This window comes from Rhizobacter sp. OV335, from assembly GCF_900142965.1.
Taxonomy (GTDB): domain Bacteria; phylum Pseudomonadota; class Gammaproteobacteria; order Burkholderiales; family Burkholderiaceae_C; genus Rhizobacter.
The window spans coordinates 336,423-387,410 of sequence record NZ_FRCQ01000001.1 but is presented as its reverse complement, the minus strand read 5'-3'; the positions used below and the strand labels follow the sequence as shown (position 1 = coordinate 387,410).

Annotated in this window: 57 protein-coding genes (1 of these 57 cut by a window edge); 33 read left to right on the top strand and 24 right to left on the bottom strand. The window is 69.3% G+C overall.

Annotated features, from left to right (window positions below; translation table 11 throughout):
- Positions 1-112: 112 nt before the first annotated feature.
- Positions 113-475: an iron donor protein CyaY gene (cyaY, locus tag BUE42_RS01820; RefSeq protein ID WP_083613804.1), complete on the bottom strand. Its 363-nt coding sequence runs from the start codon at positions 473-475 to the stop codon at positions 113-115.
- Between cyaY and BUE42_RS34235 the strand changes: the two genes are divergently transcribed.
- Both BUE42_RS34235 and lysA read left to right on the top strand, forming a co-directional pair.
- Positions 399-680 (top strand): LPS translocon maturation chaperone LptM, encoded by a 282-nt coding sequence (locus BUE42_RS34235; protein WP_083613803.1) that lies wholly within the window; start codon positions 399-401, stop codon positions 678-680. The genes cyaY and BUE42_RS34235 overlap by 77 nt on opposite strands.
- Entirely contained in the window at positions 677-1,948 is a 1,272-nt protein-coding gene (gene lysA, locus BUE42_RS01810; protein ID WP_073462374.1) for a diaminopimelate decarboxylase, read from the top strand. Before BUE42_RS34235 ends, lysA begins: the two co-directional genes overlap by 4 nt.
- Here the strand turns inward: lysA and BUE42_RS01805 are convergent.
- The 8 genes from BUE42_RS01805 to BUE42_RS01770 all read right to left on the bottom strand — a co-directional run bounded on the left by BUE42_RS01805 (position 1,945) and on the right by BUE42_RS01770 (position 11,191).
- Positions 1,945-2,937, bottom strand: coding sequence for an ABC transporter ATP-binding protein (locus BUE42_RS01805; protein ID WP_073462373.1), 993 nt, complete (start codon positions 2,935-2,937; stop codon positions 1,945-1,947). The genes lysA and BUE42_RS01805 overlap by 4 nt on opposite strands.
- On the bottom strand, positions 2,934-3,926 hold the full coding sequence (locus BUE42_RS01800) for an ABC transporter ATP-binding protein (protein ID WP_073462372.1): 993 nt from the start codon (positions 3,924-3,926) through the stop codon (positions 2,934-2,936). The genes BUE42_RS01805 and BUE42_RS01800 overlap by 4 nt, the downstream gene beginning before the upstream one ends.
- Positions 3,923-4,834 carry an ABC transporter permease gene (locus BUE42_RS01795; RefSeq protein WP_073462371.1) on the bottom strand — a complete coding sequence of 304 codons (912 nt, stop codon included), beginning with the start codon at positions 4,832-4,834 and terminating at the stop codon, positions 3,923-3,925. Before BUE42_RS01795 ends, BUE42_RS01800 begins: the two co-directional genes overlap by 4 nt.
- Complete coding sequence (locus BUE42_RS01790; RefSeq protein ID WP_073462370.1) at positions 4,831-6,399, bottom strand: ABC transporter substrate-binding protein; 1,569 nt, start codon at positions 6,397-6,399, stop codon at positions 4,831-4,833. Before BUE42_RS01790 ends, BUE42_RS01795 begins: the two co-directional genes overlap by 4 nt.
- Before the next feature lie 38 nt (positions 6,400-6,437).
- Positions 6,438-7,664 (bottom strand): M20 aminoacylase family protein, encoded by a 1,227-nt coding sequence (locus BUE42_RS01785; protein ID WP_073462369.1) that lies wholly within the window; start codon positions 7,662-7,664, stop codon positions 6,438-6,440.
- Complete coding sequence (locus BUE42_RS01780; RefSeq protein ID WP_073462368.1) at positions 7,664-8,647, bottom strand: ABC transporter permease; 984 nt, start codon at positions 8,645-8,647, stop codon at positions 7,664-7,666. Before BUE42_RS01780 ends, BUE42_RS01785 begins: the two co-directional genes overlap by 1 nt.
- 139 nt (positions 8,648-8,786) lie before the next feature.
- Entirely contained in the window at positions 8,787-9,938 is a 1,152-nt protein-coding gene (locus BUE42_RS01775) for a porin (protein ID WP_255376814.1), read from the bottom strand.
- A gap of 197 nt (positions 9,939-10,135) precedes the next feature.
- Complete coding sequence (locus BUE42_RS01770; RefSeq protein WP_073462366.1) at positions 10,136-11,191, bottom strand: porin; 1,056 nt, start codon at positions 11,189-11,191, stop codon at positions 10,136-10,138.
- A gap of 253 nt (positions 11,192-11,444) precedes the next feature.
- Between BUE42_RS01770 and coq7 the strand changes: the two genes are divergently transcribed.
- Positions 11,445-12,101, top strand: a complete 657-nt coding sequence (gene coq7 / locus BUE42_RS01765; protein ID WP_073462365.1) for a 2-polyprenyl-3-methyl-6-methoxy-1,4-benzoquinone monooxygenase — start codon at positions 11,445-11,447, stop codon at positions 12,099-12,101.
- Between the two features lie 20 nt (positions 12,102-12,121).
- On the opposite strand, the gene BUE42_RS01760 is transcribed toward coq7, so the two are convergent.
- Positions 12,122-12,544 carry an OsmC family protein gene (locus tag BUE42_RS01760; protein ID WP_073462364.1) on the bottom strand — a complete coding sequence of 141 codons (423 nt, stop codon included), beginning with the start codon at positions 12,542-12,544 and terminating at the stop codon, positions 12,122-12,124.
- A gap of 324 nt (positions 12,545-12,868) precedes the next feature.
- Here BUE42_RS01760 and ilvA point away from each other — a divergent pair, with 324 nt between their 5' ends.
- Together ilvA and BUE42_RS01750 are read left to right on the top strand one after the other, a co-directional pair.
- Positions 12,869-14,449 carry a threonine ammonia-lyase, biosynthetic gene (gene ilvA / locus BUE42_RS01755; protein WP_073462363.1) on the top strand — a complete coding sequence of 527 codons (1,581 nt, stop codon included), beginning with the start codon at positions 12,869-12,871 and terminating at the stop codon, positions 14,447-14,449.
- Positions 14,450-14,621: 172 nt separating this feature from the next.
- Positions 14,622-15,680, top strand: coding sequence for a nicotinate-nucleotide--dimethylbenzimidazole phosphoribosyltransferase (locus BUE42_RS01750; protein WP_073462362.1), 1,059 nt, complete (start codon positions 14,622-14,624; stop codon positions 15,678-15,680).
- A 97-nt stretch (positions 15,681-15,777) separates the two neighbouring features.
- Here the strand turns inward: BUE42_RS01750 and BUE42_RS01745 are convergent, their stop codons facing one another.
- Complete coding sequence (locus BUE42_RS01745; RefSeq protein WP_073462361.1) at positions 15,778-16,353, bottom strand: hypothetical protein; 576 nt, start codon at positions 16,351-16,353, stop codon at positions 15,778-15,780.
- 126 nt (positions 16,354-16,479) lie between these two features.
- Between BUE42_RS01745 and gspG the strand changes: the two genes are divergently transcribed.
- The 12 genes from gspG to BUE42_RS01685 all read left to right on the top strand — a co-directional run bounded on the left by gspG (position 16,480) and on the right by BUE42_RS01685 (position 28,361).
- Positions 16,480-16,917 (top strand): type II secretion system major pseudopilin GspG, encoded by a 438-nt coding sequence (gene gspG / locus BUE42_RS01740; protein WP_073462360.1) that lies wholly within the window; start codon positions 16,480-16,482, stop codon positions 16,915-16,917.
- Positions 16,844-17,401 carry a prepilin-type N-terminal cleavage/methylation domain-containing protein gene (locus BUE42_RS01735; protein ID WP_235002019.1) on the top strand — a complete coding sequence of 186 codons (558 nt, stop codon included), beginning with the start codon at positions 16,844-16,846 and terminating at the stop codon, positions 17,399-17,401. The genes gspG and BUE42_RS01735 overlap by 74 nt, the downstream gene beginning before the upstream one ends.
- A complete protein-coding gene (gspI, locus tag BUE42_RS01730; RefSeq protein ID WP_073462358.1) occupies positions 17,398-17,775 on the top strand; it encodes a type II secretion system minor pseudopilin GspI in 378 nt (125 codons plus the stop codon). The genes BUE42_RS01735 and gspI overlap by 4 nt, the downstream gene beginning before the upstream one ends.
- Positions 17,775-18,428: a prepilin-type N-terminal cleavage/methylation domain-containing protein gene (locus BUE42_RS01725; protein WP_073462357.1), complete on the top strand. Its 654-nt coding sequence runs from the start codon at positions 17,775-17,777 to the stop codon at positions 18,426-18,428. Before gspI ends, BUE42_RS01725 begins: the two co-directional genes overlap by 1 nt.
- A complete protein-coding gene (gene gspK, locus BUE42_RS01720) occupies positions 18,425-19,399 on the top strand; it encodes a type II secretion system minor pseudopilin GspK (RefSeq protein ID WP_073462356.1) in 975 nt (324 codons plus the stop codon). The genes BUE42_RS01725 and gspK overlap by 4 nt, the downstream gene beginning before the upstream one ends.
- 124 nt (positions 19,400-19,523) lie before the next feature.
- Positions 19,524-20,792: a type II secretion system protein GspL gene (gspL, locus tag BUE42_RS01715; protein WP_073462407.1), complete on the top strand. Its 1,269-nt coding sequence runs from the start codon at positions 19,524-19,526 to the stop codon at positions 20,790-20,792.
- Entirely contained in the window at positions 20,789-21,331 is a 543-nt protein-coding gene (gspM, locus tag BUE42_RS01710; RefSeq protein WP_235002017.1) for a type II secretion system protein GspM, read from the top strand. The genes gspL and gspM overlap by 4 nt, the downstream gene beginning before the upstream one ends.
- Positions 21,331-22,251: a type II secretion system protein N gene (gene gspN, locus BUE42_RS01705; protein WP_143171245.1), complete on the top strand. Its 921-nt coding sequence runs from the start codon at positions 21,331-21,333 to the stop codon at positions 22,249-22,251. Before gspM ends, gspN begins: the two co-directional genes overlap by 1 nt.
- Positions 22,248-24,479: a type II secretion system secretin GspD gene (gspD, locus tag BUE42_RS01700; protein WP_083613800.1), complete on the top strand. Its 2,232-nt coding sequence runs from the start codon at positions 22,248-22,250 to the stop codon at positions 24,477-24,479. Before gspN ends, gspD begins: the two co-directional genes overlap by 4 nt.
- A 4-nt stretch (positions 24,480-24,483) precedes the next feature.
- Positions 24,484-25,905 (top strand): type II secretion system ATPase GspE, encoded by a 1,422-nt coding sequence (gspE, locus tag BUE42_RS01695; protein ID WP_073462354.1) that lies wholly within the window; start codon positions 24,484-24,486, stop codon positions 25,903-25,905.
- Between the two features lie 20 nt (positions 25,906-25,925).
- Positions 25,926-27,140 (top strand): type II secretion system inner membrane protein GspF, encoded by a 1,215-nt coding sequence (gene gspF / locus BUE42_RS01690; RefSeq protein WP_073462353.1) that lies wholly within the window; start codon positions 25,926-25,928, stop codon positions 27,138-27,140.
- A gap of 216 nt (positions 27,141-27,356) precedes the next feature.
- Positions 27,357-28,361 carry an AAA family ATPase gene (locus BUE42_RS01685; RefSeq protein WP_073462352.1) on the top strand — a complete coding sequence of 335 codons (1,005 nt, stop codon included), beginning with the start codon at positions 27,357-27,359 and terminating at the stop codon, positions 28,359-28,361.
- 25 nt (positions 28,362-28,386) lie between these two features.
- On the opposite strand, the gene BUE42_RS01680 is transcribed toward BUE42_RS01685, so the two are convergent.
- Positions 28,387-29,202, bottom strand: coding sequence for a MipA/OmpV family protein (locus BUE42_RS01680; RefSeq protein WP_159445354.1), 816 nt, complete (start codon positions 29,200-29,202; stop codon positions 28,387-28,389).
- Between the two features lie 119 nt (positions 29,203-29,321).
- On the opposite strand from BUE42_RS01680, the gene BUE42_RS01675 reads away from it, so the two are divergent.
- The 3 genes from BUE42_RS01675 (at position 29,322) to BUE42_RS01665 (ending at position 31,921) form a co-directional block, all read left to right on the top strand.
- On the top strand, positions 29,322-29,993 hold the full coding sequence (locus BUE42_RS01675) for a response regulator (protein WP_073462350.1): 672 nt from the start codon (positions 29,322-29,324) through the stop codon (positions 29,991-29,993).
- Positions 29,990-31,396 carry a sensor histidine kinase gene (locus BUE42_RS01670; protein WP_073462349.1) on the top strand — a complete coding sequence of 469 codons (1,407 nt, stop codon included), beginning with the start codon at positions 29,990-29,992 and terminating at the stop codon, positions 31,394-31,396. Before BUE42_RS01675 ends, BUE42_RS01670 begins: the two co-directional genes overlap by 4 nt.
- Positions 31,397-31,501: 105 nt before the next feature.
- A complete protein-coding gene (locus BUE42_RS01665) occupies positions 31,502-31,921 on the top strand; it encodes a globin family protein (RefSeq protein WP_073462348.1) in 420 nt (139 codons plus the stop codon).
- A 7-nt stretch (positions 31,922-31,928) separates the two neighbouring features.
- Here the strand turns inward: BUE42_RS01665 and BUE42_RS01660 are convergent, their stop codons facing one another.
- On the bottom strand, positions 31,929-32,906 hold the full coding sequence (locus tag BUE42_RS01660; RefSeq protein WP_235002014.1) for a LysR family transcriptional regulator: 978 nt from the start codon (positions 32,904-32,906) through the stop codon (positions 31,929-31,931).
- Between the two features lie 66 nt (positions 32,907-32,972).
- On the opposite strand from BUE42_RS01660, the gene BUE42_RS01655 reads away from it, so the two are divergent.
- Complete coding sequence (locus BUE42_RS01655) at positions 32,973-33,461, top strand: nuclear transport factor 2 family protein (RefSeq protein ID WP_159445353.1); 489 nt, start codon at positions 32,973-32,975, stop codon at positions 33,459-33,461.
- A gap of 16 nt (positions 33,462-33,477) precedes the next feature.
- Here the strand turns inward: BUE42_RS01655 and BUE42_RS01650 are convergent, their stop codons facing one another.
- The 3 genes from BUE42_RS01650 to BUE42_RS01640 are packed head-to-tail and all read right to left on the bottom strand — an operon-like array spanning position 33,478 to position 36,579.
- A complete protein-coding gene (locus BUE42_RS01650; protein WP_083613795.1) occupies positions 33,478-35,478 on the bottom strand; it encodes a hybrid sensor histidine kinase/response regulator in 2,001 nt (666 codons plus the stop codon).
- Complete coding sequence (locus BUE42_RS01645; protein WP_235002012.1) at positions 35,475-36,365, bottom strand: response regulator; 891 nt, start codon at positions 36,363-36,365, stop codon at positions 35,475-35,477. Before BUE42_RS01645 ends, BUE42_RS01650 begins: the two co-directional genes overlap by 4 nt.
- Positions 36,366-36,375: 10 nt before the next feature.
- Complete coding sequence (locus tag BUE42_RS01640) at positions 36,376-36,579, bottom strand: hypothetical protein (RefSeq protein ID WP_073462345.1); 204 nt, start codon at positions 36,577-36,579, stop codon at positions 36,376-36,378.
- A gap of 127 nt (positions 36,580-36,706) precedes the next feature.
- Between BUE42_RS01640 and BUE42_RS01635 the strand changes: the two genes are divergently transcribed.
- Positions 36,707-37,642 (top strand): 5'-nucleotidase, encoded by a 936-nt coding sequence (locus BUE42_RS01635; protein ID WP_073462344.1) that lies wholly within the window; start codon positions 36,707-36,709, stop codon positions 37,640-37,642.
- Here BUE42_RS01635 and otnI read toward each other — a convergent pair.
- Positions 37,627-38,412, bottom strand: a complete 786-nt coding sequence (gene otnI, locus BUE42_RS01630) for a 2-oxo-tetronate isomerase (protein ID WP_073462343.1) — start codon at positions 38,410-38,412, stop codon at positions 37,627-37,629. The two genes, BUE42_RS01635 and otnI, sit on opposite strands and share 16 nt — an antisense overlap.
- Before the next feature lie 23 nt (positions 38,413-38,435).
- A complete protein-coding gene (locus tag BUE42_RS01625; protein ID WP_073462342.1) occupies positions 38,436-38,855 on the bottom strand; it encodes a PH domain-containing protein in 420 nt (139 codons plus the stop codon).
- A 69-nt stretch (positions 38,856-38,924) separates the two neighbouring features.
- Between BUE42_RS01625 and BUE42_RS01620 the strand changes: the two genes are divergently transcribed.
- The 7 genes from BUE42_RS01620 to BUE42_RS01590 all read left to right on the top strand — a co-directional run bounded on the left by BUE42_RS01620 (position 38,925) and on the right by BUE42_RS01590 (position 44,891).
- A complete protein-coding gene (locus BUE42_RS01620; protein ID WP_073462341.1) occupies positions 38,925-40,100 on the top strand; it encodes an MFS transporter in 1,176 nt (391 codons plus the stop codon).
- Between the two features lie 25 nt (positions 40,101-40,125).
- Positions 40,126-40,479: a YciI family protein gene (locus BUE42_RS01615; protein ID WP_073462340.1), complete on the top strand. Its 354-nt coding sequence runs from the start codon at positions 40,126-40,128 to the stop codon at positions 40,477-40,479.
- Positions 40,480-40,607: 128 nt separating this feature from the next.
- On the top strand, positions 40,608-41,138 hold the full coding sequence (locus tag BUE42_RS01610; RefSeq protein WP_073462339.1) for an SRPBCC family protein: 531 nt from the start codon (positions 40,608-40,610) through the stop codon (positions 41,136-41,138).
- Between the two features lie 8 nt (positions 41,139-41,146).
- Entirely contained in the window at positions 41,147-42,433 is a 1,287-nt protein-coding gene (locus BUE42_RS01605; RefSeq protein WP_073462338.1) for an RNA polymerase sigma factor, read from the top strand.
- A gap of 90 nt (positions 42,434-42,523) precedes the next feature.
- Positions 42,524-43,141, top strand: a complete 618-nt coding sequence (locus BUE42_RS01600) for a 2-dehydro-3-deoxy-6-phosphogalactonate aldolase (protein ID WP_073462337.1) — start codon at positions 42,524-42,526, stop codon at positions 43,139-43,141.
- A 52-nt stretch (positions 43,142-43,193) separates the two neighbouring features.
- Positions 43,194-44,093 (top strand): 2-dehydro-3-deoxygalactonokinase, encoded by a 900-nt coding sequence (locus tag BUE42_RS01595; protein ID WP_073462336.1) that lies wholly within the window; start codon positions 43,194-43,196, stop codon positions 44,091-44,093.
- An 18-nt stretch (positions 44,094-44,111) separates the two neighbouring features.
- Complete coding sequence (locus BUE42_RS01590; RefSeq protein WP_073462335.1) at positions 44,112-44,891, top strand: SDR family NAD(P)-dependent oxidoreductase; 780 nt, start codon at positions 44,112-44,114, stop codon at positions 44,889-44,891.
- 10 nt (positions 44,892-44,901) lie between these two features.
- Here the strand turns inward: BUE42_RS01590 and BUE42_RS31890 are convergent, their stop codons facing one another.
- A complete protein-coding gene (locus BUE42_RS31890; protein ID WP_143171244.1) occupies positions 44,902-45,096 on the bottom strand; it encodes a hypothetical protein in 195 nt (64 codons plus the stop codon).
- A 241-nt stretch (positions 45,097-45,337) separates the two neighbouring features.
- Between BUE42_RS31890 and BUE42_RS01585 the strand changes: the two genes are divergently transcribed.
- Entirely contained in the window at positions 45,338-45,592 is a 255-nt protein-coding gene (locus tag BUE42_RS01585; protein ID WP_073462334.1) for a DUF1488 family protein, read from the top strand.
- A 27-nt stretch (positions 45,593-45,619) separates the two neighbouring features.
- On the opposite strand, the gene BUE42_RS01580 is transcribed toward BUE42_RS01585, so the two are convergent.
- The 4 genes from BUE42_RS01580 to BUE42_RS01565 all read right to left on the bottom strand — a co-directional run bounded on the left by BUE42_RS01580 (position 45,620) and on the right by BUE42_RS01565 (position 47,516).
- Positions 45,620-45,865, bottom strand: coding sequence for a hypothetical protein (locus tag BUE42_RS01580; protein WP_143171243.1), 246 nt, complete (start codon positions 45,863-45,865; stop codon positions 45,620-45,622).
- Positions 45,866-45,949: 84 nt separating this feature from the next.
- Positions 45,950-46,168 (bottom strand): cold-shock protein, encoded by a 219-nt coding sequence (locus tag BUE42_RS01575; RefSeq protein WP_073462332.1) that lies wholly within the window; start codon positions 46,166-46,168, stop codon positions 45,950-45,952.
- Between the two features lie 231 nt (positions 46,169-46,399).
- The gene (locus BUE42_RS01570) at positions 46,400-46,609 is read right to left on the bottom strand and encodes a hypothetical protein (protein WP_083613794.1); all 210 of its coding nucleotides are present in this window, start codon (positions 46,607-46,609) and stop codon (positions 46,400-46,402) included.
- A gap of 163 nt (positions 46,610-46,772) precedes the next feature.
- Positions 46,773-47,516 carry a S1 family peptidase gene (locus tag BUE42_RS01565; RefSeq protein WP_073462331.1) on the bottom strand — a complete coding sequence of 248 codons (744 nt, stop codon included), beginning with the start codon at positions 47,514-47,516 and terminating at the stop codon, positions 46,773-46,775.
- Positions 47,517-47,606: 90 nt separating this feature from the next.
- On the opposite strand from BUE42_RS01565, the gene BUE42_RS01560 reads away from it, so the two are divergent.
- Together BUE42_RS01560 and miaB are read left to right on the top strand one after the other, a co-directional pair.
- Positions 47,607-47,996 carry a hypothetical protein gene (locus BUE42_RS01560; RefSeq protein ID WP_073462330.1) on the top strand — a complete coding sequence of 130 codons (390 nt, stop codon included), beginning with the start codon at positions 47,607-47,609 and terminating at the stop codon, positions 47,994-47,996.
- Positions 47,997-48,006: 10 nt separating this feature from the next.
- A complete protein-coding gene (gene miaB, locus BUE42_RS01555) occupies positions 48,007-49,362 on the top strand; it encodes a tRNA (N6-isopentenyl adenosine(37)-C2)-methylthiotransferase MiaB (protein ID WP_143171242.1) in 1,356 nt (451 codons plus the stop codon).
- Here the strand turns inward: miaB and BUE42_RS01550 are convergent.
- Positions 49,359-49,640 carry a hypothetical protein gene (locus BUE42_RS01550; protein WP_073462328.1) on the bottom strand — a complete coding sequence of 94 codons (282 nt, stop codon included), beginning with the start codon at positions 49,638-49,640 and terminating at the stop codon, positions 49,359-49,361. The two genes, miaB and BUE42_RS01550, sit on opposite strands and share 4 nt — an antisense overlap.
- Positions 49,641-49,770: 130 nt before the next feature.
- On the opposite strand from BUE42_RS01550, the gene hemA reads away from it, so the two are divergent.
- A protein-coding gene (gene hemA, locus BUE42_RS01545) for a glutamyl-tRNA reductase (protein ID WP_073462327.1) crosses the window boundary here: on the top strand, positions 49,771-50,988 show its 5' portion. The gene runs 75 nt beyond the window's last position; 1,218 of the gene's 1,293 nt are visible here — the first part of the coding sequence; its start codon is at positions 49,771-49,773; its stop codon lies beyond the right edge, outside the window.

The window sequence follows — 50,988 nt, the reverse complement described above, 5'->3', positions numbered from 1 at the left end:
TTCGAAACCCGCGCAAACGCGCGCTTGCCGCGGTGCAATGGCGTTCGCAGAGAAGCCGTCGGCGCCAGGCATTGAATTGATCAGCTCATCCCTAGGGTTCAGGCGCTGGCGGTCAACCCGGCGCCGCGATGCTCAACGCGATGCCGGATTGCTCGCTCGCGCAGCGAGACACGTCGGCGAAGAACTCCCGCCCTTCTCGGGTGTCGAGCCAGCGCCCGTTCACATGCTTGTAGTGGTAGCCGCCCGAGCGCGCGGCGAGCCACAGCTCGTGCAGCGGCGGCTGCGTGTTGATGACGAGCTTGCTGCCGTTCGGAAAGCTCAGCTGCAGCAAGCCGCCGGTGCGTTCGGCATCGATGTCGACCAGGTCGTCCTGCAACCAGGCGTCGACGCTCGCCTCGATGCTCGACAGGATGGCGCCGGTCAGCGCGTGGAACTGGGCATCGCTCAGGGGCGTGGGGACGATCTCGACAGTCATGGCCGGTAGAATTGTTCGCATGTTTCAGCAGCAGCGCAGTGTAGCGAGACGCCCATCCACACTGGGCGCATTGATGTCTTTGGCCGCGGTGCTCGCGCTGGCGGCCTGTGGCCAGAAGGGCCCGTTGAAACTCCCATCGCCCGCAGCATCGGCCCCGGCCGCCGCTGCATCGGCACCGCTCCCCGCCTCCGCCCCCTCGCCATGACCCTGCCCGGCTCGCCCCACATCGCCTACCGTGGCACCGACCTCTGCATCGAAGACTGCGCGCTGAACGACCTGGCGGACCGCTTCGGCACGCCGCTGTACGTGTACTCGCGCGCCGCGATGCTGGCCGCGCTCGGCAGCTACCAGCGCGCGCTCGCCGGCCGCGACCACCTGATCTGCTACGCGATGAAGGCCAACTCGAACCTGGCCGTGCTGCAGACCTTCGCGCAGGCCGGCTGCGGCTTCGACATCGTCTCCGGCGGCGAGCTCAAGCGCGTGCTGGCGGCCGGCGCGCCGGCATCGCGCATCGTGTTCTCGGGCGTCGGCAAGACCCGCACCGAGATGCGCGAAGCGCTCGACGCCGGCGTGATGTGCTTCAACGTCGAGAGCGAACCGGAGCTGGAACTGCTGTCGCAGGTGGCCGTCGAGAGCGGCCGCAAGGCTCGCATCAGCCTGCGCGTGAACCCCGATGTCGATGCCGGCACCCACCCCTACATCTCCACCGGCCTGAAAGGCAACAAGTTCGGCATCGCGCACGAGCGCGCGGTCGCGACCTACCAGCGCGCCGCTGCGCTGCCCGGGCTCGAGGTCGTCGGCATCGACTGCCACATCGGCTCGCAGATCACCGACGCCACGCCCTACCTCGATGCGCTCGACCGGCTGCTCGACCTCGTCGAGGCGGTCGAAGCGCATGGCATCCGGCTGCACCACGTCGACGTCGGCGGCGGGCTGGGCATCACCTACACCGACGAAACCCCGCCCGAGGCCGGCGTGCTGGTCGCGCAACTGCTGGCGCGCATCGATGCCCGCGGCCACGGCCACCGCAAGGTGCTGTTCGAGCCGGGGCGCTCGCTGGTCGGCAATGCCGGCGTGCTGCTCGGCGAGGTGCTGTACCTGAAGCCCGGCGACGAGAAGAACTTCTGCATCGTCGACGCCGCGATGAACGACCTCGCCCGCCCGGCGATGTACGAAGCCTGGATGGCCATCGTGCCCTGCCGCACGCGAGCCACGCCGGCCCTGACCTGGGACGTGGTCGGTCCGGTCTGCGAGTCGGGCGACTGGCTCGGCCGCGACCGCGCGCTGGCGGTGCAGCCTGGTGACCGCGTCGCGGTGCTGTCTGCCGGAGCCTATGGCATGAGCATGGCCAGCAACTACAACACGCGGCCGCGCGCCGCCGAGGTGCTGGTGTCGGGCTCGCAGGCCTGGCTGATCCGCGACCGGGAAGACGCTGCCGCGCTGTTTGCCGGGGAGCACCTGCTGCCCGGCTAGATCCGTCCTTCCGCCACGGCGTGGCAGGCCACCTGGATGCCGTTGAGCGACAGCAGCGCCGGCCGCTCCGCCTTGCAGCGCTCGTTCGCATGCGGGCAACGCGGGTGGAACGAGCAGCCGCTCGGCGGGTTCAGCGGGTTCGGCACCTCGCCCTGCACCGGCGTGCGCGCGCGGCCGCTCATCGCGATGTCCGGGATCGCGTCCAGCAGCATCCGCGTGTACGGGTGGCGCGGCCGCGCGAAGATCTCGGCCTTCGGTGCCAGCTCGACGACGCGCCCCAGGTACATCACGCCGACCTGGTCGCTGACGTGCCGCACCACCGCCAGGTTGTGCGAGATGAACAGGTAGGTGAGCCCGCGGCTGCGCTGCAGGTCCTTCATGATGTTGAGCACCTGGGCCTGCACCGACACGTCGAGCGCCGAGGTCGGCTCGTCGCAGACCAGGAACTCCGGCTCGGTGGCCAGCGCCCGCGCGATCGAGATGCGCTGCCGCTGCCCGCCGGAGAACTGGTGCGGAAACTTCTCCATGTCGGCGCCCGCGAGGCCGACCGACTGCAGCAGCTCGCCGACCTTGGCCTTCAGCTGCGCACGGTCGGTGATCAGGCCGTGCTCGGTCAGCGGTTCGCCGACGATCTGGTGCACCTTCCAGCGCGGGTTCAGGCTCGCGAACGGATCCTGGAAGATCATCTGCATGCGCCGGCGCAGCGCCGCGGCGTCCTGGCTCGCCAGCGTCAGCGCGATGTTCTTGTGCCCGAAGTGCACCTCGCCGGCCGTCGGTGCCTGCAGGCCGACCAGCAGCCGCGCGACGGTGCTCTTGCCGCAACCCGATTCGCCGACCAGCGCCAGCGTGGTGCCGCGCTCGATCGAGAAGCTGATGCCGTCGACCGCATGCACCTGCTGCCGCGGCTTGCGCTCGATCATGCGGTTCAGCCACGGGGCCGAGACGTCGAAGGTCTTCACCAGGTCGCGCACTTCCACCAACACGTTCATTGCGCGGCTCCCGCGGCGGCCGTTGCAGCCGTGTCGTGCAGCCAGCAGGCGGCACGCGTCGCCCCGGCCTCGAGCAGGTCGGGCCGCTCTTCGCGGCAGCGCTCGAACACTTTCGGGCAGCGCGGGTTGAACGCGCAGCCGCGCGGGATCGCGTTCAGCCGCGGCATCGCGCCGTCGATCTGCAGCAGGCGCTCGCGGTCGACATCCATCGCCGGGATCGAGCCCATCAGCCCGGCGGTGTATGGGTGCGCCGGCGCATGGATCACGTCGCCCACCGGGCCGATCTCGGCGACCCGGCCGGCGTACATCACCGCGACGCGGTCGCAGGTCTCGGCGATCACGCCCATGTCGTGAGTGACCAGCATCACCGCTGCGCCGTGCTCCCGGCACAGCCGCTTCAGCAGCGAAATGATCTGCGCCTGGATCGACACGTCCAGCGCGGTCGTCGGTTCGTCGGCGACGATCAGCTGCGGGCTGCCGGCCAGCGCGAGCGCGATCACGACGCGCTGGCGCATGCCGCCGGAGAACTGGTGCGGGTACTGGTCGATGCGCGCCTCGGCGGCCGGGATGCCGGTTTCCGCCAGCAGGTCGATCGCACGCCGGCGCGCCTGCGCCGCATCGAGCGGCAGGTGGGTCTGGATCGTCTCGATCAGCTGGCGGCCGATCGTGAACAACGGGTTCAGCGAGGTCAGCGGGTCCTGGAAGATCGCGCCGATGTGCCTGCCGCGCATGCGGCGCATCTGCTCGTACGGCAGCTTGTCGATGCGCTGACCTTGAAAGCGGATCTCGCCGGACGCCACGCGCCCGGGCGGATCGAGCAGCCCGATGATCGCGGCACCGGTCAGCGACTTGCCGGCCCCCGATTCGCCGACCACGCCGAGGATCTCGCCGGGCGCGATGTCGAACGACACGTCGTCCAGCGCCACCAGCGTGCCGCGCCGCGTCGGGAATTCGACGCGCAGGTTCTTCACTTCGAGCAGAGCGGTCATCTCAGTTTCGGATTCAACGCATCGCGCAGCCAGTCGCCGAGCAGGTTCACGCTCAGCGCGATCATCACCAGCATCGCACCGGGATACAGCGTGATCCACCACTCGCCGGAGAACAGCAGGTCGTTGCCGACGCGGATCAAGGTGCCGAGCGACGGCGAGGTGGGCGGCACGCCAACACCGAGAAAAGACAGGGTTGCCTCGATCAGGATCGCCGACGCGACCTGGATCGTCGCGAGCACCATCACCGGCCCGGTGACGTTGGGCAGCACGTGGCGGCGCATGATGCGCAGCGTCGGCACGCCGATCACGCGCGCGGCCTGCACGTACTCCTTGTTGCGCTCGACCAGCGTCGAGCCGCGCACCGTGCGGGCGTACTGCACCCAGCCGGTCAGCGAGATCGCGATGATCAGCACCGCGAACGCGAGCCCTTCATGCGCATTCGGGAACACCGCGCGCCCGATGCCGTCGATCAGCAGCGCGACCAGGATCGACGGAAACGACAGCATCACGTCGCACAGCCGCATGATGAAGGCGTCGGTCTTGCCGCCGATGAAGCCGGCCAGCAGCCCGAGCGACACGCCCACCACGAGCGACACCAGCACCGACGCGACGCCCACCAGCAGCGAGATGCGCGAGCCGTACATCAGCGCCGACAGGATGTCGCGGCCCTGGTCGTCGGTGCCGAGCAGGTATTTCGAGCTGCCTTCTGGCAGCCAGGCCGGCGGCAGTCGCGAATCGGCGAGTTCGAGCGTCGCGAGGTCCATCGGGTTGTGCGGCGCGACCAGCTCGGCGAACAGCGCGCAGAAGATGCAGACGAAGGCCACGAACGCGGCCACCATCGCGGTCGGCGAGCGGCGGAAGCTGTACCAGAGATCACCATCAAAAAAACGCCGCAGCGCGGACGTCATTTCACGACCACCCACTTGTAGGGCATGAAGTTGTCAGGGAGCTGCGTGAGCTCGACGTTCTTCTTCATCGCCGACGCGAGCGCCTGCTGGTGCAGCGGGATGTGGCCGACGTCATTGGCATGCAGCTCGAACGCTTCCTTGATCATCGCGTTGCGCTTGGCCTGGTCGGTCTCGCTCTGGATCTTCAGCGTCAGCTCGTCGACCTTCGGGTTGCTGTACGAGCCGAGGTTGAACTGGCCCTGGCCCTTGTCGGTGGGCGTGGCCATCAGCGAGGTCAGCGCGTTGTGGGCGTCGTAGGTGCTCGGCGTCCAGCCCAGCAGGTAGAAGCTGGTGTCGCGGCGCAGGATCTTCGGGAAGTAGGTGTTCTTGGTCTCGGTCTGCAGGTTGACCTTCACGCCGATGCGCGCCAGGTTGGCGGCCACCGCCTGGCAGATGTCGGCATCGTTGACGTAGCGGTCGTTCGGGCAGTTCAGGCCGACCTCGAAGCCGCCCGGGTAGCCGGCTTCGGCCAGCAGCTTCTTGGCCGCATCGACGTCGTACGGCAGCCGCTTGTTCTGCTCCGGCGTGAAGCCGCGGATGCCGGGACCCACCATCAGCGCCGACGGCAGCGACGCACCGCGCATCACGCGGTTCTTGATCGTCTCGATGTCGATCGCCTGGTAGAAGGCCTGGCGCACGCGCTTGTCCTTGAACGGGTTCTTGCCCTTGACGCTCGAGAACTGCAGCTCGTCGCGCTTCTGGTCCATGCCGAGGAAGATGGTGCGCAGCTCGGGCCCCTGCGACACCTTCAGGTTCGGCGATGCCTTGATGCGCTCGATGTCCTGCAGCGGCACCGGCTCGATCACGTCGACCTCGCCCGACAGCAGCGCCGCGACGCGCGTGGGGGCGCTGCCGATCGGCGTGAAGATCACCTCGTCGACGTTGCCGTCGACCTTGCCCCAGTAGGTGCCGTTGCGGGTCAGCACGGTGCGCGCCGACGGCTGGCGTTCCTTCAGCCGGAACGGGCCGGTGCCGTTGGCCTTGAAGCTCGCGGTGTTCTCGATGCCCTTGCGGCGATCGACCGGGATCACCGCCTTGTTGTCCTCGCACCACTTCCTGCTCATGATGAAGACGTTGGTCAGCACGTCCGGCAGGATCGGGAACGGCGCGAGCGTCTCGATCTCGACCGTCAGCGGGCCGACCTTGCGCACCTCCTTGAACGGCGAGGTGTAGCTCTGCATGTCGGAGCCTTCGCCGGCCGCGCGCTTCAGCGAGAACACCACATCGTCGGCCGTGAAGGGCGTGCCGTCGTGGAAGGTGACGCCCTTGCGCAGCTCGAAGCGCCACACCGTCGGCGAAGTCTGTTTCCATTCGGTGGCGAGGATCGGCGCGAGCGCGAGCTTCTTGTCGCGGCCGATCAGCGGCTCGTAGACGTTGCCGGTGAAGGTGAGCTGCAGCGTCTCGTTCAGCGAATGCGGATCCATCGATTGCGCATCGCCCTGGTTGGCGACGCGCAAGGTCACGGCACCGGCCATGCCGCACGACAGGAACAGCGCAGCCGCGAGCAGGGTGGGGTTCAACTTCATCGTGGACTCCTTGGGGAATGGAAGAACTGCAGCGAGAACTACAGCGGCAGTGCGCGCTCGACCAGGGTCGCGAGCAAGGCGCTGCCGAGCGGCAGGATCTCGTCGTTGAAGTCGTAGCGGGTGCTGTGCAGGAAGCAGCCGCCCTCGCCACCCTGGCCGATGCGCAGGTAGGCGCCGGGGCGCGCCTGCAGCATGAACGAGAAGTCCTCGGCGCCCATGCTCGGCACCAACTCGCGCACCACCTTGTCCTCGCCGACCAGGCTGGCGGCGACATCGGCCGCGAAGGCCGCCTCGCGCGGCGTGTTGATGGTGGCCGGGTAGACGCGCTGGTAGTCGAGGCTGGCGGTCGCGCCGAAGCCGAGCGCGATCGATTCGGCCAGCCGGCCCAGGCGCTCTTCGAGCATGTCCTGCACCTCGCGCTTGAAGGTGCGCACCGTGCCCATCAGCCTGGCCTGGCGCGGGATCACGCTGAACGCGCCGAGGTCGCCGGCCTGCATCGCGCACAGGCTCACGACGGCGCTGTCGAGCGGGTTGACGCTGCGCGACACCAGGCTTTGCGCGGCGGTGATGATGTGCGCGGCGACCAGCACCGGGTCGATCGCCATGTACGGATGCGCTCCGTGGCCGCCGCGGCCGTTGACGGTGATCTCGATGCGGTCGGCGGCCGCCATCATCGCGCCCATGTTCAGCCCGATGCAGCCGGGCTGCATGCTCGGCCAGTTGTGCATCGCGTAGACCGAATCGACCGGGAAGCGGTCGAACAACCCGTCATCGATCATCGCCTTCGCGCCGGCGAAACCTTCCTCGCCCGGCTGGAAGATCAGCACCGCGTCACCGGCGAACTGCCGGGTCTGGGCCAGGTAGCGCGCGGCGCCGACCAGCATCGCGGTGTGGCCGTCGTGGCCACAGCCGTGCATCAGGCCCTGGGTGGCCGAGCGCCACGGGAAGTCGTTCTCTTCGCGCATCGGCAGCGCGTCCATGTCGGCCCGCAGGCCGATCGACTTCGCGCCCTGCGCGCCGTTCGCCCCGGCCGCGCGGTTGCCGTGGATCACGCCGACCACGCCAGTCTTGCCGATGCCAGTGTGGATCTCGTCGACGCCGCAGACGCGCAGCGCCTCGACCACCTTGGAGGCGGTGCGCACCTCTTCGAAGCCCAGCTCGGGATGGGCGTGCAGGTCGCGGCGGAACGCCATCAGCTCGGGCTGCCAGCCGGCCAGCCGCTGGTAGGCGCCCGATGCGGCCAAGGGTGCTGATTCACGCATCATCAATGGGCTCCGGCCGTGCGCTCCACGCGCAGGCGCGGATCGACGGCAAAGTAGAGAAGATCGACGACCAGGTTGATCACCACGAAGATCAACGCGATCAGGCAGAGGTAGGCGGCCATCACCGGGATGTCGGCGAAGGTGACGGCCTGGATGAACAGCAGCCCCATGCCGGGCCACTGGAACACCTGCTCGGTGATGATGGCAAACGCGATCAGCGCGCCCAACTGCAGCCCGGTGATCGTGATCACCGGCACCAGCGTGTTGCGCAGCGCATGCGAGAAATAGACGACCCGATTCGGCAGGCCGCGGGCGCGGGCGAACTTGATGTAGTCGGCGCGCAGCACCTCGAGCATCTCCGAGCGCACGAGCCGCATGATCAGCGTCAGCTGGAACGCGGCCAGCGTGATCGAGGGCAGGATCAGGTGGCGCCAGCCGTCGACGGTGAAGAAGCCCGAGGTCCATGAGCCGAAGGCGATCACCTCGCCGCGCGAGAAGCTGGGCAGCCATTTCAGCGTGACGGCGAAGACGTAGATCAGCAGGATGCCGATCAGGAAGGTGGGGAGCGAGACGCCGAGCAGCGAGAGCGTCATCAAGGCCTGTGACAGCGCGCTGCCGCGGCGCAGCGCGGCATAGACGCCGAACGGAATGCCGACCGCGAGCGCGATGACCGCCGCCACCAGCGACAGCTCGAGTGTGGCCGGCAACCGCTCGACGATCAGCGACGAGACCTTGCGGCCCTGGCGCAGGCTCAGCCCGAACTCGCCTTGCACCGCATTGCCGACGAAGCGTGCGAACTGGATCGGAAACGGCTTGTCGAGCCCCAGATCGGCGCGCAGCTGTGCACGCTGCGCGGGCGTGGCCTCCTGGCCGAGCAGGTTGGTGACCGGGTCGCCGACGTACTGGAACAGCATGAAGGAGATGAAGGCCACCGACAGCATCACGACGATGGCTTGAAGGAGTCGGCGAATGATGAAGGCGAGCATGCGTGCGTGAGGGGATCCCGCGTGACTTTACTTCCGAAGCAACTTCCGAACCGCCTCGGGCAAACGAGAGGCCCGGGGGCGCGCATGCATGAAAAAGGGCCGCTCGATGGCGGCCCTGGTTGGCGATGGAGGTCGGCGATCAGAAACGGTGGCGCAGGCCGATCGTGAAGCCGTTGCGCTTCTGGGCGTCGTTGGTCGCGCCGCCGGCGCCGTTCAGGCTGATGTTGCCGCTCAGCTTCGTGGTGTCGGCTTCGACATAGGCGTCAGTGCGCTTCGACAGCGCGTAGTCGGCGGCAGCAGTCACGAACTTGGCGGTGGCATCGGGCGATACCACAGCCGCAGGCCCGCTCTGCTTCGCACGGAAGTAGTGGATGCCCAGATTCAGTTCGGTCGTGGCCTGGAAGTTGGTGCCGATGGTCCAGATCTGGCGCTTGTCGGCCGCCTGGAAGGCCGGGCCGCCGAAGCCGCCGTTGGCGCCACCGGTCCAGAAGGCGCCGAGCGCCAGCCTGTCGGTGGCCGTCAGGCCCGCGTCGACCTTGTTCTCGCCCCAGCCGACATTGAAGTACCAGGGGCCCGTCTTGTACGACGCACCGAAGGTCGTGGCCTTCAACTTCTTCTCCGAGGCAAACTCGTATTCTTCGTAGCCCACGCCGGCACCGATGCCGCTGTCCGAATAGCGCAGGTAGCCGCCCACGGTTTTCCCACCGGTGGGCGAACCTTCACCGGCCGACACCTGCAGGGCGGCACGCACCGGGCCGACTTCGATCAGGTACTTGACCATGTTGTCGGCGCGCGCGCCCACCGCGAAACCGATCTCCGGCTTGTAGGCCTCGAAGTAGGGCGAATAGGGGTAGGACGCGTAGGTGCTGGTGACGACGTCGAACAACACGTTGTATTGCCGGCCCAGGGTCACGCGACCGAAGCCGGTCTGCAAACCAACCCAGGATTGTTGCCAGAACTGCGCGGCGGGCTGCGTGCCGTTGTCGGGCAGCAGCCGGTGCTCCAGGTTGACCAGCGCCTTCATGCCGCCCCCGAGGTCTTCGACGGTGTTGATGCCGAGGCGGCTTTGCGACATGCCGCCGCCGATTTCACGCCACATGCCCGCTTCGGGCTGACCCTTGCTCTGCTCATTCGACGTGTGTCGCACCGCCACGTCGACGATGCCGTAAATCGTGACACTCGACTGCGCGAATGCCGAAGAACCCATGGCAGCGAGTGCCGCAGTCACCAAGATCGTCTTTTTCACAGTTGTCTCCTGTTGTAGTAGCGAACGAATTCTTGTTGAATTAATTGTCACGGAAGCAGCACGGTCGTGCGCTTCCGTGTTGCTACACGTTCACTGGCGTAAACCTTGATTGCGACAAAGTGCTGATCGCTCTTGTTGTATCAATTCGTGTCACTCAGGCGACACGCCCATGAAAAAGGCCGCCCGAAGGCGGCCTTTGAACGAACTGCATCAGAGTGGCACGGCAAGCCGTGCCGCTGCGATCAGAACGAGTGGCGGATACCAGCTTCGAAGCCTTGCGACTTCTGGCCAGCAGCGATGTTCGGGAGGCTGGTGGCCGAACCACCGGCCACGGCGAACTTCGCAGCGCCCTTGTTCTTGATCTGGGCGTACGACGTGTACAGCGCAGTGCGCTTGGACAGGTCATAAATCGCGCCCAGCGAGAACTGGTTGGCATCGTCAGCATCGATGCTCGTGGCGCCGATCTTGCCCTTGGCGTCCACGCGCACGTAGTTCGCGCGCAGCGTGGTCGGGCCGAACGGCACCGAAACGCCCGCTTGAACCACGTTCTGCTTTGCGTCCAGGAACTTGGCTTGAGAAACAAAGCCCATGACCTTGACGACACCGAAGTCGTACGAAGCGCCGACGTTGCCCTTCTTGTACTTGTCTTCAGCTGCGTTGGCATCGGTCGTGCCGTAGGAGCCCGACACGTCCAACGGGCCGGCTGCATAGCCGACACGGCCGGCGACGTGCTTCTTGCCCGGGGTGCCTTCACCAGCCGCCACCGAAGCGCGAGCGTAGAAACCGCCCAGCGCCGGCGTGTAGTAGCTGACCATGTTGTCGGAACGAGTGGCCGTGTCAACCAGGGTTGCACCGACGGTCGAGGGAGCGTTGAAGTGACCGACGTCACCCACACCGTTCGTGCCCATCACGTCGTAGTCGGCAAAGCCCGTGTACGTTGCGGTCAGTTCGCGGCCGGCACGGATTTCACCGAAGTTGCCGAGCAGGCTGACGGTCGAACGACGGTGCCAGAAGCGGTTCGTGCCGTTGCTGGTGGTGCCGCCGTTACCCGAGTCGGCAGCGAAGCTCGTTTCCAGCCAGAAGCCAGCCTTCAGGCCGCCACCCAGGTCCTCGACACCGCGGAAGCCCAGACGGCTGCTGTTGAGGCCGTCGGTGCTCAGCGACTTGACCTTCAGGTCGCCGTTCTTGGTGTAGCGAGCGTTGACGTCGACGATACCGAACAGCGTGACCGACGACTGCGCCGAAGCTGCACCGGCAAATGCGCCCAGAGCTGCGAGAACGAGTAGAGATTTTTTCATTGCGACGATCTCCTAAGTTGAACAAGAGGTCCCGGTCACCAGAATCCCCGCCGGGGACAGACCGAGCCAACCTCCTCAGTGGAAGTTGCCGTATTGCACCAGAGCGCGGCATGTAAGCAAAGGCTCGTCACGCCGCATTGGGGCCTTCTGTTGTCTGAGCACAACGTGCACGACATCGACACGAAAGCGTGCTTGCTGCGCTGGCGCAAGCCCGCACGACCGCTCGTTCGTGCTCGTTGGTTATCCTGCGCGCATGGCTTCCACTGCAACTTCCGGCCGCTCGCTGTCGCGCGTCGACCAATGGCTGGGCGCAGCCGACAGCGCGCTCAGAACCCTGGCCGCGCCGACACCCGGTGCCGCCTCGAAACCCACACCGGCCCGCACGCTGCCGACCCTGACGCGCACCGAGCAGCAACTGTCCGGCGCCTTGATGCGCGTCAACCACGTGGGCGAGGTCTGCGCGCAGGCGCTCTACCAGGCGCAGGCGCTGACGGCGCGTGATCCGGCCTTGCGATCGCATTGCGAGGCCGCCGCGCGCGAAGAGGCCGACCACCTGTCGTGGACGCACCAGCGGCTGGTCGAACTGCAGGCGCACCGCAGCCTGCTGAACCCGCTCTGGTACGCCGGCGCCTTCGGCATCGGCTGGGTGGCTGGACTGGCGGGCGACCGCATCAGCCTCGGCTTCATCGTCGAGACCGAACGGCAGGTCGAGGCGCACCTGGCCGGCCACAACGAGCACCTGCCCGCCGCCGACGACGCATCGCGCGCCATCGTGCAACAGATGAAGGACGATGAAGCGCGCCACGCCGAAGACGCCCGCGCGGCCGGCGGCGCCACGCTGCCGTGGCCGGTGCGCGCAGCGATGCGGCTGGCGGCCCGGGTCATGACGGCCACTGCCCACCGCATCTGACGCGATCGGGGCTGACGCGATCAGGCCTCGACGAGTTCGAAGCTGGTCGTGATCTCGGCCATCTCGGCCAGCATGATGGTCGCCGAGCAGTACTTGTCGTGCGACATCTGGATCGCCCGCTCGACCGCCTGCGCCGGCAAGCCCGTGCCGCTGACGGTGAAGTGCAGGTGGATCTTCGTGAAGACCTTCGGATCGGCCGGCGCCCGCTCGGCCTGCAGCTTCACCTGGCAACCAGTCACCTCGTGCCGGCCGCGCTTCAGGATCAGCACCACGTCGTAGGCGGTGCAGCCGCCGGTGCCGGCGAGCACCGTCTCCATCGGGCGTGGCGCCAGGTTGCGGCCACCGCCGTCGGGCGCGCCGTCCATCAGCAGCACATGGCCGCTGCCGGTCTCGGCGACCATGCCCATTCCGGTCGCGGGCATCCAGTTGATCGTGCATTCCATCGTCTGACTCCAGGCCTTCGGCAAAGCGCCCCAGCGGGCGCCCGGCATTGTGCATCCCGTCACGGCGGCACGCGCCGCGCGAGGGAGAACCCCCGCGCGGATATTGCAGCGCAACATGACTGCGGCTACACTCGCGCAATCGATGTCTTCCGGGACATCACCGTTTGTCTCCTCCACCTCCTCCATTGGTGGATTCAGCCCAAGTCAGCAATGACTTGGGCTTTTTTCTTGCCCGCGCTCTTGCCGGTGCGCTCAGGGTGCGGTTGGCGACCACTGACGTATCATCCGGCGCCCCCCAGAACAACCCCTCCGAGGAGTCCCCCGATGGCTGGCGCCGCTCGCCCGAAGAAATCCTCGCGCCCCGCGCCCGCCACAGCCGCCGGCTCGCCGCTCGGCCTCTCCGACTACCTGCAGAAGATCCTGACGGCCAAGGTCTATGACGTGGCCGTCGAGACCCCGCTCGAGGTCGCGCGCAGCCTCTCGAAGCGCGTCGGCAACCAGGTGCTGCTGAAGCGCGAGGACAGCCAGCCGGTGTTCAGCTTCAAGCTGCGCGGCGCCTACAACAAGATGGCGCACCTGGAGCCCGCGGCGCTGAAGCGCGGCGTGATCTGCGCCTCGGCAGGCAACCACGCGCAGGGCGTGGCGCTCGGCGCCCACAAGCTCGGCTGCCACGCCGTCGTGGTGATGCCGGTGACGACGCCGCGCGTGAAGATCGATGCCGTGCGGGCGCTCGGCGGCGAGGTCGTGCTGCATGGCGACAGCTATTCCGACGCCTACGTGCACGCGATCGAACTCGAGAAAGCCCGCGGCCTGACCTTCGTGCACCCCTTCGACGACCCGGACGTGATCGCCGGCCAGGGCACGATCGCGATGGAGATCCTGCGCCAGCACCAGGGCCCGATCGACGCGGTGTTCGTCGCGATCGGCGGCGGCGGCCTGATCTCCGGCATCGCCGCGTACATCAAGGCGGTGCGGCCCGAGATCAAGGTGATCGGCGTGCAGACCACCGACTCCGACGCAATGCTGCGCTCGGTCAAGGCCGGCAAGCGCGTGCAGCTGACCGACGTCGGCCTGTTCTCGGATGGCACCGCGGTCAAGCTGGTCGGCGAGGAGACCTTCCGGCTGACGCGCGAGCTGGTCGACGACTTCGTGCTGGTCGACACCGACGCGGCGTGCGCCGCCATCAAGGACGTGTTCCAGGACACCCGCAGCATCCTCGAGCCGGCCGGCGCGCTGGGCGTGGCTGCCATCAAGCAGTACGCCGAGACGCACAAGCTGAAGGGTCGCACGCTGGTCGCGATCACCACCGGCGCCAACATGAACTTCGACCGGCTGCGCTTCGTCGCGGAGCGCGCCGAGGTCGGCGAAGAGCGCGAGGCGCTGTTCGCGGTGACGATCCCCGAGGAGCACGGCAGCTTCCGCCGCCTGTGCGAGCTGATCGGCGCGCGCAGCGTCACCGAATTCAACTACCGCATCTCGGACGCGAACCAGGCCCATGTGTTCGTCGGCCTGGCCACCAGCAACCGCGGCGAGTCGGTGAAGATCGCACGCAGCTTCGACAAGCACGGCTTCGCGACCGTCGACCTGACCGACGACGAGCTGGCCAAGCAGCACGTGCGCCACATGGTCGGCGGGCGCAGCGAACTCGCACGCGACGAGCGGCTGTACCGCTTCGTGTTCCCCGAGCGCCCGGGCGCGCTGATGCGCTTCCTGTCGTCGATGCACCCGGACTGGAACATCAGCCTGTTCCACTACCGCAACCAGGGCGCCGACTACGGCCGCATCCTGGTCGGCATCCAGGTGCCGCGCGGCGACAAGAAGGCCTTCAAGGAGTTCCTCGAAGGCCTGGCCTACCCGTGCGTCGACGAGACCGACAACCCGGTCTACCGCCTGTTCCTGCGTTGAGAACCACCGTGCGCACGCAACCCATGCAGTCTAGGGGTGACACGGCATTGCCGAGGCGGCGAACGCTGCCCCACAATCCACGCTCGACAGTCGAATTCGAAGCCAGCGAAGTGACGGTGAGGCCAGGGCGAATTCCATGACGACCGCTCCGGCACGACCCAACAACCTGCCCATGTCCGTCAACCGATCACTGATCTCTCCCACGGCCAATCCCCTTCTCGAGCAGGCGCTGCGCGAGAAGCTCAAGCGCCGCAGCGAGGTGACCGGCAACCTGGGCGAACTCGAGCCGCTGGCGGTGCGCCTGGGGCTGATCCAGAACACGCTGAAGCCGCGTTTCAGTGCGCCGCAGATCGCGCTGTTCGCGTCCGACCACGGCCTGGCGGTCGACGGCATCAGCCCGGTCGGCCAGCCGTCGACCGCCAGGCTGGTGCAGAACCTGCTGGCCTCGCAGCTGCCGGTGTCGGTGTTCGCGCGCATCCAGGGGCTGGAGCTGAGCGTCGTCGACTGCGGCGTCGCCGAGGCGGTGGCGCCGCACCCGCGGCTGATGGCCCGCAAGATCGCCCACGGCACGCGCAACGCGCGGGTCAACGTCGCAATGACGCTCGACCAGGCGCATGCCGCGATCCGCGCCGGCATGGAGATCGCCGATGCGCTGCCCGGCAACGTGATCGCCTGCGCCGGCGTCGGCGTCGGCTCGCACGAGAGCGCGGCGCTGGTGCTGTCGGGCCTGTCGGGCGAACCGATCCGCGACCTGGTGTTCGGCGGCCCCGGTGCACGCGCCGACCACGAGGCCCGCTTGCTGATGGTGCTGCAGGGCGCGCAGGGTCGTCACCGCGACGTCACCGACCCGGTCGAGGTGCTGGCGGCCTACGGTGGTTTCGAGATCGCGATGATGGTGGGCGTGATGCTCGTCGCATCGAGCAAGCGCCACCTGATCATGGCCGACGGCGTGCCGGCCTGCGCCGCGCTGATGGTGGCCTCGCGCATCGCGCCGACCGTGACCGACTACACCGTCTTCTGCCGCAGCCACAGCCATCCGGGCCTGACGCAGACGCTGGGCCTGTTCCATGCGCTCGCGCTGCTCGAACTGGGCATGGAGAGCACCGACGGCACCGGCGCGACGCTGGCGTGGCCGCTGGTGCGCAGCGCCGCGGCGCTGCTGACGGAAGTGGCGGAGGGCGAGGACCCCGGGCCATCGTTGCCCGCAGAATTCGGTCCGGCCGGCAACTAGGCGAGCAGAGAGCCGGGCCGAGCGCCGGGCCGCTCCCAAGCCGGCCCGGATCCCCTCGGGGGATCGGTCGACGTACCCGTCGACCGAGGGGTCGTCATCAGCGCGCCGTTTCGCCCGGTTTCACATACGGTGCGCGCGGGCGCCCCATGTTGTTGCCACCCTTCGACTGCGACGTCGGCGGCGGCGGAATGGCCCCCTGCACCGCAGGCATCGGCGGTGCCGGCTGCATCTGCGGCTGCGCGGGCTGCATCGGCGGCGGAGCCGATTGCATCGATGCGGTGTCGACCGGCGGCAGGCTGCCGGTGGCCGGCGGCGGCAGCGCCGGAATCTCCAGCACCAGCGCCGGCGTGCCCTGCATCGGCCCGATCGATGCGGTGCGCAGGCTCACGGTCTGCAGCACCCAGTTCTCGTCGACGCGGGCACCGGCGAGGAAGGCCCGAGCCGGCTTGCCGTCGACCGCGATCAGCGCGACCCCCGGGGCCGACCCTTCGGGCCCGGTCTTCGCGGCCATCACGCCGATCAGCTTGAAGCGGTTCGCGGCCGGCGACACCTCGGCCACGGCCGCGACCGGTTCGGCGCCGAGCAGGCGTGTCAGGTCACCCCGCAGGCCGACGGAGGTGGCCACCGTCACCGCATTGGAGGGCGCAGGGGTCGGCCGCACGAACAGGCGCATCCCCCAAAACACGATGGATCCGGCCACCAAGGCCCAGATTACGAAAGCCGACAATCTCGCAGTCATTCGACGATTATGATTGATCGTTCACCTCCGAACGGTAACGTGATTGTTGCTGACACTCCTATGACCCGAGCCTCTCTTCAAGCCCCGCGTCGCCATCGCGGCTTCACGCTGATCGAACTGATGGTCGTGCTGGTGATCATCGGCGTGCTGGCCGCGCTGATCGTCCCGAACGTGCTGGACCGCGCCGCCGAAGCGCGCGTCACCGCCGCCCGCACCGACGTCAACAACCTGATGCAGGCGCTCAAGCTCTACAAGCTCGACAACCAGCGCTACCCGTCCGGCGAGCAGGGCCTGCAGGCGCTGGTCGTCAAGCCGACCGCCGGCACCATCCCGCCGAACTGGAAGCCCTACCTCGACAAGCTGCCCAACGATCCGTGGGGCAAGCCGTATCAATACGCCAACCCGGGCGTGAAAGGCGAGATCGATGTCTACAGCCTCGGTGCCGATGGCCAGGTGGGCGGTGAAGGCAAAGACGCCGAAGTCGGCTCCTGGCAATGACCCGTGCGGCGGCCCGGTGATTGCGCGCCGGGCGCACGCGGGCGGCTTCACGCTGATCGAACTGCTGGTGGTGGTGACGCTGATCGCCATCGCGTCGGCGGTGGCGAGCCTGTCGATCCGCAATCCGGCCAGCACCCGGCTCGACCACGAAGCCGCGCGGCTGGTGGCGCTGCTCGAATCGGCGCGTGCCGCATCGCGCGCCTCGGGCATCCCGGTGACCTGGCTGCCGCGTGCCGCCGAGCCGAACGCCGCCGAAGGCTTCCGCTTCGTCGGCCTGCCGACCACCAACGACCTGCCGACCAAATGGCTGACGCCCGAAGTTTCCGCCGACATCGCCGGTGCCAAGGCCATCGTGCTCGGTCCTGAGCCGTTGATCGGCGCCCAGCGCATCGTGCTGCACCTCGACGACCAGAGCGTCGCGCTCGGCACCGACGGCCTCGGGCCCTTCGTGGTGCTCGACAACGAGCAGGTCGCGCAGCCATGACGACACGCTGCCGGCGTCCCGGCACCGCAGCCGGCTTCACACTGATCGAGGTGCTGGTGGCGCTGGCCATCATCGCGGTCACGCTCGGTGCCGGCATCAAGGCCGCCGGCGCGCTGACCAACAACACGCAGCGCCTGGTCGAGGTCACCGCGGCCCAGTGGTGCGCCGAAAACCAGCTCACCGGGCTGAAGCTCAGCCACACCTTCCCGAGCGTCGGCGATTCGGAGTTCAGCTGCGACCAGTTCGGCGCCAGCTACAAGGGCAAGCAGGCCACGCGGCCGACGCCGAACCCGAACTTCCGGCGCGTCGATGCGCAGATCTTCAACGAGGACGACCAGCCGGTGCTGACGCTCTCGACCATCCTGCCGCGCTGATGGACACCCGCCACCTGCCCCTGCCCCGCACCGGCGGCTTCACGCTGATCGAGGTGCTGGTCGCGATGACCATCATGGCGATCGTCGCGATCATGTCCTGGCAGGGCGTCGACGGCATCGTGCGGGCCCGCACCGCGAGCCAGCAGCGGCTCGAGCAGGTGCTGCGCGTCAGCAGCGTGCTCGCGCAGTGGGAACAAGACCTCGATTCCGCGCAGGACAGCGGCGTGCTGCCGAGCGCGATGGCCTTCGACGGCGCGTCGATGCGCGTCACGCGGCGCGTGCCCGGCGGCCTGCAGATGGTGGTGTGGTCGCTGCGCGGCGGTACCTGGCTGCGCTGGGCCGGCCCGGTCGTCACGACGGCGACCGAGCTGCAGCAGAACTGGATGTCGAGCCAGCAGTTCCTCGGCAGCGAGGTCGGCCAGCTGCGCACGCTGACGAACCTGACCGACTGGCAGGTGTATTACTACCGCGGCAATGCCTGGACCAATGCGCAGTCCAGCGCCGACCCGACGCAGGCGAATCCCGGCCAGCCGAACCCTCCCAGCGGCGTCACCACCCCGCTGCCGCAGGGCGTGCGGCTGGTGCTGAGCTTCGGCGAAGGCAGTGGCTTCGCCGGCAATGTCACGCGCGACGTGACGATCGGCCCCCAATGACGCGCCACCCCACCACCCCGGCATCCCTCCAGCGCGGCGCCGCGCTGCTGATGGCGATGATCATCGTCACGCTGATCGCGACGCTGGCGGTGTCGATGGTCTGGCAGCAATGGCGCGCGGTGCAGGTCGAGACCGCCGAACGCTCGCGCTCGCAGTCCGCCTGGATGCTGTCGGGCGCGCTCGACTGGTCGCGCATCATCCTGAAGGAAGACGCCAAGTCCGGCGGCTCCGACAACCTCGGCGAACCCTGGGCGGTGCCGCTCGAGGAAGCGCGGCTGTCCACCTTCCTGGCGGCCGACAAGGACAACACCGACGACGCGCCCGAAGCCTTCCTGTCCGGCGGCATCACCGATCTTCAGGCACGCTTCAACCTGACCAACCTGGTCGACAACGGCCAGCGCAGCGAGCCCGACCTGCTGGCACTGCGCCGGCTGTGCGAGCGTGCCAACGTCGCGGTGACGGTGGCCGACAACCTCGCGAAGGGCCTGCTGCTGGCGACGCCGCCGGTGCCCGGCGCCAGCGCCCCGGCCGGCGGCACCGCCAACGCGCCGCTGCTGCCGAAGCGCTTCGACCAGCTGACCTGGCTGGGCGTCGATGCCGCGGCGCTGGCCCGGCTCGAGCCCTACATCACCATCCTGCCGACGCGCACGCCGATCAACGCCAACACCGCCAGCAAGGAAGTGCTGGCCGCGGTGATCCCGGGCGTCGACCTGGGCACCGCCGAGCGCCTGGTGCAGGTGCGGCTGCGCACGCCGTTCAAGACACCGGCCGACATCAAGTCGCAGCTGCCCGGCACCGCCCCCGAGTTGAACCCGGCGCAGGTCGGCGTGAACACCAGCTACTTCGAGGTGCGCGGCCGGCTGCGCCTGACCGACCAGGTGCTCGAGCAGCGCTCGGTGGTGGAACGCCGCGGCACCACCGTCACCCCGTTGTCGCGGGAGCGCGTGAGTTCGATGGACAGCAGCAATTGACAAGCACTCGCAGCGCCGCCACGCTGTCGCAGGAACTACTACAACAAGACACCGTAAGTCGTTGATTTGTTAAGGTTTGCGCGCGCCGCATGCCTACAATGCCGCAGCCAACATCGCGCCCCCCATGAGCACACTCGTCATCCAGATCCCGCCCCGCCCCCGGATGCGCGCCAGCGCCCAGGGCCCGGCCGGCGTGGACGGCGCGGGCATCGAGTACGTCTACGCGATGTCGCCGGACGGCCTCTCGATGGCCACCCAGGGCCGCTGCGCCGCGTCGCTGCTGCCGAAGGCGAACGTCGTCGTCGCCGTGCTGGCCGACACCGACGTCAGCTGGCACCGCATCACGCTGCCGAAGGCCCCTGCCGCGCGGCTGCGCGCCGCCCTCACCGGCGTGCTCGAAGAAGCCCTGCTCGACGACGCCGAAGGCGTGCACCTGGCCGTCGCGCCCGAGGCCGTCGCCGGCCAGCCGACCTGGATCGCGGCGGTCGACCGCCTGTGGCTCACCGGCGAACTGGCCGCGCTCGAAAAAGCGCAGGTCTTCGTCGACCGCCTCGTGCCGGTGGCCTGGCCCGACGATCCGCCGACCGGGCACTTCGCCGAGAGCGGTGCCGACCCGCAGGGCGCCCGCGGCGCCGAAGCCATCACGCTGAGCTGGGCGCACCACGACGGTGTCGTGCTCGTCGGCCTGCAAGGCACGCTCGCGCGGGCGCTGCTGCCGCTGCCGCTGCCCGACGGCGCCCGCTGGAGCGCCACCCCGGCCGCCGCGACCGCCGCCGAGCGCTGGCTCGGCAACCCGGTCACCGTGATGTCGCCGGCGCAGCGCGCGCTGCAGGCCTCACGCTCGCTGTGGAACCTGCGCCAGTTCTCGCTCGCCCGCAAGAACCGCGGCACCCGCGCGATGCGCGACAGCTGGCGCAAGTTCCTGACGCCCGCGTGGCGGCCGCTGCGCTACGGGCTGATCACGCTCGTCGTCGTGCAGCTGCTCGGCCTGAACCTGTGGGCCGCGCACCAGAGCTCGGCGATCTCGGCGCGCCGGCAGGCGATGGTCACGGTGGTGCAGACCGCCTACCCGCAGGTGCGCGCCGTGCTCGATGCGCCGGCCCAGATGCAGCGCGAGACCGACACCCTGCGGGCCGCTGCCGGCCGCCCTGGAGAAACCGATTTCGAACCGATGCTGCAGGCCGCCGCCGCCGCGTGGCCGCCCGATCGCCCGCCGGTCGAGACGCTGAAGTACGAGCCCGGCAAGCTGACGCTCGCGGCCGCCGGCTGGAGCCCGCCGCAGATCGACCAGTTCCGCAACCAGTTGACCCCCGCCGGCTGGCAGGTCGAGTCGGTCGATGGCCGACTGACCATCAGCCGCGCGCCCACCACGACGCCAGGACGCCCGCTGTGAGTACTGCCCGCAACGCCCGCCCTTCCCGTCCGTCGCGCCTGGCATTGCCGGCGCCGCTGGCCGCCATCCGCACCCAGTTGCTCACGGTGTGGAGCGGCCTCGCCCCGCGCGAGCGCATGGGCGCCGGCGCCGCATTGATCTGCGTCGGCATCCTGATCGTCTGGATGATCGCGGTCGCGCCGGCCTTGCGCGTCCTGCGCGAGGCCCCGCCCACGCTCGATGCGCTCGACGCCCAGCTGCAATCGATGCAGCGCCTGGCCGGCGAGGTGCGCGAGCTGCGCGGCGTCGCGCCGGTGTCGCCGCAGCAGGCGGCCGAGGCGCTCAAGTCCGCCACCGACCGGCTCGGCGACAGGGGCAAGATCTCGGTGCAAGGCGACCGCGCGACGCTGACGCTCACCGGCGTCTCCGGCGAGAAGCTGCGCTCCTGGCTCGGCGAAGCCCGCAGCGGCGCCCGCGCGCGGCCGGTCGATGCGCAGCTGACGCGCGGCCCGCAGGGCTACGCCGGCACGATCCTCGTCAGCTTCGGGGGGGGCGCCTGATGGCCACCCGCCCGTTCCTGCGCCCGCTCGGGCGCAACGTGCCCAAGCGGGTCGGCAAGCGGCGTTTCGCGGCCAGCCTGAGCCCGTCGGCCTGGCAGGAATCCACCTTCGCCGAGCTGGCCTGGGACCAGTCGCGCGGCGCCGCCACGCGCTGGGGCATCGCCGGCACCGTGCTCGGCCTGCTGTTCGGCCTGGTCGCCTTCGCACCGGCGAGCTGGCTGGCCGGCGCGATCGAATCGGCCTCGGGCCAGCGCGTGCTGCTGGCCGATGCGCGCGGCACCGTGTGGTCGGGCAGCGCAGTCGTCGTGCTGACCGGCGGCCCGGGCAGCCGCGATGCCGCGGCGCTGCCGGGCCGGCTCGACTGGTCCCTCGGCCTGCGCGGCCTCGGCTTCGAGCTGGTCGCGCGCCAGGCTTGCTGCCTGAACGGCAACGTCGCGCTGCAGATCAAGCCCGGCTTCGGCCGGATGTCGCTGACGCTGATGCCGCAGCCGGGCTGGACCGGCCAGTGGCCGGGCGCACTGCTCGGCGGCCTGGGCACGCCGTGGAACACCTTGCAACTCGGCGGCGCGCTGCGCCTGGTGTCGCCGGGGCTGACGATGGAATGGGTGCAGGGCCGCTGGCTGCTGAACGGCCGGGCCGACGTCGAGCTGATCGGCGCCGCGTCGCGCGTGTCGACGCTGGAAACGCTGGGCAGCTACCGGCTATCGCTGACCGGCAACCCGGGCGGCGGCCCGTCGCAGCTGAGCCTGACGACGCTCGACGGCGCCCTGCAACTCTCGGGCAACGGCAGCGTGGGCGCCAATGGCGTGCGCTTTCGCGGCGAGGCCCGTGCCAACAGCGGCGACGAAGCCGCACTGAGCAACCTGCTGAACATCATCGGGCGGCGCAACGGCGCCGTGTCCGTCATTTCGATCGGATGAGCATGAAAAAGCGCCACCTCCCTCTGCTCCAGCCGCGACGCCCGCTCGTCGGCGCGCTGGTCGCCGCGCTGTTGACCACGAACCTCGGCACCTTCCCGGCCGTGATGGCCCAGCAACCGGCATCGCCGGTGCCGTCGCGCTTCAAGGGCGAACCGGTCACCCTCAACTTCGTCAATGCCGACATCGAAGGCGTGTCGCGCGCGATGGGCGCCATCCTGAAGCAGCAGTTCGTCGTCGACCCGCGCGTCAAGGGCACGATCACGCTGTTCAGCGAAGAGCCGATGACGCCGCGCGAGGCCTACCTGAACTACCTGGCCGCGCTGCGCGGCCTGGGCTTCACGGTGGTCGAGGTCGGCGGCCTGTTCAAGGTCGTGCCGGAAGCCGATGCGAAGCTGCAATCGGGCACCGTCTCGGTCGGCTCGGTGTCACGCCAGGGCGACCAGGTGCTGACGCAGATCTTCAAGCTCAGCCACGAGAACGCAAACAACCTGGTGCCGGTGCTGCGCCCGCTGATCAGCCCGAACAACACCATCAACGCGAACCCCGGCAACAACACGCTGGTGATCACCGACTACGCCGACAACCTGACGCGCATCGCGAAGATCATCGCCGCGATGGACACGCCGAGCTCCGGAGACGTCGAGATCATCCCGCTGAAGTACGCGGTGGCCACCGACCTCGCGACCGTCGTGCAGCGGTTGAGCGATGGCGGCAGCGGCGTGCAGGGCGGCGTGCCCGGCGGCGGCGCGACCTCGTCGATCCTGGTCGATGCGCGCAGCAACGCGCTGATCGTGCGCGCCTCGACGCCGGCGCGCATGGCCAACATCAGGGCGGTGATCGACAAGCTCGACAAGCCGATGGTCGGCGACAACCCGATGGGCAACATCTACGTCGTCTACCTGAAGAACGGCGATGCGGTGAAGCTGGCCACGGTGCTGCGCGCCGCGTTCAGCTCGACCGGCGGCGGTGGCGGCGGGGGTGGCAGCTCGCCGACGGCCGCGCTGTCGCAGGCGGCCAACCCGAACAACCAGCAGGGCGGCGGGCAGGCAGTGGCACCGCTCACCCCGTCGGCCGCACCGTCGACCGGCGGCATGATCCAGGCCGACCCGGCCAGCAACTCGCTGATCATCACGGCGCCGGAGCCGGTCTACAAGCAGCTGCGCGCGGTCATCGACCAGCTCGATTCGCGCCGTGCGCAGGTCTACATCGAAAGCATGATCGTCGAGGTGACCGGCGACAACGCCGCCGAGGCCGGCTTCCAGTGGCAGGGCCTGATCGGCAAGAGCGGCGACTCCACCGGCGTCGTCGGCGGCACCAACTTCACGCCGAAGAGCGGCAAGGGCAACCTGGTCCAGATCGATGCGACCGGCGTGACCGCCGGGCTCGGCGAAGGCTTCAACATCGGCGTGATCCGCAAGTTCGCCGGCCAGTACGGCCTGGCGGCGATCGCCAACCTGCTGCAGAGCCAGACCAACAGCAACATCATCTCGACCCCGAACCTGATCACGCTCGACAACGAAGAAGCGAAGATCATCGTCGGCAGCAACGTGCCGTTCATCACCGGCCAGTTCACCAACACCGGCACCGCCACCACCAGCCCGTTCCAGACGGTGGAGCGCAAGGACGTCGGCATCACGCTGAAGATCAAGCCGCAGATCGGCGAGAACGGCGCGGTGCGCATGACGATCTTCCAGGAATCGTCCAGCCTGTCGGACAAGGTCGCGCCCGGCACGACCAGCGCCGGCCCGTCGACCAACAAGCGCTCGATCGAATCGACCGTGGTCGTCGACGACGGCGAGATCATCGTGCTCGGCGGCCTGATCGAGGACCGCTTCACCGAGACCAACAACAAGGTGCCGCTGCTCGGCGACATCCCGGTGCTGGGCGCGCTGTTCCGCAGCACCAGCCGCCAGAAGACGCGCACCAACCTGATGGTGTTCCTGCGCCCGATCGTGATGCGCGACGCGGCGACCTCGAACTCGGTCTCGCTGGACCGCTACGAGACGATCCGCGCGCAGCAGAAGGCCGAGCAGCCGCGCAACAGCTGGATCACGCCGATCAACGAATCGCCGGTGCTGCCGCCGCTGAACACGCTGCAGGATTCGTCGAAGGCGCTGAGCGCCCCGCCGCCCAAGCCGATCCGCAACCCGGCGCTGCCGGCAGCGCCGGCGTCAGGCGCCTCGGCCCCCGATCCGGCCGATCCCGCCGCCAGCCAGCCGGGGCAATAGCACCATGGGCTCACGTCACCCCCTGCCCTACGCCTACGCGAAGGCGCACACGCTGCTGCTCGAAGACGACGGCGAGCGCCTGGTGCTGTGGGCGCCCGAGACGGTGTCGATGCCGGCGCTCAGCGAGGTGCTGCGGCTGTACTCGATCGACGCGCTGGAACGCGAGCCGTCGTCGACGCTGGTCAACCGCATCGCCGCCGCCTATGCCGGCGCCGAATCGAGCGCCGCCGTCGTGATCGGCGAGGTCGAGAGCAAGGTCGACCTGAGCCGGATGATGCAGGACCTGCCGGCCATCGAGGACTTGCTGGAGGCCTCGAACGACGCGCCGATCATCCGCATGCTGAACGCGCTGCTGACGCAGGCCGCGAAAGACGGCGCGAGCGACATCCACATCGAGCCCTACGAGCGTTCGAGCTCGGTGCGCTTCCGGGTCGACGGCACGCTGCGCGAGGTGGTGCAGCCGAACAAGGCGCTGCACGCGGCGCTGATCTCGCGGCTGAAGATCATGGCCGAGCTCGACATCGCCGAGAAGCGGCTGCCGCAGGACGGCCGCATCTCGCTGCGCATCGGCGGCCGCGCGGTCGACGTGCGGGTGTCCACGCTGCCGTCCTCGCACGGCGAGCGCGCGGTGCTGCGCCTGCTCGACAAGGGCGAATCCAAGTTCACGCTCGAAGGCCTGGGCATGGGCGGCGACACGCTCCAGCGCTTCGACAAGCTGGTGCAGCAGCCGCACGGCATCGTGCTGGTGACCGGCCCGACCGGCTCGGGCAAGACCACCACGCTGTATGCCTCGCTCGGCCGCGTCGACACCGCCACCACCAACGTGCTGACGGTCGAGGACCCGGTGGAATACGAGCTCGGCGGCATCGGCCAGACCCAGGTCAACGCCAAGATCGACCTGACCTTCGCGAAGGCGCTGCGCGCGATCCTGCGGCAGGATCCGGACGTCATCATGATCGGCGAGATCCGCGACTTCGAGACCGCGCAGATCGCGGTGCAGGCCTCGCTGACGGGCCACCTGGTGCTCGCCACGCTGCACACCAACGACGCGCCGAGCGCGGTGACCCGGCTCACCGACATGGGCATCGAGCCCTTCCTGCTGAGCTCCAGCCTGCTGGGCGTGCTGGCGCAGCGGCTGGTGCGCAAGCTCTGCTCGCACTGCAAGAAGCAGGACGCCAAGGGCCGCTGGCACCCGGTGGGTTGCAGCGAATGCGGCAACTCCGGCTACAAGGGCCGCACCGGCGTCTATGAGCTGATGGTGGCCGACGACAAGGTGCGCGCGCTGATCCACAGCCGCGCGGCGGAGTCGCAGGTGTTCGTCGCCGCCGAAGCCGGCGGCATGCGCTCGATGCGCGAAGACGGCGAGCGGCTGGTGCGTGAAGGCGTGACCTCGCTCGAAGAGGTCATGCGGGTCACCAAAGAGTAAGCAGAACAGAGCACGCCACGATGCCCGCCTACAAGTTCGAGGCGATCGACGCCGCCGGCAAGACCAGCAACGGCCTGCTGGAGGCCGACAACGCGAAGGCCGCGCGCGCGCAACTGCGTGCGCAGGCGCTGGTGCCGCTGGAGGTGACGCAGGTGGCGTCGGCCGGCACGCAGCCGACCGGCCTGAAGATGGTGCGCCGCGTGTTCAGCTCGACCGGGCTCGCGGTGTGGACGCGCCAGCTGGCCGGGCTGGTGGGATCGGGGCTGCCGCTGGAGCGCGCGTTGACGGCGCTGAGCGACGAGGCCGAAGACCCGAAGCAGCGCGAGCTGATCGCCCACCTGCGCAGCGAGGTCAACGGCGGCTCGCCGTTCGCCCGCGCGCTGAGCGGTGCGCCGCGCGAGTTCGACGACGTGTACCGCGCGGTGGTCGGTGCCGGCGAGCAGAGCGGCGCGCTGGGCCGCGTGCTGGAGCGGCTGGCCGACGACCTGGAAGAGCGGCAGCAGCTCAAGTCGAAGATCATCGGCGCGACGCTGTACCCGGCGATCGTCTCGCTGATCGCGGTGGTGATCGTGGTCTTCCTGGTGACCTACGTGGTGCCGCAGGTGGCCTCGGTATTCATCAGCTCGAAGCGCGCGCTGCCGGGGCTGACGGTCGCGATGCTCGCGATCAGCGCCTTCCTGCGCAGCTGGGGCTGGCTGCTGCTGATCGCCATCGCCGGTGGCGTCGTCACGCTGCGGCTGATGCTGCGCAACGCGCTGTTCCGCGAGCAGTTCGACGCGAGCTGGCTGACGCTGCCGCTGATCGGCAAGCTCTCGCGCGGCTACAACGCGGCGCGCTTCGCCGGCACGATGGCGATGCTGGCGAACGCCGGCGTGCCGATCCTGAAGGCGCTGCAGGCGGCGGCCGAGACGCTGTCGAACCACGCGATGCGCGCCGATGCGATGGACGCGCTGGTGCAGGTGCGCGAAGGCGCGCCGTTCGCGTCGGCGATGGCGGCCAAGAAGCGCTTCCCCGGAATCCTGTCGATGTTCGCGCGGCTGGGCGAGCAGACCGGGCAATTGCCGCAGATGCTCGACCGGGCCGCCAAGCAGCTCGGCCAGGAAGTGCAGCGCCGCGCGATGGCGATGGCGACCATCCTGGAGCCGCTGCTGATCGTCGCGATGGGCGCGGCGGTGTTGCTGATCGTGCTGGCGGTGCTGCTGCCGATCATTCAGCTCAATACCTGGGTGAAATAGAGCCCCCACGTCGCTGCGCTCCTGCCCCCCGAGGGGGCGCCACCCAAGGGGCCTGGCAAAGCCAGTTCCCCGGGTGTTGCTTGATCACGCTCTGGCATGCGTCATGCATGCTCGCACCACCAGAACTGGGTGGTGTTCCGGGTTTTCATCGAGTGCTGACTTCCGGACACCTTTGCTTCAATGAACGCCACGGTCTGCGTCTTCTGGAGGTCTTCGATGAGCGCATCCAAGCAGTTGGTCCCGGTGTCGTCATCCTCGCGAGGCGGCATCCCGATTGCCCGCATGCGCAGCCTCTACCGGGTCGACGAGGTCGGCCGCAAACTCGACAAGCTGCCGCACAAGGAGCACGAAAGCCTGCGCTCCACCTACGAGCGCATGCTCGAGAAAGGGCCGGAGCGTTTCCAGGTGAAACCGTCCGGCCTGCCGGCGATGGAGCACCTCTACGACGAGCTGCCCAACTTCACCGAGGTGCTCGACGACGTGAAACGCCAGCTCGCGCTGTGCGAAGACAGCCGCGATGCGCTCGAGATCACCCCGCTGCTGCTGCTCGGCCCGCCCGGCGTCGGCAAGACGCATTTCGCGCGCGAACTCTCGCAGCTGCTCGGCACCGGCATGGGCTTCATGTCGATGAGCTCGATGACCGCCGGCTGGGTGCTGAGCGGCGCCTCCAGCCAGTGGAAGGGCGCGCGCCCCGGCAAGCTGTTCGAAACGCTGGTCGACGGCCAGTACGCGAACCCGGTGATGGTGGTCGACGAGATCGACAAGGCCGGCGGCGAACACGCCTACGACCCGCTGGGCGCGCTCTACAGCCTGCTCGAGCACGACACCGCCGGCAGCTTCGTTGACGAATTCGCCGAGGTGCCGATCGACGCCAGCCAGGTGATCTGGGTCGCTACCGCGAACGACGGCCGCGCCATCCCCGACCCGATCCTGAACCGCATGAACGTCTACGAAGTGCAGGCGCCCGACCGCGATGCCGCCCGCCGCATCGCCGCGCGCCTGTACGACGGCATCCGCCGCGACCACGCCTGGGGCGAGCGCTTCGAGGCCGAGCCGCGCTCCGAAGTGCTCGACCGGATGGGCGAAATGGCGCCGCGCGAGATGCGCCGCGCGTGGATGACCGCGTTCGGCAACGCGAAGCTCGCGCACCGCGACCACGTGGTGAGCGACGACCTGCCCGAATCCGGCGGCAGGAAGTCGACGATCGGCTTCATGCAATAGCGCCGCCGCGTTCAGAAAAAGAAACTCAGAACAGGTAGGCCAGCCCGAGGTAGCCGCTCGCGCCGGTCTTCTTCGCGACGATCGGGCTGTTCTTCGCATCGCCGCCCAGCGCGCTGACGCCAGCCGAGGCGCGCAGCTTCAACGTGGGCTGCAGCGTGTATTCCGCCCCGACGCCGAGGTCGGCCTTGTGCAAGCCGGCCTTCGGCGTGTAGACCGCGTAGCCGCTGGCCGCCGATTGCTCCGGCGTCACGCCGAAGTAGGCCTGCAGGTAGCGCTGGTCGGCCCAGCTGGCGCCGGCATTGAAACTCAGCACGAACGCATCGGTCACCGGCAGCGGCCACGACAGGCCGAGATCGACCTGTGCGCCGCGGTGGCCGCGGTCGCCCAGCGACTTGCGGTAGCTCAACCCCAGCGGCCCGTAGCCCGCCGTCACGCCGGCTTCGGCGCTGGCGCGCACCTCGCCCATGCCGCGCAGTCGGTCGTCGCCCGGCGCGGGGCCCAGGCCGGTCACGTCATGGTCCTTGCGGCCGGGGTCGGCGGTCAGCAGCAGGCCGGCGCGCCATGCGTCCTGCTCGAAGAAGGTCCAGCCGAGGCCGGTGTGGTCAAGGTCGACGTGGCCCCAGTCCGCCGTGCGGTAGCTGAGCGACAGGTCGGGCGCGGCGAGCGTGCGGCGGTTCGGGCTGCCCTCGTAGCGGGGCATCGTCGCCACCCCCAGGCTCACGCTGCCGCTCAGGCCGAGCGGAGGGGCCGGCGGCGTCTGCGACTGGGCGCACGAGGGCAGGGTTGTCGCAACGAGGGCGGCGGCCAGCAAGGACGGTCGGAACAGGGTGCGGACGATCAAGGAGTTCGGCATGGGTGACTGGGGTGGCATGGGATGGCGGCACTGTGCCCGCCGCCAGCTTAGGGAATGCCCAGGGTCGCCCCACTAGACTCGGCGCCGACCCCATCCGGATCCGCACCATGCACCTCCTCCTCGTCGAAGACGACCTCGAACTGGGCGCCGAACTGCAGCGCGCACTCGCCGGCCACGGGCTGACCAGCGAATGGGTGCGCAGCGTGGCGCATGCCCAGGCCTTGACGAGCAGCGCCGACGAAGACGCGCTGCCCTTCGCCTGCGTGCTGCTCGACCTGGGCCTGCCCGACGGCGAAGGCCTGCAGCTGCTGCAGCGCTGGCGCCGCGCCGGGCTGAAGCTGCCGGTCATCGTGCTGACGGCGCGCGATGCGCTCGATGCGCGCGTGTCCAGCCTCGACGCCGGTGCCGACGACTACGTGATCAAGCCCGCCGCGCCAGAGGAACTGGCCTCGCGCATCCGCGCCGTCACGCGGCGCAGCGGCGGGCACGCGTCGGCGGTGTGGACGGTCGGTGCGCTGCAGATCGACAGCCTGCGCCGCGAGGTGCGCGTGGACGGCGCGCTGACCGCCTTGTCGCCGAAGGAGTTCCAGATCGTCGCCGAGCTGGCCCGGCATGCCGGCGAGGTGGTGTCCAAGCACCGCCTCGCCCGCGCGGTGATGCCGTTGAACGAGCCGATGGAGTTCGGCGCGCTCGAATGGCACATCCACAACCTGCGCCGCAAGCTCGGCGAGGGCTGCATCCGCACCGTGCGCGGTGTCGGCTACAGCGTCGTCGAATGATGCGCCGCCTGACCACGCCGTCGATCACGCGGCGGCTGATGGTGGCGCTGCTGGGTGCCTATGTGCTGGCCTGGGGCGCGATGGTGGTGCTGGCGGTGGCCACCGCCTCCGTCGAGTTCGACAAGGAGATGCGCAGCGTCAGCGAGGTGGTCGAGCAGGTGCTGACCGACGCGGCGCTGCCGCCCGACGCGGCGCTGCATGGCGTCGCGCTGAAGATCGCCGCCGATGGGCAAAGGGTCGGCGCCGAGCGCGGTTACCTGGCGTTCCGGGTGCACGACGCCGCCGGCCGGCTGCTCGCGCAGGGTGGCAGCGACGTGCCGGCACTGGCCGACGATGGCCGCCTGGGCTTCTTCATGGTCGGCGAGGGGCAGGCGGCGCAACACGTGTACCGGCGCTGGACCGCTGACCGCGCGCGCCGCATCGACGTTCAGCAATCGGTCGCGGCGCGCGACCGGGTGCTGGGCGTGGGGCTGTCGAGCGCGGTCACGGTGGCGCAGCTGCTGATCGGCTTTCCGGTGCTGCTGCTGCCGGTGTGGCTGGCGGTGCGAACCGGCCTGCGCCCGCTGCTGAGCCTGTCGCAGGACCTGGCCGCGCGCTCGCCGGCCGACCTGCAGCCGGTGCGGGTCGCGCAGCCCTACCGCGAGCTGCGGCCGGTGGTCGACGAACTGAACGGCACGCTGGCGCGCCTGCAAGCGCTGCTGCAGCGCGAGCGCGCCTTCCTGGCCGATGCGGCGCACGAGCTGCGCACGCCGCTGGCGGTGATCGCGGCGCAGTGCGACACGCTGAAGCGCAGCCGCGATGCCGACGAGCGCGACGCCGCGGCGCAGCGGCTGGAGCGCGGCCTCGCGCGCTCGATGCGGCTGGTGAACCAGCTGCTCGCGCTGGCGCGGCTGGAGGCCGGCGTCGAGCACCGGATGGAGCGCATCGACCTGGCCGACGTGGCGCGCGATTGCCTGGCGATGCATGCCGACGAGGCGCAGGCGCGCGGCATCGAACTCGGCTACGCCGGGCCCGACAGCCTGCCGATCGACAGCCCCGGTCATGCGGTCGAGACGGTGCTGCACAACCTGATCGGCAACGCGATCCGCTACGGTCGACCCGAGGGCCGGGTGGAGGTGAGCTTGATGCTGCGCGACGACGGCGACTGCGTGCTCGACGTGAGTGACGACGGCCCCGGCATCGCGGTGGCCGACCGTGCCCATGTGTTCGAGCGCTTCCGGCGCGGCACCGCATCGGCCGCGGCGGCCTCGGGATCGGGATCGGGCCTGGGCCTGGCGATCGTGCAGGCGGCGACGCAGCAGATGGGCGCACTCATCGAGCTGAAGGACGGCCTGCGAGACGGCACGGGCGGCCCCGGCCTGTCGGTCACGCTGCGATGGCGCGCCATGCCGGTGGCTGGCTGAGTCCAGGCCGGGCAACCAACGAAACACGCAGGAGCCGGCGTCGAAACGGCATCGAATCAATCGGTCGCCATCCTTGCGTGCCAGACATCGCAAGGAATCCACCGAATGACCCCGCACGACATCCACCTGATCCGCCACAGCTTCAACCTGGTGCAGCCGCACGCCGCCGACACCGCGCAGCGCTTCTACGAGAACCTGTTCGCCGCCGACCCCGGCCTGCGCGAACTCTTTCGCACCGACATCCGCCACCAGGGCGAGCGCCTGATGACGATGCTGGCCGCGGCGATCCGCGTGCTCGACGATCCGTTCACGCTGCATGCCGCACTGCGCCTGCTCGGCCGCCGCCATGCCGGCTACGGCGTGCACGCCGAGCACTACGCGACCGTGGGCGCCGCGCTGATCAGGACACTGCGCGAAGGCCTCGGCGACGCGTTCACGCCCGAGGTGCACGACGCGTGGGTGGCGATGTATGGCATCGTGTCGCGCACGATGATCGAGGCGGCGCGCGAGGGCGCGGTGGCCTGACCCCTCTTCAGTCGCCCGCGAGTGGCGGTCGGGCGCGGAGGAACGCGATGAGCTTGTCGACGCGCTCCGGCACGAGGTGTCGCTCTCGCCGCAAGAAGCTGATGGGCGCAGCAGCCGCTCTCCAATCGCTCAACAGTTCCACCAATTGCCCCGCTTCGAGGGCGCCGGCGACCAGCCACAACGGCGCGGCGATCAGGCCGGCCCCTTGAATCCCGGCCAGCGCGGCGGCCGCTCCGTCGTCGAAGACCATCGCGGGCTCGGGCACCAGGCGGATTTCCTCGGCGTCGGCTCCCGGCCGGCAGAACGTCCACGCTCGAACCTGCCCGGTGTGCTGGTTCCTGAACCCGATCACCCGATGCTGACCGATGTCTTCGGGGCACGATGGAAGCGGCTTTCCGCTGAGGTACTGCGGTGCGGCGCAGACCACCCAGGGGAACTTGAACCAGAGGGATTGGAGATGCCCTGGAAGGTCGGACAGCGACCCGCTGCGGATGGCCAGGTCGACGCCATCCCTGGCGAGGTCGACGAGTTCGTTCGTGGCGCGAAGATCGATCCGGACGGTCGGGTGCTCGCGGCCGAAATCCGCCAGCAACGGCGTCAGGACCTCGCGTGCAAAGGCCACCGCCGCGGTGATCCGGATCCAGCCCGACGTACCGTCCTGATGGCGCGCCCCCGCCGATTTGCTGAAGACGCTGGCCGCGCGCACCGCCTCGCGCGCCGCACCCACCAGCCGCTCGCCGTCCTGGCTCAATGACAGTGCATGCGTGGACCGATGAAAGAGCTTGACGCCGCTGGTCTGTTCCAGCCTCGTGATGGCCTTGGACATGCTCGCCGGGGACATGCCCAATTGACGGGCTGCTTCCGTCAGCGAGCGGAAATCGACGACCGCGACGAAGCACCGAAGCTGGGAGAGGGAGAGTTCGCTGTCAAGCATGCGGTTCAGGCGAGCTTCGCATGGCCCGAAAGGCAACTTTGCCTTGCCCATCGTGCGGGTTCCCGTGCCCCCGGGCGCCGGGCAGACTTTGCGCATGCCTTGTCAATGGAGATCCGCATGTCAGTCCTGATGCAACGACGAAAAGTAATGGCCATCTCTTTGCTTCTCCTTTCCAGTGGTGGTTCGCCGGCGCTTTCACTCGCCGCGCAAGCCATTCCCGGAGGTCCATCCGCGAAGTCGGATCCGCGCGCGCGGACCTACGAAACCTATCTTTCCGCGTGGGCGCCGATCGACGACAGCAGGCGACTCGCACTGCTGCGCGACAGTCTTTCGGAAGACGTCGTCTTCACCAACCCGCTTCAAACACGCCGCGGAATTGCAGAGGTGATCGCCCATCTCGAAGTGTTCCAGAAGCGCAGCCCGGGCGGGCTGTTCCGGATGAACGAAATGCTGGGCTGGGAGAACCACGGCTTGGCGACCTGGCAATTCGTCGATGCCAAGGGCGAGGCCGGCTTCTGGGGGTACGACGTCGTCGAATTCGACGCCGCAGGCCGCATGCGCACGATCCTCCTCTTCGGACACTCGGAGAAGACGATCCTGAAGTAAGGGGGCGCCAAGGCGGCTAGGCCACCAGCGCCGCCACCCGCGCCAGCAGGTCCGCCTTCGAGAACGGCTTGTCCAGCCCGGTGCAGCGCGCCTCTTTCAGGAACTCGCGCGCATCGGGCGACAAGGTGTCGCCGGTCACGAACAGCATGTGCCGCGCAAGCTGCGGCCGGCGCCGGCTCACCTCGCGCCACAGCGCCGCGCCGTCGACATCGGGCATGCGCAGGTCGGAGACGATCGCGTCGAAGCGCGCCGTCTCCAGCATTTCCAGCGCGACCGCGCCCGATTCTGCGGTCGCCACGTCGTAGCCGGCGCCCTCCAGCATCTCGCGCATCAGGCCCAGCAGCTCGGCCTCGTCGTCGACCACCAGCAGGCGCGCCTGCGCCGGTGCCTCGGCCGGCTCGGCGCGCGGCGCCACCACCGCCTCGTCGGCCACGCCGCTGACCGGTACGCTGAGCCGGAAGCTCGCGCCGCCCTCCGCGCCCGCCGCCTCGAGGATCAGGTCGCCGCCGTGCTCGCGCGCCAGCGAGCGCGACACCGCCAGGCCGAGCCCGGTGCCGATGCCCTCGGCCTTGGTCGTGAAGAACGGTTCGAAGACGCGCGCCGCATGCTCCGGCGACACGCCCGGCCCGCTGTCGGCCACGCGCAGCCACACCCGCTGCGCGCGGTTGTCGCGCCGCGCCTCGACCCCCGTCTGCACCTTCACGCGCCGGCGCGTGCCTTGCCCGGCCAGCGCCTGCTGCGCATTGATCAGCAGGTTCAGCACCACTTGGCCGATCTGGTCGCCGTCGGCATTGATGGCCGGCAACGCCGCCTCCAGCTCGGTTTCCAGCTCGATGCCGTGCGTGCGGTAACCGTAGTGCAGCATCTCGACCGCGGCCCGCACCAGGTCGTTGATGTCGATCGTGCCGCGCTGCGGCGGCTTGCTGCGCGCCATGTCGAGGAAGGTGCGCACGATGCGCCCGCAGCGCTCGGCGGCCTCGCGGATGCGCAGCACGTCGGCCTTCAGCGCATCGTCCTCGCACTTCTCTTCCAGCAGGCTGGCGCGCCCCATCACGATCGCGAGCGGGTTGTTCAGCTCGTGCGCCACGCCGGCCAGCAGGCTGCCCATCGCGGTCAGCTTCTCGCTCTGGCGCAGCGCCTCGCGCTGGCGCTCGATCTGCTGCGCGGCACCGTGCCGCTCGGTCACGTCGACCATCGATGCGGTGTAGAACACCGTGCCGCCGACGTCGCTGCGCCACAGCACCATTTCGATCGGGAACTCGCGGCCGTCGGCGCGCAGCCCGAACAGCTCCATGCGCCGGCCCAGCACGCGCGGCGCACCGCCGCCGGCGAGCCGCGCCATGCCGGCGTCGTGCGCGGCGCGGTAGCGCTCGGGCATCACGACCTCGCTGACACGCCGGCCCAGCACCTCGGCGCGGCGGTGGCCGAACATCGCCTCGGCCGACGGGTTGAACTCGACGATGCAGCCCTGCCCGTCGGTCGAGATCAGCGCCGCCAGCGCATGGTCGACGATGGCCGATTTCAGCGCCTCGCTGGCGCGCAGCTGCTCGACCTGGCGGGCCAGCGCCTCTTCGTGCAGCTTCAGCTCGGTGTGGTCGCGCCCGAACACGACGATCGCCTGCACCGGCTCGCCGGCCGGCCCGTACGGCACCATCGTTTCCTGGATGAAGCGGCGCCCTCGCACCGGGTACTCGACCCAGCCCTGCCAGCGCAGCGATTCGCCGCCGAACAGCCGCTCGGCCCATGGCAGGTAGCCTTCGTACGACGCGCGGCCGATCACGTCGGCCAGGTGCCGGCCGGCGATCTGCTTCGGCGTCAGCCCGAAGAAGCCGGCCGCCTCGCCGTTCGCATACCGATAGCAGTGATCACGGTCGATCACCGCGACGCGCGCGGTGATGTGGTCGAGCAGCGAACTCATCAGCGCCGGGTCCAGCGCCGCACTGTCCGCCTCGCCGGGGCGCTCGCCCCATCGCAGGTGGCCGGTCCAGCTGAACTCGCGCTGCAATCCTGTCGTCATGCATCCGCAACGTGGGGCACGAACACGTAGCCCACGTTGCGAACGGTCTTCAGCACTTCCGGCTTGTCGGGGTTGGATTCGATCTTGCGGCGCAGCCGCATCACGCGCAGGTCGATCGAGCGGTCGAACACGTCCCAGCCGCGGTTGTGCGCCTGCTCCATGATCTGGTCGCGGTTCAGCGGCCGGTTCGGGTTGCGCGCGAACAGCGACAGCAGGTCGAACTCGGCGGCGCTGATCTCGACCTCGTGGCCGTCGAGCGCGAACAGCCGGCGCTGGTCGAGGTCGAGTTCGCAGATGCCGAAGCGCACGCGCTTGCATGGCGTCGGCTGCGACGCGGCGGCCGCCACCTGCGGCGCGAGGGTGGCGAGCGTCACGCGGCGCAGCACCGCGCGGATGCGGGCCAGCAGCTCGCGCATCTCGAAGGGCTTGGGCACGTAGTCGTCGGCACCGAGCTCCAGCCCGACGATGCGGTCGATCGATTCGCCGGCGGTCGTCAGCATCACCAGCCCCATGTGCGGGTGGCGCTCGCGCATCCAGCGCGCCAGCGACAGGCCGTTCTCGCCGGGCATGTTGACGTCGAGGATGGCCAGGTCGGGCAGCGATTCGGCGAGCATCTCGCGCGCCTGCGCAGCATCTTGCGCGGTGCGCACGACCAGGCCGTGGCGGCCGAAGTACTCGCTCAGCAGCGAGCGAATCTCCGGTTCGTCGTCGACGACCAGCACGACAGGGATGGCGGCTTGCGCGCCGGACGCCATGGGGAAGATGCCTCGTTGCGGGTTGTCGCGGGGGGTTCGCGCCGGATCATATCGGTCCGGCGGCGCAATGCCGGCGCGGTTCGCACCGCTCAGCACCGCGGTGATCCATTCGGTGGCGGTCGGCGTGTTCATCGGCGGCCGCTCACAGGCTGAGGTGCAGGTGGGCGATGTCCTCGCCGAAGGCCTCGCTGCGGAACACCTCCGGCTTGGTGTCGGCGAACTCCAGCCGGTGCGTCTGCGCGAAACGGGCGCGCTGCACCGCGACGCGCGACGGACGACGCACCGGCGTGGCAGCCCGGCGGGAGAACAGGCGTTGCAGCGTGGTGGTGACGAGGGTCGCGGTCATGGGGGGCTCCGGGCGGTTGTGCGTGTTGGTATGCCATCAGTGTCGAAGCGGTGGGTATCAACCCCGTTTCCGCAACGCCCGGCTTTGTTTCGTTTGTTTCAGCGCGACCCACCCGTATGATCCGGCGATGCCCGCCACCCTCGCCGGCCAGCTCGTCGTGGCCATTTCCTCGCGCGCCCTGTTCGACTTCGAAGAAGAGAACCAGCTCTTCGAAGCCAAGGACGACCGCGCCTACATGCAACTGCAGCTGCAGCGCGTCGCCGAGCCGGCCAAGCCGGGCGTCGCGTTCTCGCTGGTCAACAAGCTGCTCGCGTTCAACGCGGCGTCACCGCAGGCCTCGGTCGAGGTGGTGATCCTGTCGCGCAACGACCCGGTGTCGGGCATGCGGGTGTTCCGCTCGGCCCAGCACTACGGGCTGCCGATCCAGCGGGGCGTGTTCACGCGCGGCGAATCGCCGTGGCGCTACCTGCGCCCGCTGAACGCCCACCTGTTCCTGTCGACCAACGAGGCCGACGTGCGCTCGGCGCTCGAGGCCGGCGTGCCGGCCGCGCGCGTCTACCCGCACTCGGCGCGCGCCTCCGACGCGCATCCGCACGAGGTGCGCATCGCGTTCGACGGCGACGCGGTGCTGTTCTCCGACGAGGCGGAGCAGGTGTTCCAGAGCGCCGGGCTCGATGCCTTCCAGGCGCACGAGCGCGACAAGGCGCTGAAGCCGCTGCCGGCCGGGCCGTTCAAGCCGCTGCTCGAGGCGCTGCAGCTGCTGCAGCGCCAGGCTTCGCCGGCGATGCGCGTGCGCACCGCGCTCGTCACCGCGCGCAGCGCGCCGGCCCACGAGCGCGCGATCCGCACGCTGATGGACTGGCACATCGAGGTCGACGAGGCGATGTTCCTCGGCGGGCTGCCGAAGGGCGAGTTCCTGCGCGAGTTCGAGCCCGACTTCTTCTTCGACGACCAGACCGGCCACATCGAGAACGCATCGGCCCATGTGCCGTCGGGCCATGTCGCGGCCGGCGTGTCGAACCTGATCGCGCAGGTGGCAGCCGTGGTTCAGGCCGAGCGCTGACGCCACCAGCCGAGCCCGGCCGAGGTGCCGGCGCGCGGCCGGTATTCGCAGCCGATGTGGCCGTCCCAGCCGAGTTCGTCGATCACGTCGAACAGGTGGGCGCAGTTCAACTCGCCGACATCGGGCTCGTGCCGCTGCGGCACGCCGGCCACCTGCAGGTGGCCGACGCGGCCGCTCGGCAGGTAGTGGCGCAGCTTCATCTCGACATCGCCCTCGACGATCTGGCAGTGGTAGAGATCCATCTGCACCTTGAGGTTGGGCCGGCCCAGTTCGACGACGACGGCATGCGCTTCCGACTGCCGGTTCAGGAAGTAGCCGGGGATGTCGCGCGTGTTGATCGGCTCGATCGTCAGCTCGATGCCCGCCGGCGCGGCGTGGCCGGCGGCCCAGTCGAGGTTGGCGACATAGCACTCGCGCAGCCAGGCGCGGTCGACCTCGGGCGGCGCGATGCCCGCCATCACGTGCAGGCGCGGGCAACCGATCTCCGCGGCCAGCGCCAGCGCATGCTCGATGCCTTCGCGGAACGCGGCCTCACGGCCCGGCAGGCAGGCCAGGCCGCGCTCGCCTTGCGTTGCATCCCCGGGCGGCGCATTGAACAACACCTGCCGCAGCCCGTTCCCCTGAAGGCGCGCCTTCAGCTCGGCGGCCGGCACGTCGTACGGGAACAGGCACTCGACCGCGTCGAAGCCGTCGCGCGCCGCGGCGCCGAAACGGTCGACGAAGTCGTGCTCGGTGTACATCAGGCTCAGGTTGGCGGCGAACTTGGGCATGGGGACTCCCTTCAGCGGTGAGATCAGCGGTGAGAGGCGCCGTCCTGCGCTTCCATGAACGCCCGGCGGAACGCGAGCGGCTTCGAGATGCCGCTCAGCGGCGCCTGCGGCGAGCCGGCGCCCGAGATCAGCAGCGAGCCGTAGTCCAGCATACGGCCCATCACCGTCTGGTCGACCTGGATCGACTCGACCTTGTTGATGTTGATCTCGATCGTCTGCCGCGAGATGAAGCCCTGCTTGACGATCACCCGCTTGTTCGTCACCGCCAGCTCGGTGGTCTTGTACATCACGTAGGCATAGCCCCAGGCGATCAGCCCGATGCCGAAGGCCGGCAGCAGCACCAGCCCGACCAGCAGCGGCACCCACAGCGACCACAGGCTCACGTGGGCATAGTGCAGCACGCGTTCGTCCTGGGTCAGTGCGCCTTCGATGTAGCTCGACATGGTGTTCCTTGGGGAGAGTGCGGCGTGACGATAGCAGCTACAGTCGGCGCCCTGCCTTGCCGCCCCGCGATGCCGTCCACCGTCCGCACCGTCCTGCCGCTGTCCATCGTCACCGCCACCAGCATGCTGGCGATGGACCTGTTCCTGCCCGCCGTGCCGACGCTGCAGGCCTCGCTCGGCATCGACGTGACGCTGGCGCAGGCGACGGTCGCGGTGTTCCTCGCCGGGCTGGCCGCGTCGCAGCTGATCTGGGGCGAGGCGATGACGCAGCTCGGGCCGCGCCGCTGCGTGCTGATCGGCGTCTCGCTGCTGGTGCTCAGCGCCTTCGGCTGCGCGCTCGCACCCGACATCGGCTGGCTGCTCGCGATGCGCGCGCTGCAGGGCGCCGCTGCCGGCGCCGCGACGGTGGTCGCGCCGAGCGTGGTGCGCGCGACGCTGTCCGACGAGCATGCGGTGAAGGGCATCGCATCGATCGCGATGATCGAGTCGGCGGTGCCGGCCGCCGGGCCGCTGCTCGGCAGCGCGCTGCTGCTGGTGATGGACTGGCGCGCGACGTTCTGGATCCTCGGCGTCGTCACGCTGCTCGCGCTGCCCTTCGTCGTGCGGGTCACGCCGCGCGAGCTGCCGGGGCTGGACCGCAGCGCGGCCTCGGGCTACGTCCAGATCCTCGGCAACCGCAAGTACCTGCGCCTCGCGCTGTGCCATGCGCTGTGCTTCGGCGCGCTGCTGAGCTTCGTCGCAAGCGCGCCGCAGCTGATGGTGCATGCGTTCGGGCTCGGCGCCGGCAGCTTCGCCGCGCTGCAGCTGATGAGCGTGCTGTGCTTCATGGCGGTGGCCAGCCAGTCGGGGCGCATCAGCCGACGCTTCGGCGCGGCGCGCGCGGTGCAGTTCGGCTGCGCGGCGCACGTGGCGCTGTGCGGCGGCTTCGTGTTGCTGGCCTGGCTCGGGCAGCCGGGCTTCGCCAGCGTCGCGGTGTTCTGGTGCGCCTTCTGCGCAGTGCTCGCGGTGCGCGGCCCAGCCGCGTTCAGCGAGGCGCTGGCCTTGCCGCCGGTGCAGATGGGCCGCGCATCCGCGATGCTGATGCTGGCCATCCTGGCGGCCGGCGCGCTCGGCACGCAGGGCGTCGCGCCGTTCATGTCGGGCCACTCGGCGCTGCCGCTGGCCACGGCGATGCTGCTGCTGTGCATCGCCAGCTTCGCGACGGTGCTGCCGTACCCCCACGGCCGCGCTTCCGCTTCACAATGAACGCCTATTCGAGATCGGAGACCCCATGTCCTACGTGATGCTCATCGTCGAACCCATCGAACAGCGCGGCCAGCGCACGCTCGCCGAAGGCCAGGCGGCTTACGACAGCATGCTCGGCTATGCCGAGAAGCTGAAGGCCCGCGGCGTGCTGAAGAGTGCCGAATCGCTGCTCGCGCAGGACCGCGCGGTGCGCGTGCAGAAGCGCGCCGGCGAGAAGCGCCTGGTCGACGGCCCGTTCGCCGAGGCCAAGGAAATGATCGGCGGCTTCTTCCTGCTCGACGTGAAGACGCGCGACGAGGCGGTGGCCATCGCCGCCGACTGCCCGGCCGCCGAGTGGTGCACGATCGAAGTCCGCGAGCTGGGCCCCTGCTTCGCGTGAAGCCGATGGCGGCGCAGCACCCGGGTAATCCCTGAGGCACTGGCAGCGGTGTCGATCCGGCACGTGATCGCCCGTCGTGTGAACAGGCGCGGACCGTTCGCTCCGCCCGTCACACCCAGGAGCCGATCATGCTGAAGTCCACCCTGCTCGTCATTGCCGCCGCGCTCGCGGTGCTGCTGGCCTACGCCGCCACCAAGCCCGACACCTTCCGCGTCGAGCGCAGCCTGCGCATCCAGGCGCCGCCGGAGCGGCTGCACGCGATGATCAACGACTTGCACAGCTTCAACACCTGGAACCCGTACGAGCGCAAGGACCCTGCCATCAAGGGCAGCTACGGCGCGACCACGGTCGGCCGCGGTGCCAGCTACGGCTGGGAGAGCAACGAGGTCGGCACCGGCAGCCTGGCGATCCTCGAGACCGTGCCGGCGTCGAAGGTCACGATGGCACTCGATTTCGTGAAGCCGTTCGAGGCGCACAACCAGGCCGAGTTCACGCTGCAGCCTGAACAAGGCGGCACGCGCGTGACCTGGGCGATGCACGGCCCGGTGCCGTACCTGGGCAAGGTGATGCACGTCTTCATCAACGTCGACCGCATGGTCGGCACCGACTTCGAGGCCGGGCTTGCGAACCTGAAGACGCTGGCCGAGAAGAACACCTGAGGATTCTGGTGGCATCCACAAAGACATCGCCAGAGATACACCGTGCGATCGAAGCCGTCTGGCGCGCCGAGGCCGCCAAGGTCATCGCCCACGTCGCGCGCATCGTGCGCGACGTCGGCCTGGCCGAGGAACTCGCGCAAGACGCGCTGCTCGCCGCGCTGGAGCACTGGAGCGACGGCGTGCTGCCCGACAACCCGGCGGCCTGGCTGATGACCACCGCCAAGCACCGCGCACTCGACCGGCTGCGGCAGGATGCGCTGCACGCCCGCAAGCACGAGGAACTCGGCCACGAGCTGGACGCGATGCAGGCGCACGTGGTGCCGGATTTCGTCGACGGGCTCGATGCCGCGCGCGAGGACGACATCGGCGACGACCTGCTGCGCCTGATCTTCACCGCCTGCCACCCGGTGCTGTCGACCGATGCACGCGTCGCGCTGACGCTGCGGCTGCTGGGCGGCCTCACCACCGACGAGATCGCGCGCGCCTTCCTGGTGCCTGAGCCGACGATCGCGCAACGCATCGTGCGCGCCAAGCGCACGCTGAGCGCGGCCCGCGTGCCGTTCGAAGTGCCGCAGGCGGCCGAGCGCGCGGCGCGGCTCGCATCGGTGCTGGAGGTGATCTACCTGGTGTTCAACGAAGGCTATTCGGCGACCGTCGGCGACGACTGGATGCGCCCAGCCCTGTGCGACGAGGCGCTGCGGCTCGGCCGCGTGCTGGCCGGCCTGGTGCCGGGCGAGAGCGAGGTGCACGGGCTGCTCGCGCTGATGGAGATCCAGGCCTCGCGCACGCCGGCGCGCACCGATGCGCAGGGCCGCGCGGTGCTGCTGATGGAGCAGGACCGCAGCCGCTGGGATGGGCAGATGATCGCGCGCGGCCTCGCGGCGCTCGCGCAGTCGGAGGCGCTGGGCGGCGCGCGCGGGCCGTACGCGCTGCAGGCGGCGCTCGCGGCCTGCCATGCGCGGGCACGCAGCGCCGGCGAGACCGACTGGGGGCTGATCGTCGCGCTGTACGACGCGCTCGAGCAGGTGGCACCGTCGCCGGTGGTGGCGCTGAACCGCGCGGTCGCCGTCGGCATGGCGTTCGGGCCGGCCGCGGGGCTGGCGCTGGTCGACGAACTCGAATCGGAGCCGGCGCTCGCGAACTACCACTGGCTGCCGAGCGTGCGCGCCGACCTGCTGGCGCGACTGGGCCGCCATGGCGAGGCGCGCGAGGCCTTCGAGCGCGCCGCCGAGATGACGCGCAACGAGCGCGAACGCGAGCTGCTGCTGCAGCGGGCGCGCGAGCTGCCGGGCTGAGAGGGCGAGGGCGAGCGCCCCCGGTTTTGCTATGGCGGCGGCCCAAAATTTCATTTGTGCCGACCGCAGGCGCTCGCTACGCTGTTGCCCATGACCTGGCCGACCTCCCTGCCGCTGATCGCGATCCTGCGCGGCATCCGCCCCGAAGAAGCCCTGCCCCATGCGCAGGCCCTGATCGACGCCGGCTTCGATGCGATCGAAGTCCCGCTCAACTCGCCGCAATGGCAGAAGAGCGTGGCCGACATCGTGCAGCGCTTCGGCAGCCGCGCGCTGATCGGCGGCGGCACGGTGCTGAAGCCGGCCGATGTCGATGCGCTGGTCGAGGTCGGCGCGAAGCTGGTCGTGACGCCGAACACCCGGCCTTCGTTGATCGCGTACGCGGTGCAGCGCGGCCTGCAGGTGGCGGCCGGCTTCGCGACCGCCAGCGAGGCCTTCGATGCGCTGGATGCCGGCGCGCAGGCGCTGAAGCTGTTCCCGGCCACCACCTACGGCACCGGCCATGTGAAGGCGCTGAAGGCGGTGCTGCCGGCCGGCGTGCCGCTGTTCGCGGTGGGCGGCGTCACGCCGGCCAACCTGGGCGAGTACTTGGCGGCAGGCTGCATCGGCGCCGGGCTCGGCAGCGACCTCTACAAGCCGGGACAGGACGTGTCGCGCACCAGCGAGATGGCGCGCGCCTTCGTTGCCGCACTGCAAGCCGCCCGCGGCTGAAGAACACCGGGCGCTCCACCGGGGCGCACCGCATCACGGAGACACCGACAAGATGATCGCCATCGACTGGGGCACGAGCAGCCTGCGCGCCTACCGCCTCGACGCCGCCGGCAAGGTGCTGGCACAGCGCAGCACCCCGGCCGCGCTGCTGGCCTGCCAGGGCCGTTTCGAGGCCGTGCTGGCCGAGCAGATCGACGGCTGGAGCGACGCGCACATCGTGATGGCCGGCATGATCGGCAGCCGCAACGGCTGGCGCGAGGTGCCCTACGTCGCCTGCCCGGCCGGGGCCGATGCGATCGCCGCCGGCATGCTGGCGTTCGAGGCGCCTGCGCTGCCAGGCCGTCAGCTCTTCATCGCGCCCGGCATGAGCGACCGGGCGGTCGACCTGCAGAACATCGGCACGCCCGAGGTGATGCGCGGCGAAGAGACCCAGGTGCTGGGCCTGCTCGACGACCTGCCCGGCGCCGGCCCGCACACGCTGTGCCTGCCCGGCACGCACAGCAAGTGGATCAGCGTCGAGCACGGCCGCATCACGCGCATCCACACCGCGATGACCGGCGAGCTGTATGCGCTGCTGACGCAGCACAGCCTGCTCGGCGCGCTGATGGACAAGGACGCCGGCGACGACGAGGCCGCGTTCGCGCGCGGGCTGCAGACCAGCCGCGGCAGCGGCGGCCTGCCGAACCAGCTCTTCAGCGTGCGCACGCTCGGCCTGTTCGGCGAGCTGAGCGGCGCGGCGGCACCGTCGTACCTGTCCGGCCTGCTGGTCGGCCACGAGCTGAACGGGCTCGCGCCGGCGACCGGCACGGTGCACCTGATCGGCAGCGCCGCGCTGACCCGCCGCTACGAGCGTGCGCTGGCGGCCCGCGGCCTGCAGGCGATCGCCCATGCCGAGGCGCTGACCGCGCGCGGACTGCACCGGCTGGCCCGCGCGCGCGGGCTGGTCGGCTGAACCCCAGGAGCCCCTCCAATGAATCGTTTCGCCCACTACCCGAGCCTCGAAGGCCGCACCGTCTTCATCAGCGGCGGCACCACCGGCATCGGCACCGCCTTCGTCGAGCACTTCCATGCGCAGGGCGCGAAGGTCGGCTTCGTCGGCCGCAACCGCGAGGCGGCCGATGCGCTGCTGGCCGGGATTGCCGCCCAGCCGAACCCGCATGGCGCACCGACGCCGCTGTTCATCCCCTGCGACGTGACCGACATCGCGGCGCTGCAGGCGGCCATCGCGCAGACGCGCAGCGCGTTCGGTCCGATCGGCGCGCTGGTCAACAACGCGGCCAACGACCAGCGCCACCAGGTCGAGGAGGTGACGCCGGAGTTCTGGGACCAGTGCATGAACGTCAACCTGCGCCACCAGTTCTTCGCGGCGCAGGCGGTGGTCGACGACATGGTCGGCCTGGGCGGCGGCTCGATCATCAACCTCGGTTCGATCAGCTGGATGATCAAGGGCGCTGGCTACCCGGCGTATGCGACGACCAAGGCGGCCATCCACGGCCTGACCCGCTCGCTCGCCAAGGACCTGGGCAAGCGCAACATCCGCGTCAATGCGCTGGTGCCGGGCTGGGTGATGACGGATAAGCAGCTGCGCCTGTGGGTCACGCCCGAATCCGAGAAGGACCTCGACGCGAACCAGTGCCTGCCGGGGCGGCTTCAGTCGGAAGACATCGCGACGATGGCGCTGTTCCTGGCCGCCGACGATTCGAAGATGTGCACCGCGCAGAGCTTCGTCGTCGACGCGGGCTGGTCCTGATCCGGTGGCGTCAGTTCAGGCCGTAGGTCGGACCGAAGCGGAAGCGGTCTTCGACCTCGGTGTCGGCGAAGCCGAACTCGCGGTCGGGATCGACCACCGTGTCCTGCATGTCGTCGCCATAGCCGGTGTCGCCGCGGCTCACGCGCATCCACAGGCGGTGCAGCAACTTGGCCACTTCTGCGGTCGACGATTCGGGTGCTGACATCGGATGCCTTTCGCGGGGCCGCACGGGGCGGCGACAGGCTTTGAATGGCAAGTTGCGGACCAGGGGCGCGGTTCGCGCGGCACCGGGCATCGGGCCTGACGCGGCAGGTCACGCGGTGCGAAATCCGTCACATCGCCGACCGTCCTGGTTCCAGACTGCCGCGCCGTGTCAGCCGGCGTGTCGGACGGCGCGACAGGTATACGATCGGGCTCCTTTGCCCTGCCTCTCCGAGGTGCCTGCCATGCTGCCCACGCCCTTCCTCCACGACGCCTCGGGCGACGTGCGCTTCTGGGTGCTGCTCGACGACGGCGCGTCGATCGGGGCCAGCATCAGCATGCGTGCGCTGCACTACCGCTACCGCGCGGCCATGGGGGGCGCCGACGCGGTGGCCACCTACAACGCCCACCGCGGCGAAATCGACGCGGCGGTGCGTCGCCGCTTCGCCGCCGGCTCGCTGGAGCCGGTGATGCTGCGCGAGCACGACCTGAAGGCCTGAGAGGGCAAGAAGGCAAGAGGAGCGCGCCTACGACCCGATCAGCGTGGTGGTGCGCTCGACGTCGCGCTCGAACGCGGCGATCGACAGCTCGGAGATCGACGCATGCAGCATCACGGTGCGCGCGACCTCGGCGTTGTCCTCGAAGGCCGTGCGCAATTCGGCACGCTGCCCGGCGGGCAGCACGCGGATCAGCGCCGCCATCAGCGCGTCCATCGCCACCAGCGAGCCCTTCAGGTCGCAGATGCGCTCGGTGGCTTCCTGCAGGTTCTTCATGTTGCGCGCCTCCAATGAAAAAACCGCGACCAAGGCCGCGGTTTTCTTGAGAGACCCTGCGAGTGCCGGGTCCCTGCGTTCCGGTCAGGCCGGGACGATGTTCGAAGCTTGCGGGCCCTTCTGGCCCTGCGTCACTTCGAATTGAACGCGCTGGCTTTCAGCCAGGCTCTTGAAGCCGCCGCCCTGGATCTGGCTGAAGTGGGCGAACAGGTCCTTGCCGCCGCCGTCCGGCGTGATGAAGCCGAAGCCCTTGCCTTCGTCGAACCACTTCACGGTGCCGGTTTGCGTTTGAGTCGTCGTCATGTTGTTTCCTTTCGAGTCATGCGCAGCACATGCCGCGCAGTGCAGAGACGCCAAGAAAATCAACGATGGGACTGTCAACCGGCATCCCCGGAACAGATCCGGGAACAGGGATGAGGACTTGCTGAAAGACGGTCTTATGCATGCCTACCGTGCATATTTTACCCTGCGCCCACCCGCGGCCTGCGCGCAAAGCCCTGTTGGGCTATGCATGCGAGGTGCCGGATCGGGCTTTCAGATGAGGCCGCTGCGGATCTGCTTGCAGATGTTCTGGCCCGTCAGCGTGATCTGCAGCGCGCCACCGCGCCACTCGAACCAATCGAGCGCCACGTAGTCGTCGATCAGCTTTGCATTGATCTGTTCAGCCTGCCGGTGCTGCAGCAACTCCACCGTGCCGAGCAAGGCATTGCGCAGCGCCTGTCGTTTGAGTGCCGCGGCGGTCACGGGAGGGCGGGCGGGCGCTTCGGTCGAGGGTCGGCGAGGCGCGGAACGGGTCATGCTCATGAGGCCTTTCGGGAACGACTTTGAACGGCGAACACTCCGACAGTACCACCCCGATCCGACATACCTGTGACGATTTCAAGGAGATTTCCCCGCCGGAAGCGGTTCACGGCAGCGGGGCGACGGCCGCCTCGTCGTCGGTCAGCGTCATCAGGATGTCGGCGTACCACGCGCAGTTCAGCCCCAGCGATTCATCGCTCTCCAGGTCGCGTCCGCCCATGTCCATGCGCGACGAGTGGATCCCGAGCAGCTTCCACGGCAGCGCATCGCCTTGTGCGTGGCGCATCACGACCGGCGCGCCGCTGGTGCCGCGGTGGGTGCGCGCATCGGTCAGGAAGTAGCCCTGGCCCTGGAAGCGCACGCCGAACGACGACGCGATCGCCGCCTGCCGCACCACCGGCAGGTGGTGCACCACGTCGTGGAAGCCGAGCGGGAAGCCCACCACCAGCAGCGAGCTGCCGACCTCCACCTCGTCGAGGGAATGCTGCAGGTGGTCGGGCGTGAACGGCACCATCGCCACGCCGGCCGGCAGCGCGGCGCGCTCGATCTCGAGCACCGCGACGTCGATCTCGCCGCCGGCGTCGCGCCCCTGGCGCCAGACGCTCTTGCCGTCGCGGTACAGCAGCATCGACAGCCCGATCGAGCGCGTCAGGTTGACCGCATCGGTGTGCAGCTCGATCTCGACGCGGCTCGGGTAATGCTTGCTCGGTGCGTCGATCAGCACGTGGCGGCTGGTGACGAGGAAGAGCCGCCCGTCGCGCTCGAAGAAGAAACCGCTCGCACCGGTCAGCGGGAGGGCGCCGTCGAAGGTGGAGACGCGGGCGGTGGTCAGCAGCAGGGGTTCGATCATGGTCGCAAGTGTGGGGCCTGCGCGGGGTCGGCCCGAGGGGCTGACCTAGAATCGACCTTCCGTCTGACCGACAGCCACTGGATCAACACCATGTACCGCTGTGTGATCGCTGCAACCGCAGCCCTCGCCTTCGCCTGCGCCACCCTCCCCGCCGCCGCCCAGGCGCAGCGCCCGTTCCCGCAGAACGCGTTGCGTGGCGTGATCGCCTTCGACAACCCGCCGCAGGTCACGCTGAACGGCAAGCCGGCGCAGCTCGCCCCGGGCGTGCGCATCCGCGGCCAGAACAACCTGCTGGTGCTGACCGGCCCGCTGGTCGGCAGCAAGCTGGTCGTGCACTACACCACCGAGTTCACCGGGCTGATCAAGGACGTGTGGATCCTGCGCGACGACGAGATCAAGGTCGTGCCGTGGCCGACCACGGTCGAGCAGACGCAGACCTGGACCTTCGACCAGGCCGCCCAGGTCTGGACCAAGCCGTGACGAGGCCATGATGGAAGAACAACGCACCAAGAAGGTCTACATCAAGACCTTCGGCTGCCAGATGAACGAATACGACTCGGACAAGATGTCCGACGTCATGCACGCGGCCGAAGGCTACGAGCCGACGCAGGACCCCGAGCAGGCCGACCTGATCCTGTTCAACACCTGCTCGGTGCGCGAGAAGGCGCAGGAGAAAGTGTTCAGCGACCTCGGCCGCGTCAAGCACCTGAAGGCCAAGGGCGTGATGATCGGCGTCGGCGGCTGCGTGGCCAGCCAGGAAGGCGCGGCCATCATCGAGCGCGCACCCTATGTCGACGTGGTGTTCGGCCCGCAGACGCTGCACCGCCTGCCCGAGCTGCTGAAGCAGCGCCAGCGTCAGCAGCGCCCGCAGGTCGACATCAGCTTCCCCGAGATCGAGAAGTTCGACCACCTGCCGCCGGCGCGGGTCGACGGCGCGACGGCCTTCGTGTCGATCATGGAAGGCTGCTCGAAGTACTGCAGCTACTGCGTGGTGCCGTACACCCGCGGCGAAGAGGTCTCGCGACCGTTCGACGACGTGCTGGTCGAGGTGGCCGGACTGGCCGACCAAGGCGTCAAGGAAGTGACGCTGCTGGGCCAGAACGTCAATGCCTACCGCGGCGCGATGGGCGGCACCGCCGAGATCGCCGACTTCGCGTTGCTGATCGAGTACGTGGCCGCGATCCCCGGCATCCAGCGCATCCGCTACACCACCAGCCACCCGAACGAGTTCACGAACCGGCTGGTCGAGGTGTATGGCCGCGTGCCGCAGCTCGTCAACCACTTGCACCTGCCGGTGCAGCACGGCAGCGACCGCATCCTGATGGCGATGAAGCGCGGCTACACGGTGCTCGAGTACAAGAGCACGATCCGCAAGCTGCGCGCGGTGCGTCCGGACATCAGCCTGTCGAGCGACTTCATCGTCGGCTTCCCCGGCGAGACCGAGGACGATTTCACGAAGATGATGAAGCTGATCGACGACGTCGGCTTCGATTCGAGCTTCAGCTTCATCTACAGCCCGCGGCCCGGCACGCCGGCCGCGGCACTGGCCGACAACACGCCGCACGAGACCAAGCTGGCGCGGCTGCAGCACCTGCAGGCGACGATCGAGGACAACCAGCGCCGCATCGGGCTGTCGCGTGTCGGCACGGTGCAGCGCATCCTGGTCGAAGGGCCGTCGCGCAAGGATGCGAACGAGCTGATGGGCCGCACCGAGTGCAACCGCATCGTCAACTTCGCCGGGCCGGCACGGCTGGTCGGGCAGATGATCGACGTGAACATCACGCTGGCGTACCCGCATTCGCTGCGGGGCGAGGTGGTGACGCTGGAGGAAGCGGTGGTGGCCTAGCGCCGGCCGGGGCCGAAGCCGGCCCACCAGAGCGTCAGCGCACAGCCGGCGACCATCGCGCCGTAGGTCGCCATCTTGCCGTCGCGCCCCAGCCAGGCCAGCCCGACGATGGTCACCACGCTGGCGACACCGGCCGACCACAGCCACAGCCGGGCCCAGCGGACGCCGGCCAGTTCACGGCGCCACAACAGCTTGACCATCGCCGACGCGATGCCGGTGACGCCGAAGGCGGGGCCGAGGAAATTCAACAAATGCCACAGTGCGTCCAAAGGTCCCATCGACTGGTTCTCGCAAAAGCTGGCCCGGAAGTTGCCGCCAAACCGCTACATTGTGACGAATCGTCAGCGGCTATGACGGTCTTGAGCATCAGCAAACGCCCGACAGCGCGGCAAATTTTATAATCTGCAGATGAGTGTTTTCGCCCTCGGTCTGAACCACACGACGGCTCCGCTGGATTTGCGGGGCCGTTTTGCGTTCACGCTCGAGCAGTTGGCGCCCACCCTCCAGGGGTTTCGCGAACGGGTCACGCGCCCGAGCGGCAGCCCCGAAGCCGCGATCCTGTCGACCTGCAACCGCACCGAGCTGTATTGCGCGGCCGAACCGGCGCTGGTGCGCCCGGCCATCGACTGGCTGGCCGGCCTGGGTGGCGTGGCGAGCCAGCACTTCATGGACCACGCCTACGTGCTGGAAGGCGGCGCCGCGGCGCGCCATGCCTTCCGCGTGGCCAGCGGCCTCGATTCGATGGTGCTGGGCGAGCCGCAGATCCTCGGCCAGATGAAGCAGGCGGTGCGCGAGGCCAGCAGCGCCGGCACGCTGGGCACGACGCTGCACCAGATGTTCCAGCGCTCGTTCGCGGTCGCGAAAGACGTGCGCAGCTCCACCGAGATCGGCTCGCACTCGATCAGCATGGCCGCCGCCGCGGTGCGCCTGGCCTCGCAGCTGTTCGAGGACCTGCGCGAGACCAAGGTGCTGTTCGTCGGCGCCGGCGAGATGATCGAGCTGGTCGCCACGCACTTCGCGGCCCGGGCGCCGCGCGCGATGGCGGTCGCCAACCGCACGCTCGAGCGCGGCGAGAAGCTGGCCGGCCGCTTCGGTGCCGAGGCGATCCGCCTGTCCGACCTGCCGGCCCGGCTCGGCGAATTCGATGCCGTCATCTCGTGCACCGCCAGTTCGCTGCCGATCATCGGCCTGGGCGCCGTCGAGCGCGCGCTGAAGGCGCGCAAGCACCGGCCGATGTTCATGGTCGACCTGGCCGTGCCGCGCGACATCGAACCCGAGGTGTCCCGGCTGAACGACGTCTACCTCTACACCGTCGACGACCTGTCGGCGCTGGTGCAGACGGCCGGCGAGAAGCGCCAGGCCGCGGTCGAGCAGGCCGAGGTCATCATCGAGAGCGGCGTGCAGAGCTTCGTGCACTGGCTCGACCAGCGCGGCACGGTGCCGCTGATCCAGGCGCTGAACGCGCAGGCCGACGACTGGCGCGCCGCCGAGATCGCGCGTGCCCGCAAGATGCTCGCGAAGGGCGAGGACCTCGATGTGGTGCTCGATGCGCTGACCCGCGGCCTGACCCAGAAGATGCTGCACGGCACGCTGGCCGAACTGCATGCAGCTGACGGCGAACAGCGC

What these genes read in the sequence shown, in the direction of transcription:
- BUE42_RS01560 (WP_073462330.1), top strand. Translation starts at nt 47,607, where the DNA reads ATGTACCGCTGTGTGATCGCTGCAACCGCAGCCCTCGCCTTCGCCTGC.
- gspK (WP_073462356.1), top strand. Translation starts at nt 18,425, where the DNA reads ATGACGCGCCACCCCACCACCCCGGCATCCCTCCAGCGCGGCGCCGCG.
- gspE (WP_073462354.1), top strand. Translation starts at nt 24,484, where the DNA reads ATGGGCTCACGTCACCCCCTGCCCTACGCCTACGCGAAGGCGCACACG.
- BUE42_RS01735 (WP_235002019.1), top strand. Translation starts at nt 16,844, where the DNA reads ATGTCTACAGCCTCGGTGCCGATGGCCAGGTGGGCGGTGAAGGCAAAG.
- BUE42_RS01610 (WP_073462339.1), top strand. Translation starts at nt 40,608, where the DNA reads ATGCTGAAGTCCACCCTGCTCGTCATTGCCGCCGCGCTCGCGGTGCTG.
- otnI (WP_073462343.1), bottom strand. Translation starts at nt 38,412, where the DNA reads ATGCCCAAGTTCGCCGCCAACCTGAGCCTGATGTACACCGAGCACGAC.
- BUE42_RS01580 (WP_143171243.1), bottom strand. Translation starts at nt 45,865, where the DNA reads ATGAAGAACCTGCAGGAAGCCACCGAGCGCATCTGCGACCTGAAGGGC.
- BUE42_RS01590 (WP_073462335.1), top strand. Translation starts at nt 44,112, where the DNA reads ATGAATCGTTTCGCCCACTACCCGAGCCTCGAAGGCCGCACCGTCTTC.
- BUE42_RS01585 (WP_073462334.1), top strand. Translation starts at nt 45,338, where the DNA reads ATGCTGCCCACGCCCTTCCTCCACGACGCCTCGGGCGACGTGCGCTTC.
- BUE42_RS01795 (WP_073462371.1), bottom strand. Translation starts at nt 4,834, where the DNA reads ATGACGTCCGCGCTGCGGCGTTTTTTTGATGGTGATCTCTGGTACAGC.
- BUE42_RS01725 (WP_073462357.1), top strand. Translation starts at nt 17,775, where the DNA reads ATGGACACCCGCCACCTGCCCCTGCCCCGCACCGGCGGCTTCACGCTG.
- BUE42_RS01635 (WP_073462344.1), top strand. Translation starts at nt 36,707, where the DNA reads ATGCCCGCCACCCTCGCCGGCCAGCTCGTCGTGGCCATTTCCTCGCGC.
- BUE42_RS01655 (WP_159445353.1), top strand. Translation starts at nt 32,973, where the DNA reads ATGTCAGTCCTGATGCAACGACGAAAAGTAATGGCCATCTCTTTGCTT.
- BUE42_RS01670 (WP_073462349.1), top strand. Translation starts at nt 29,990, where the DNA reads ATGATGCGCCGCCTGACCACGCCGTCGATCACGCGGCGGCTGATGGTG.
- BUE42_RS01750 (WP_073462362.1), top strand. Translation starts at nt 14,622, where the DNA reads ATGTCCGTCAACCGATCACTGATCTCTCCCACGGCCAATCCCCTTCTC.
- BUE42_RS01660 (WP_235002014.1), bottom strand. Translation starts at nt 32,906, where the DNA reads ATGGGCAAGGCAAAGTTGCCTTTCGGGCCATGCGAAGCTCGCCTGAAC.
- BUE42_RS01800 (WP_073462372.1), bottom strand. Translation starts at nt 3,926, where the DNA reads ATGACCGCTCTGCTCGAAGTGAAGAACCTGCGCGTCGAATTCCCGACG.
- BUE42_RS01620 (WP_073462341.1), top strand. Translation starts at nt 38,925, where the DNA reads ATGCCGTCCACCGTCCGCACCGTCCTGCCGCTGTCCATCGTCACCGCC.
- BUE42_RS01790 (WP_073462370.1), bottom strand. Translation starts at nt 6,399, where the DNA reads ATGAAGTTGAACCCCACCCTGCTCGCGGCTGCGCTGTTCCTGTCGTGC.
- BUE42_RS01565 (WP_073462331.1), bottom strand. Translation starts at nt 47,516, where the DNA reads ATGATCGAACCCCTGCTGCTGACCACCGCCCGCGTCTCCACCTTCGAC.
- BUE42_RS01625 (WP_073462342.1), bottom strand. Translation starts at nt 38,855, where the DNA reads ATGTCGAGCTACATCGAAGGCGCACTGACCCAGGACGAACGCGTGCTG.
- BUE42_RS01675 (WP_073462350.1), top strand. Translation starts at nt 29,322, where the DNA reads ATGCACCTCCTCCTCGTCGAAGACGACCTCGAACTGGGCGCCGAACTG.
- BUE42_RS01785 (WP_073462369.1), bottom strand. Translation starts at nt 7,664, where the DNA reads ATGATGCGTGAATCAGCACCCTTGGCCGCATCGGGCGCCTACCAGCGG.
- BUE42_RS01595 (WP_073462336.1), top strand. Translation starts at nt 43,194, where the DNA reads ATGATCGCCATCGACTGGGGCACGAGCAGCCTGCGCGCCTACCGCCTC.
- lysA (WP_073462374.1), top strand. Translation starts at nt 677, where the DNA reads ATGACCCTGCCCGGCTCGCCCCACATCGCCTACCGTGGCACCGACCTC.
- gspL (WP_073462407.1), top strand. Translation starts at nt 19,524, where the DNA reads ATGAGCACACTCGTCATCCAGATCCCGCCCCGCCCCCGGATGCGCGCC.
- BUE42_RS01780 (WP_073462368.1), bottom strand. Translation starts at nt 8,647, where the DNA reads ATGCTCGCCTTCATCATTCGCCGACTCCTTCAAGCCATCGTCGTGATG.
- BUE42_RS01770 (WP_073462366.1), bottom strand. Translation starts at nt 11,191, where the DNA reads ATGAAAAAATCTCTACTCGTTCTCGCAGCTCTGGGCGCATTTGCCGGT.
- gspF (WP_073462353.1), top strand. Translation starts at nt 25,926, where the DNA reads ATGCCCGCCTACAAGTTCGAGGCGATCGACGCCGCCGGCAAGACCAGC.
- BUE42_RS01640 (WP_073462345.1), bottom strand. Translation starts at nt 36,579, where the DNA reads ATGACCGCGACCCTCGTCACCACCACGCTGCAACGCCTGTTCTCCCGC.
- BUE42_RS34235 (WP_083613803.1), top strand. Translation starts at nt 399, where the DNA reads ATGCTCGACAGGATGGCGCCGGTCAGCGCGTGGAACTGGGCATCGCTC.
- gspN (WP_143171245.1), top strand. Translation starts at nt 21,331, where the DNA reads ATGGCCACCCGCCCGTTCCTGCGCCCGCTCGGGCGCAACGTGCCCAAG.
- BUE42_RS01665 (WP_073462348.1), top strand. Translation starts at nt 31,502, where the DNA reads ATGACCCCGCACGACATCCACCTGATCCGCCACAGCTTCAACCTGGTG.
- gspG (WP_073462360.1), top strand. Translation starts at nt 16,480, where the DNA reads ATGACCCGAGCCTCTCTTCAAGCCCCGCGTCGCCATCGCGGCTTCACG.
- BUE42_RS31890 (WP_143171244.1), bottom strand. Translation starts at nt 45,096, where the DNA reads ATGTCAGCACCCGAATCGTCGACCGCAGAAGTGGCCAAGTTGCTGCAC.
- gspD (WP_083613800.1), top strand. Translation starts at nt 22,248, where the DNA reads ATGAGCATGAAAAAGCGCCACCTCCCTCTGCTCCAGCCGCGACGCCCG.
- BUE42_RS01600 (WP_073462337.1), top strand. Translation starts at nt 42,524, where the DNA reads ATGACCTGGCCGACCTCCCTGCCGCTGATCGCGATCCTGCGCGGCATC.
- coq7 (WP_073462365.1), top strand. Translation starts at nt 11,445, where the DNA reads ATGGCTTCCACTGCAACTTCCGGCCGCTCGCTGTCGCGCGTCGACCAA.
- BUE42_RS01645 (WP_235002012.1), bottom strand. Translation starts at nt 36,365, where the DNA reads ATGAACACGCCGACCGCCACCGAATGGATCACCGCGGTGCTGAGCGGT.
- ilvA (WP_073462363.1), top strand. Translation starts at nt 12,869, where the DNA reads ATGGCTGGCGCCGCTCGCCCGAAGAAATCCTCGCGCCCCGCGCCCGCC.
- BUE42_RS01745 (WP_073462361.1), bottom strand. Translation starts at nt 16,353, where the DNA reads ATGCGCCTGTTCGTGCGGCCGACCCCTGCGCCCTCCAATGCGGTGACG.
- BUE42_RS01760 (WP_073462364.1), bottom strand. Translation starts at nt 12,544, where the DNA reads ATGGAATGCACGATCAACTGGATGCCCGCGACCGGAATGGGCATGGTC.
- cyaY (WP_083613804.1), bottom strand. Translation starts at nt 475, where the DNA reads ATGACTGTCGAGATCGTCCCCACGCCCCTGAGCGATGCCCAGTTCCAC.
- gspI (WP_073462358.1), top strand. Translation starts at nt 17,398, where the DNA reads ATGACGACACGCTGCCGGCGTCCCGGCACCGCAGCCGGCTTCACACTG.
- BUE42_RS01650 (WP_083613795.1), bottom strand. Translation starts at nt 35,478, where the DNA reads ATGACGACAGGATTGCAGCGCGAGTTCAGCTGGACCGGCCACCTGCGA.
- miaB (WP_143171242.1), top strand. Translation starts at nt 48,007, where the DNA reads ATGGAAGAACAACGCACCAAGAAGGTCTACATCAAGACCTTCGGCTGC.
- BUE42_RS01615 (WP_073462340.1), top strand. Translation starts at nt 40,126, where the DNA reads ATGTCCTACGTGATGCTCATCGTCGAACCCATCGAACAGCGCGGCCAG.
- BUE42_RS01550 (WP_073462328.1), bottom strand. Translation starts at nt 49,640, where the DNA reads ATGGGACCTTTGGACGCACTGTGGCATTTGTTGAATTTCCTCGGCCCC.
- BUE42_RS01805 (WP_073462373.1), bottom strand. Translation starts at nt 2,937, where the DNA reads ATGAACGTGTTGGTGGAAGTGCGCGACCTGGTGAAGACCTTCGACGTC.
- BUE42_RS01575 (WP_073462332.1), bottom strand. Translation starts at nt 46,168, where the DNA reads ATGACGACGACTCAAACGCAAACCGGCACCGTGAAGTGGTTCGACGAA.
- BUE42_RS01685 (WP_073462352.1), top strand. Translation starts at nt 27,357, where the DNA reads ATGAGCGCATCCAAGCAGTTGGTCCCGGTGTCGTCATCCTCGCGAGGC.